The sequence below is a fragment of the Peptoniphilus sp. BV3C26 genome (genome assembly GCF_000478985.1).
GTDB lineage: Bacteria > Bacillota > Clostridia > Tissierellales > Peptoniphilaceae > Peptoniphilus_B > Peptoniphilus_B koenoeneniae.
The window spans coordinates 1-57,671 of the sequence record NZ_AWXB01000018.1 but is presented as its reverse complement, the minus strand read 5'-3'; the positions used below and the strand labels follow the sequence as shown (position 1 = coordinate 57,671).

Here is a 57,671-nt window from a genome sequence, read left to right as displayed (position 1 = left end):
TCTTTTTTCTTTCTTACCAAATAATCTCATTTTTTCCTCCTTAATCCATACCTATTGTTTTCACAAGAGCATATATTTTTTGTTTTCTACTTAATAATTTCATTTTAAGTTCCCCATTAAATTAAAATAGGGCTAAAAATGTTAAATAAGTATCCTACAGCAATTATCCCAAAAGTACAAATTCCTATGAATAGAAATAAAAGCTTAGGTTTAACTGCTTTTTTTAACATAATCAATGATGGTAGGCTTAGTGTTGTTACTGCCATCATAAAAGATAGGATAGTTCCAAGTTGAGCTCCTTTTGACAATAGGGCTTCTGCTATTGGTATAGTTCCAAAAATATCAGCATACATTGGTACTCCGACGATAGTTGCCAAAACAACTCCAAATGGATTCTTGCTGCCTAAGATACTTTCTACCCAAGTTTGAGGAATCCAATTGTGTATCAATGACCCTATGCCCACGCCTACTAAAATATATGGGAAAACTTTTTTGAAAGTATCACTAACTTGGGTTTTAGAAAAATCAATCCTGTCTTTTACTGTTAAGCTTGGAGAACTAATATCAACTTGACTTGCATTTTTTATAAAATCTTCTACATACCTTTCCATATGCATTCTTTCAATGAAGCTACCACCAGTTACAGCAATAATTAGCCCGAAGACTACATATGCTAGAGCTATTTTGGCTCCAAAGATACTCATAAGTAAAATAAGGCTACCCAAATCAACCATTGGAGAAGATATTAAAAATGAAAAACTCACTCCAATAGGCAAGCCGGCACTTGTAAAGCCCATGAATATTGGGATTGAAGAGCATGAACAAAAAGGTGTTACAGTCCCTAGTAAAGCAGATATGATATTTGCCCCTAATCCATCAAAACGTCCCAGAATTTTTTTACTTCTTTCAGGTGGGAAATAGCTTTGTATATAAGAAATTATAAAAATCAACACGCAAAGTAATATTGTAATTTTTATAACATCATAGATGAAAAATTGCAAGCTTCCTCCAAGTTTTGAAGTCATATCAAGGCCAAGATTTGTTAATACTCCCCCTATCAATTCATTAAGCCATTTCATACCTAGAATTTGATCTTGAATAAAACTCCACATCTCTAACCTCCGTAAACTTTAGATTATTTATTTTCTAAAAACCAGCCTTTTGTATTATTAGCAATATTTACTAAGAATAACATAACTGGTACTTCAGTAAGAACACCTACAGTGCAAGCTAATGCAACTGGTGAACCTATCCCAAATATTGCTATTGCAACAGCTACAGCTAATTCAAAGAAGTTTGAAGCTCCAATCATGCCTGCTGGTGCTGCTATTTCAAAAGGTAAACCTGCTTTTTTGCTTAAGCCATAGGCTATGGCAAAAATTAGAAATGTTTGAAGGATAAGAGGAATAGCTATCAATAAAATATGAAATGGGTTTTCTAAAATTACATTTGCTTGTGAAGAAAATATAATTATTAGAGTCAACAGCAGTCCAAGTGTTGTAAGCCCATCAAATTTACTTAAAAATTGTTTTTCAAAATAATCCTTTCCTCTTTTATCAACTACTATTTTCCTTGTGATGGCACCCCCTAATAATGGAATAGCAACAAATAGAAACACACTAACAAATAATGTGCTATATGGTACTACAACATTAGATACACCTAATAAAAACTTCACTATAGGAACAAAAGCAAGTAAAATGATTAAATCATTTGTGGCTACTTGAACCACAGTGTAAGCAGGGTCACCCTTTGTGAGAGTCGACCACACAAAAACCATAGCAGTGCATGGCGCAGCTCCGAGCAAAACAGCCCCTGCTAAATAATCATTGGCCAAATCATTAGGAATGATATTTTTAAATATAATAAAGAAAAACAAATAAGATATTCCAAACATAGTAAATGGTTTTATTAGCCAATTAACAGCCCATGTTACAAATAAGCCCTTTGGATTCTCTCTAACCCTTTTAATACTTTGAAAATCTACTTTCATCATCATTGGATAAATCATAATCCAAATTAATATTGCTATCGGCACAGATATACCTGCAATTTGCACCTTACCTAAAGCAGATGGGATTATAGGTATATATTTTCCTATAAGTACCCCTACAATCATGCAAAATAATACCCATAAAGTTAGATATTTTTGAAATACATTAATCCCTTTATTCTTATTTTTTTCCATAGTTCTTCTACCTCTATTCTTATTTTTTCCATAGTTCTTCTAACTCTTTTAGCATAGATGCATTCAAATGTTTCTATGTATAGCGAAAAAAATTTACTTATTCCAAATGTGACAAATACATTCCTCTCCGCTATCAAATATTTCCTTTAAGTCGGATTGCATCTCCTTCAGAATCTTCTTATTGGCAATGTAATATATGTTTTTTCCTTCTCTTCTGCTGATAACTAGATTTGCATCCTCTAATCTTTTCATATCATTAGACAGTGTTGGTTGTGTTATATCGAATTTCTCTAATATCTCACAAGCACAAAGTTCATTGCAAGATAACATATCTATAATTTCTAATCGTTTTGGATCACTTAAAACTTTTAATTTTTTTGATGTCTCTATATATTTATTCTTCATGTAAACCTCCTTGGTCTTTTCATATAAAATTATACAAATCATATAGAAAGTTGTCAATGTGTTTTTCCTTTATCTCTTAAAATAATTTTTATTGTTTCCTTTTCACCATCTCAACTTATTTATATCTATAAAAATGTATTATCGCTGTGCATTATCCCTAACTTTATTTTGTAAACTATATTCTCTACTCTTTCTAAGATTATCATCATAAAGATTTCTCCTAGCTGATTTTCCTTCTTGAATTTTTTTAATACCTTCTTCCTCTCGATATTTGCTCCACACTTGTCATTTGCAAGCTAATAATTTTCTTTTTCAAGTTCTTTGACAATGCTTATGATGCTTTTACCATCTAAGTACCAATTAAATATTTTTCTAATGCAATAGTAATATGAGTATATATAAGCTTCCAATTGAAATATTAAGATGCAAGTCTATTTAAAGCAGATATTTGTGCAGTTAAACTGTTTAACTGTTTTTTATCTATCAAGATCTGTCGATCTTAATCCTACATAGATTCCTACTCATTAGATTTGAAATTATTCTATAGATTATTTCAGATTTATTTTGTATTCATATAAAATTCCTTATCTCAATTTAATTATAATATGATTTTCATAATATCCTGATAATTAGTCTGATCCATTCTGTTCATTCCACCTAAAATATTCACAGTGTCTACAGACTCTGTTATAATCTACGCTCAAACTGTTCCAACAAGGTATCTTTTAAATGGAAAAATGGTCTTTAAGATTTCTTCTAAAGATACTAAAAGCCTGTTAATTTGATTTTACTTAATTTTATTTTCTTGACAACAATGCTATGCTCTCCACATGCATTGTCTTTTGCTTGGAAACATATTTCTTTATCCTCGTCATTCTTGTAGGAGCACAATTTATTAATGTCATTGTCTTTGGCATTTTTTCTTTTATCTTTGAAATTATTAGAATTTTGACTATCTTTAACTCCTGTTTTGAAGTAGAATGTCAGGTCATATGGATGGACTGTTCCGTCTTTGTCAATTCTACCCACCACGACTTTATCAACTATGCTTTCAAATACTGTTCTATTAAATTCCTCTATAATTTCTCTGTTTTCTATCACCTTTTTAAATCTTTGACTAAAGATTCATCATTTATTTCTTCTTCAACAATTTTTAAAAAGTCATCTATTATTGTTGAATCTGCATGGCATAATTGCCTATAGATTTCAACAAATGCTTTTTCTATTGCCGCTTCTTGTATTCCCTCCTTTCTTTTGTTTTATAATCCAAGTAGAATCACTAGCCACGCTTCTACTATGGATACGATTGGAATTAGTAAAAATGGCATCAAGATAAAATGTTCCTTAATGGCCAAATGTTTCATCCAATTTCCAAATTCGTAGTCCTCATGTCCTTCTGTGCCTGGTATGACTATCTTGTCCTTGTACTTTCCTTGGAACAAAAGTAGGTCCAATAGAAGGAAATCTCCAAAATTTAATATTATCCACTGAATATAGCTCATCCAGAAAAGATCTCTAAGTCCTCTTATTCCCGTATGTAAAAGAGAGGTCACTCCATATATAAATACGATTCCTGAAATTATAATCGTAAGTATTAAATTTATTCTTTTCTCTTCTTTTGTCATCTTTTCTGGAGCCGAATTTTGTATTTCTTTTGGATAGGAATCGAAGAAAAATCTCGGGTTAATCAGTACAAAAGCTGCCACTGCACCGTTAAAGATTGCAGCCATTGCAATTCCATCTAATATTGCTCTTGTTATATCCATAATATTCTCCTTATTTATTTTCCAAAAATAACTTTAATTTCTCAGCATATTCTTTGGGATGTTCGTGGAGAAATTGTCCGTGGCCCATTCCTTCAAATACTTCTGTTTCCATTTGTGGAAGATACTCTCTTAATATTTTTTCACTTTTCGAAGGGATTGGCTCTTCGCTCCCCCTCCAAAATAGTACTGGATTTGAAAACTTAGTTAAATTTTTTGGAGGCTTATAATGATAGATAAACTTGCAGGCATTTTTAATAGTGGTTTTTGAAATTTGCGGATAGGCCATTTCTATTACGCTTAGATTATCCTTGCCCATAATCTTATCTAATAAAAATTTAGGTATTGGCTTTTTGTTTTTGATCCTACTTGTACCAATGATAAAAGCACAGGTAAAAGGTCTTGCCATCAAGCCCAACTCGGCAGTAATCGCCCCATCTAAGAGGACTCTCGATGTAGAAATGTTTCCTCTTCCAATTAATTCAACAGCTATAGTTGCTCCCATAGAAAAACCGCATATGCCATAGACACTCCCGCCCATTTCATTTAATATGTAACTTTCTATGGAATCTATGGTTTCCTCCATTGAAGTTAAATCTTTTGGGTTAGTACCATAATGTCCGTCCAATTGGCAGAAAATTACAAAATAATCTTGCAAATAAGGCAGAAGGGGTTTGAAACATTGGTCTGCAGTAGAGGCAAGTCCATGAATAAATAATATTGACTTCTTATTTCTATTTCCGTAGCTAATAAATTTCATTTAATTCCCCATTATTTAATTTTTTTCGAAAGCAAGTAAAAATATCCTCTCTAATAAAAAATTTATCTATTACTCTTTATCTCCCACAATGAAGTAATCACAGTAATCTCCTCCCTTGGCCTAGGATAAAAGCTGCAAGACTTGCAAATATTAATTTCTTTAGCAAGCTTTCAGGAACCCAGTTTTTGTAGTCAGCTTTTATTTTCTTGTCATCAATAAAATTTTCTTGTTTCATAAATTTTCTCCTGTAAATAATTCATTTTATTAATTCATATTAGTACATTGCATTAATAAGGTTAGGTAGTAAATAAAATATATTAAGTTAAACCAGCCTCCGCGAATGATCATATGTAGTCCCTTTGGCAATCTCTCAGCAAGAGGAGTGAGAATCAAAAGAAATATAGGTGTAAAATGTGATAAGCTCCACCAAGTATGATTCCAAAAGTTTTTATTAAAAATACAAACCATCCAAGATTTAAATACTTTTACTGTATGGCTAAAACAATATGGAAAAATCCAATACAATATATAAAGGCAGATATTGGCCCTAAAAGACCACCAAGGTATAATCTTTTTGTGCTAACATTTTTCATTATTCCAATATTATATTTATAGTGTCCTTGCCATCATAATCCTTTGGATCATAATATAGGGTCATGTCTCCCAAAAACATCAAAAATGAACCAAAAAGACCTATTAAGATACATTTGTATAAAGTCACAATTAAACACCTTCTTTCCATTAGATGATATTAGTTCTCGCTTTAATTATAACATGTAGCACTGATTCCTTTCAATTATATGATTTGCTGCGTTAAACTAAGAAAAAAGTTAAAGGCAGTCCGAAGACTGCCGTATTTTTATCATATTGGAATAATCCATACCACTTGTAGGTTCGTCGAAATAGACAAATGGAGAATCCTTGCATATAACAGATGCTATTGCAAGTCTTTGCTTCTGTCCTCCTAATAAATAAACTCTTCTGCCATTTTTGTCTTTTCTATTAAATTCCTATAAACTTTTGATTTTTGTAAAAGCTCTCCATGTTTGCCTTGGCTTTCTACTTTTCCGTTTTCAAGAACTACTATCTTGTCTGCATTTTCTATGGATTTCATCCTATGTGAAATGATTACAACAGTTTTATCTTTAATTAAATTATTTAAAGACTCTTGAATTTTTTTCTCGTTGTCAACATCAAGGCTTGCTGCTATCTCATCTAAAATCAATATCGGTGCATCTTTTAAGAAGGCTCTGGCTATTGATAACCTTTGTCTTTCCCCGCCTGATAACTCTGCACCATTTTCACCAATAAGTGTATCGAAACCCTTATCCATTCTTTCTATAAAATCTGTGCAGTTTGCAAGTTTTGCTGCTCTTTTAACTTCTTCGTCACTTGCATCTTGCTTTCCGATTCTAATATTTTCCATAACGCTTTGATTAAAGAGAACCACATCTTGGAAAACTATTGAGACCTTGTCAAAAAGTGATTCTGTTGATATTTCTTTTATATCTTTGCCATCGATTAAGATTTGTCCCTCATCATAATCATAAAGTCTTGATATAAGTTTCAAGATAGTTGTTTTGCCGCAGCCACTTGCTCCAACTAAAGCAGTGACCTCTCCCTGCTTAGCTTTAAAGTTTACGCCATTTAAAACTTTTGTGTCTTTATTGTAGGCAAATTCAACGTCTTTTAGATCAATATCAAATTTTTTCAAATTATAGTCCTCGCCTTCTTGTAAATCTTGATTTTGAATTTCTTTTAGTCTTTCAATTTTAGGCGATAAATAAAATATCTCCATCATTCCCTCTTTAGATGCATCAAGAGCGTCTTTTATCTTCATAGCCGCTAGTAAATATCCTACAAGGTAGAGGGCGCTTATCTCTTTATTAATAATTAGATTTACGCCAACAAATATCACAACAGCAAGGGAAATAAAGCTAAAAATTGATGAAAGTGACATAATTAAAATAAGTCCTATCTCTGTCTTTAAGTGCACTTTTTCACTTTTATCCATTTTTTCATACAGCTTTTCTTTCATTTCTTCTGATAAGCCATAGGCTTTGATCTCCATTTGCATCTCGATATTTTCTTGAAAGCTTTCTGAGTTTTCTCTTAAGACGTCATAATATCTTTTTTGTCCCTTAACCTGATGTTTTTTAGATAGTGGTATAAATATAAAGCTTAATATAGTTGGAATAATTACAGCTAAACCCATCTTCACATTGCTCACTATCATCATGATAGATATTAGTGGGAAGAAGAGTGCCATACCGCCCACTTTTGGTATTGCGTGGCTCATTGCATGCTCTATTCCTTCAATGTCAGCCATGATTGTTTGGGCTAGGTCTGAAATATCATGTTTAGAAAAGTATGATAGAGGTAGTTTTGATAAATTCTCCGCTGTTCTTATTCTTAAGTCTGCACTTTCTTGATAGGTTGTGCTATATAATTTATCGTATTCGACTGAAAGCAAAATATACATTGCTATCAAGGTCAAGGCTGAGAATACTATATAAAATCCCTTGCTTCTACCAATATTTTCCAAAACTTCCTGAGCAAAAATCATTAGTAATATGGCAGGAAGCATGTTTATACAATAAACGAAAAATGAAGCCAGTGTTGCTTTACTTAGATTTCCTGCTCCTTTATCTGTAAGAGCAAATCTTTTTTTATAAAACTCCTTCATTTGAAACCCTCCATTCATTCGCACTGTTAAAGAGTTCTTGCAATCTCTTATACTTTGTATCACTTGACATTAATTCTTTGTCAGAGCCTCTTTCTATAATTTTTCCACTATCCATTACAATAACTTCATCAAGGTCTTTAATTGTAGATAGCCTGTGTGCAATCATGATAACTGTTTTATCCTTCATCAGATTTTTAAAAGCTTTTTGTAGTTCATACTCGTTATCTGGGTCAATAGATGCTGAAGCTTCATCCATAATAATAATTTTAGAATCCTTTAAAATTGCTCTAGCAATTGCAATCCTTTGTTTTTCTCCACCGGATAAATAAACTCCTTTTGAACCTATGATAGTATTTTCTCTTTCTGGGAATTTGTCTAATATCAAATCGCATCCTGCTAATTTTAAAGCTCTCATAACATCATCTTTTGTCGCTTCTTTATTAGCTAAAGCAACATTATCATAAATGCTCTTCTTAAATAATTTTGAATCTTGAAAAACAAAAGAGATAGCTTTAATTAAGGCTTGGTCAGAATATTCACTTATTGGTATTCCGCCTATCTTTATGCTTCCTTCGTTAACATTGTAAAAACCTGATATAAGTTTTGCTACTGTTGATTTACCTGATCCAGATGAACCGACAAGTGCATAGGACTTTCCCTCTTCTAATTTAAAAGATAAATTTTCAATGACAGCTTTATCGTTATAAGCAAAGCTAACATTCTCAAATTCTATATTATAGTTTTTAAAATTATTGACATTGCCATGCACTAATTTGTCTTTTTGCATATCTTCGTATAGTGCCTCTAAAGTATCTACTGCATAATTGCCTTGAGAAATATACATGGAGTACCACATCATTCTCATAAATGAAACAAAGAGAACGCCTGATAAAAATAAAGTCATGATAAGCTCTAGTAAAATTATCTTGGCACTGCCTAAGATAGCCATAAAATAAACTATAGGAATAATTAAAATTGCAATCATTCCAAAAAATAACCATTGATACAAAACATAAGGTTTTTTACAAGATAGGGAATAATCATAAGCATACTTTGAATAATCTTTTATCGCCTTGTAAAAGCTTTTAAATGACTCGACATTTGCTCTAAATATTTTTACAACTTGCATTCCTCTTACGTATTCAACAGTTTCAGCACTTAGGTTAGATAGGGCTTCTTGGTATATCTTCATAAATTCTTGCTCGCCCATCATTGCACCTAAAATTAAGCCACCGATTATGGTAAGAGCAAGCAAAGTTATGCCAACTCTTATACTTACTATAAAGCCAAGCACAAGTACAAGTACGGGTGTAACTATTGCCTGAGAACTATCGGGAATCATGTGTGCTACAACCTGATGAGTTTGCGCGGCGTTGTCATCTATGATCTTTCTTATTTGACCAGATGGATTCAAGTCAAAAAACCTAAAACTTGCTTTCTCTAAGCCGTCTATCCCCCTTTTTCTTAAATTTGTTTCAAGCCTAAAACCTAGTATGTGAGAACATGTTCCTGAAACAGAATAAAATATTGCTCCACTTGTTAGTGTGATGACAGATTTTAATGCTAAGCTCTCTGCACCAGATAAATCTGAATTAATTATTAAATTATCCAGAAATTTGTAGATTAAATAAAATCCATATACCGTAAGTACAGCAGATATAGCAGAAAAAACTATAGCTAAAAAGCCGAGATATTTTTTATCTTCCACATAAGCAAACAGTTTTTTATAAATCTTCATAATAATAATATCTCCTTTCTTTGTTATTCCTATTAGATTAATTTTCATTTAATGATATTTGTTATCATTGCTTTTACAGTATACATCTGCTATAATCAGTAATGCAATAATTTGTTAAATATAAGGCTAATTGGAATATTGTCTAAAAGGGATAGGTACATTATGACTTACTACGATTTTGTAAAAGATTATATGAAGGTGGATGAATGTAAAAACAATAAGAAGTACTCAAGTGCAGGGCACACTTTTTGTTGGAATAAAGAAGACTCAACTTATGCAGAAGGTCTATATTGGTTTTATGAAGGAGACGGATTTATTATTGATGTCCATGATTTTTATATCAGTGAAGAAGTAGTTCAAAATAATACTTATAGCATGGCAGATTATGTTTCAATTTATTCAAGCTACATTGTCAGCGCAAACGGGGAGAGATTTAGTCCTTATCAAACTTTGACCGCAAACTCTTTATGCACTCTTGATTTTGATAATATAAGAGATGATTTTGTTTTTTTATTACACGAGAATTGTTGTTATCTTGCTGTTTCCATTGGTTTTAAAAAAGAACTAATAGAAAAACATTTAGCATCTATTAACATTAATCCAGAATCATTTTATTCAGCTTTACTTCAACCGAATCAAATAATTCTTACAAAATCCTTAGAAAAAGTGGCAATGGAAATATTAAATTGTAAGATGGACCCTCCTGCCGCTGACTTTTTCTTTAAAGCCAAAGCAAATGAATGGATAAGTATAGTAATAGATACCTACTTAAATAGGAAAAAATATAAAATTGAGTCTGATGATAATAAAGCACCTGAAGATGTAGCAAGATTCTTAGATGATCATTTCGCCATGAATATAAATCAGGAGACTCTTGAAAAAATCTCAAGAATGAGCGGAACAAAATTAAAAAATTTGTTCAAAGAAAAATATGGTCAAAGCATTACAGAATACACCCAAAGAAAAAGAATGAATGTAGCTGAAACTCTTCTTTTAAGTACCGAACTTCCTATAAAGGAAATAGCAGAGTCTGTTGGATACACATCCCATAGCAAATTTTCCATTTATTACAAAAGATATAAGGGACAACTTCCTAGTGAGGTCCGTGCTTTAGCTTGCGACCATTACAATTTAAATTGTGATTGTTGTGATTAAAATAAATTTTTACAAGCCTTGTTTTTGTATGAGTTTAAGTGGATATGCATATATAGTCTGAATAAATTTGATTTGAAAAATGAGCAAAAAAATAAAGGCAGTCCGAAGAATGCCGATATCTATCTCTCTGCACCTTTGCTATGGTCTTTCTTATTTGACTTAGCTTTATAGTCTGTCTTAAAGCTTTTTATTTGCCCTAATATGGACTTTTTATCCTTTTATTTGCCCTAATATGGACTTTTTATCCTTGTCTTGACTCTTTACTTGTTCTTTTACTTTTAAGAGCTTAGAGGACAAAATACGAACATTTTTATGCTCTTTCCCGTTGTTATCAATCCTTGTTTTTACTTGTCCAAATATTTTAACAAAATCTCCTTGTTTTAGGTTCTCCAAATCTTTTGTCTTGTCAACAAGGTGGACAATTAGCATAAAATTTATCTTATAAAGTAGAAAAAGGGCACCTAAGTGCCCTTTTTAAATAGAAATGGATTATTTTGCAATATTTCTTTTAATTATTACTTCTTTTGTAGTTCCGTCCCAGACGATGTCTTTGCCATCTACTAGTCCTAATGCTCTTGCAACGTTTGCGATTGGAAGCATTGTTCTATTGCTCTTAAGAATTGGTTTTACATCACTTTCAAATACTTTACCATTTACGATTATTTGATTTGTATCCACTGGTATTTTAACTACTGTGTCTTTATCTGTTAAGATTACTGTTCTAGTTGGATCATCCCATTCTACCTTAAATCCTAATGCTTCTGCTACAAATCTAATAGGTAGCATGGTTCTATTGTTTGAAATAAATGGTTCTACATCCATTGCCACTTCTTTTTGAACACCATTTACTGTAACTACAAGAGTCTTTGAACCGATAACAAGTTTAGAATCCATCTTTATTTCTACCGAAACTTTTGTTTCGGTAGCTGGCTTGCTTTCAGTTATTACTGGTGAATAAAATTGTAGTGACCAGAATGGGTTGTAATTATATGTTGGCCCCCATGGATATTGGTCTCTTCCAGTTTCTTCTGGGGCTTTATTGTTATTTTCTTTTTCTGCTTCTGTAATTATATCAATTACATTTGCTTTTGAAGTAGCTCCATCTATTTTCTTAAGAATATCAGCTTTTTCTTCTTCAGTTAAGTTATCAAGTGCAGCAAGTTTAGATTTTGCTTCTTTTTTAGCATCTGCTAATTTTTTAACTTCTATTGCTTTTCTTTCATCATCAGCTGCCGCTTCTTCTTTTCTAGTCTTATCAAGGTCAGCAGCTTCTTTATTTATTTTTTCAATTTGAGCTGGATCTTGGGCTTTTTTAATCTTTTCTATAAAGTCTTTCTTTTCTTCTGGCAGCAATTTTTGCAGTTGATTTATTTTATTTTCGCCATCTTTTATTGCCTTTTCAAGTTTTTCCTTGTCAGCTTGTATTAACTTTACAGGATTAATTGTCACAATCCAGGCATATTTTCCTGCTATATTGCTATAAAAATCATCCTTTACTCCTATTGTGTTTTTAGTTTGAGCCTTGTACTTGTACGTGTTTTCTCCTACTTTTTCTATGAAATCTGCTTCCAAGTTATAGCTCTTGCCGCTGCAGTCTTTTAAAACTAGAGTAAAGGGATTTTTTTCTGGGGTGAGCTCTATTCTTTGATCGTTTGTGGCCCTGGCATAGGTATAGCCTCTGATTCTATTTTTCAAGGGTGAGAAGTCACAAATTCTATTATTTGCAAAGGAAAAGTTTGCAAAGACTTTGTTTCCTTCAAGGGCCGAAACATCTTTTATGTTGTTGTTTTCCAATCTCAGATATGTGATACCCGGCAAATTTTTCAAAGTGCTTATGTCTTCTATTTCATTGTCGTATAGGCTCAAATTCTCTAACTTGCCTAAATTTTTCAAGGGACTCAAATCTTGAATCTTGTTTTTGCCAAGATTAATAAGCTTCAAATTTTTCAGGTTTTGCAAGGAAGTCATGTCTTTAATCTCGTTGCTTATAAAACTTATGGATTGCAGACTGGATAGATTTTCTAAAGCACTTATATCTTCTATATAATTTGAGTCCATGTTTATAGTCTTCAAGTTTTTTAGAGTCTTGATAGGACTTAGATCTCTTATTGAGTTTTCAAAAAGAGTCAAGCTCTCTAAGTTCGTTGCCTTTTCAAGTCCTTTTAAGCTCACCAAGTACATGTTTTTTGTGATGCTTAGATTAGTAAATAGAGCCATTTCGTCTTCGAAAATTTCATTTTCTGCTTGGGGCTTTTGGTAAGTTTTAGAAAGCGTAGCAGAAATTTCTCCTCCGTATCCGTCCTTAGACTCAAAGTCTTTTTCTCCAGATTTTAAAATTTTCAAAAGGGCTTCTTTGAGGACAGATATATTTTTTAGCGTGTCGTCTATTTCAAAATCTACCCTTGTTCTTTGGCTTGGTGGAGTCGGCTTTTCTTCTTCATTGTCTCCGCCTTCATTTGGGTTTGGCTTTTCGTCTTCATGCTTTGGAAGAGCAGATGCATCTATGTTTATTATCCATATTGGAGTTCCTGTATCATTAGCTTTTCCTATGTTTAGTACAGTATCTTCTGGCTTTTGTATGAATTTGTAGATGCCATTGTCGCCTTTTTCTATTATATTTTGATAATCTCCGTTTAAGCTAGAGCCGAGTCTTGCCTCTTCCAGATTATAGCTTCTGCCTTCTTTGTCAATTAAGTTTAGGCTAAAGGCATTTCCTTTTAGTTTGATGTCGATATTTTGCTTGCCAAAGGAGAATTTATATTGTGAAAATGTCAAGTCTTTTATAGGTGAAAAGTCTTTTATTTTATTTCCATCGATATATAAAGTTTTTAATCCTACTAAGTTTTTTAGTGGGGTTATATCTTCTATTTCATTAGAATTAACTTTTAAAATTTTCAAATTTTTAAAGTCTTTTAAGAAATCCAAACTTTCTATTTTGTTTTCTTGCAAGGCTAGCTCTGTGAGATTAGTCATTTTTTCTAAACCTTTAGTGTCTTTTAGACCTTTTCTCCTATAAGTGAATTTCTTGAACATTTTCATTTCAAAGTCATATAGGTCTTCGATATCTTTATCCTTTTCATAGTTGGGGTTATCTAAAACTATATCAGGTTTTAACGGACCTCTACCCCTTCTTGTGGAATGATTCTTGTTTTTTAAAAGGTCTAAAATAAATTCTTTTAAATCCTCATCTCCAAATTCAACAATCTCTTTATTTACTTCTATATCTTTTTCTACTTGGAATTTAAAGCTGTCAGATTTTACCGGCTTTAAATTATCTGCCGAAATACTCAGATAAGCTTCATAAACTTCGCCCACTTGGCTTTTTGCTTTTAGTCCTTCTTTTGGTTTTATCTTGAGTTCTAAGCTTGAACCCTTTATGAGATTGGCATCTGCACACTCGCCTTCAACTATGTCAAAAGATGCCTTATCTTCACCTTCCAGGCTGATGTTTAGCTTGCTTATGTCTGTGCTTCCTATGTTTTTTATTTCCACCTTAATTGGCTTTATTTCTTCAAGCTTATAATTTTCTTTTGCTTTTTCAAACTTGTCTAAGACAGATACTTGCACCGCTGGCATGTCTATTTCTTTTGTCAAAGCGCCTAGAGTGAAGTTTTTGTCTATGTTGTAATATGATTCGCTTTCTGGTCCATTATAAAGGAAGGACACATCTTGCTCGTTTTGGTAGTCGTAACAAGAAATAGTCTCTGCGTTGCTTCTGAATTTTAGGGCAAACTTGTCCTTAGATAGGCTTATGTCGTCATTTACTTTTATGGTATAAAATCCAGCGTGGCTCAAGTTTCCACTTGCTATTTTTTTCCAATTTGAATTGTCTTTAATGATGAGCTTTTTAACTTCTCCTCCCTGATAGTTGAAAGTTCTCTCTTGAGTTTTAAAATTGTCACTATCTTCTGTCATATATATCTCATACCATACTGGAGTATTAGAGCTATTATAAAACCTCACATCGGTTAGCTTTTCAGGCTCTTTGGTCTGTCTTTTGTAGATGTTTATCGCTCCGTTGGCATTGGTTCCATTTCCAATTTCAGTTCTGTTGCCCTTGTAGTCAGAGTAGGTATAGATGTGGGTAGACTTATCTTTAGCATCTTCTATTCTTGGAAAGATGAATAGGGGATCTCTTTTCCCTTTAGTAAAGGAGTCATAGGATATCCACATAAATCCATCTTCTTTTTCTCCGATTTTTTTCTTACCCCAAGAATTTTTTACTAAAAAAGCTCCCGTAGCTTCTTCATTTTTCTTGTTGATGATTTTCATTTCATCATCCCAACCCACTATTGTGACTTGGTGGTTGACTATAGCCCTCTTGCCTAAATTGCCAAAATCTTGTATTTTGACTCTGTGATACTTGTCGTTAGGGTTAGTCTTTTCATATCCATAAGCATCAATAAAACCGTCATCATTATAATAGCCACTCGCAACAGAGCCGTATTCCATGACACATTTTTTTATATTATCCACGTTGCAATCTAGCTCTATCATGTCTGGCACATAAAATTCGTGCAATTGTTTGTCGGCATCATCCATGAGATTTACTGCCCTATTGTCAAAAGTTCCGCTACCTGCTCTTGGATTGTTCTCTACGATTTCGTATTCTTTAGCATTTTTTTCTTGGACAGGCCCTGCTAGTCTTGAAAAATATCTCATTGCAACCAGATTGTTGCCTCCCCTTTCCAAGTCCACATCCTTAGATGCATTGTATGCCATGTGGCCTTCAGAAAAATCAATTTCTCCCTTGCCTTCTTTTAGCAAAAGAGTTTCAATAGTAGAAAGAGATGAGAAGGCCCAACAAACTCCAGCCATGTACTGATTTTTTACAGGGCTTATAATATTTCTTTCTCTTGAATCATATTTTTTGGGAAACCCTGCTTCCCCTAATTGATCTAAAGACCTTCTCTTTCTAATTCTAAGACTGCTTTTCTCCCTTACATTTATGTATTTTTCTGGGATATATCCGTAAATAAATTCGTCCTTGTGATTGATGTAGTATGTGTATTCGGGGTTTAAGACTGGTTCAGTTATATTTTTGTTTAGATTATAGATTTCGTCTTGGTTTTCATCTCGAAAATACATACTCTCTGCATAAGTACCACTTCCCAGAGAAGATATACTTATAATTAACGCTATCAAGAGCGCAAACATTCTTTTAAAATTTCCTTTCATTTATTCCTCCTTTTTTTAATCCTTGGTTAATTATAATTATATTGTTAATTGATAGGGATTGTCAATTGTATTAATCTTGTCGGAAATTTTTAATTCCCAAGTCCTTTTCACCTTACTTATCAATAATCTAATTCATAAAACCTGAACAGAGTTAAAGCTAATGCTTTATTATATATAATAAAAGGTTATCAATTTTTTTTCCATAAAAATATCTATTAGAGAGTTACTCCCCCAACAGATATTATAGAGTCTTTATTTGCCCTAATATGTTTTTTCCATCCTTATCTTGACTCTTTACTTGTTCTTTTGATTTTAAGAGTTTAGAAGACCAGATACTAATATTTTTGTCATTTTCTTAGCTATCAATATTTGTTTTTAATCGTCCAAATGTTTTAACAAAATCTCTCTGTCTTATTTCTATAAAGCTTTTGTCTTATGTACTAGGCTAAGCAATTTACATGCAATTTATTTAGTTTTAAATATTCTAAATGTAAGCAAAAAAAGAGTAGAATAATTCTACTTCTCTTTTACTTAATTTTTCTTGTCTACAATTTGCCAGACAGCGTCTGTTAAATTGCATCTCCTGTCGTCAGGTCAAGTTTCATAGGATTTTTGGTCATTCTAACATTTGCCATTAGTAAAATTCTAAAGTTCTCGTACTCGTCTTCTTCTCTTATGTAAGAGATGTCTTTTATTTCAAATACTATTCAATCGTAAACACTAATATTTATAATTTCTCCTACAATTTTTTATTATATTAGCCAATATCCCATCATTAATTTTCCGATAGAAGAATAGCAAAAATTTTAGGTTTTCATCACCCCACAATATCTAGAGAATTAAAAAGATGTGATAACGAGTATGAAGCTATCTATGCCCAAAAAGATAAGATTAAAAAATCATCATCTAAAGGCAGAAAACCAAAAACTGATGACAATATCACTAAATCCATTTCTGAAAAACTTCATAAGAAGTGGTCTCCTGAGCAAATAGCAAATACTGCATGTAAAGATATAGTATGCTTCAAAACAATATATAATTGGATATATTCAGGAATTATAGACTTTTATATTTCCAAGCTAAGAAGAAAAGGAAAATCAAGAAAACCCAAAGAAACAAGAGGCAGATTTAACATTGGTAAATCAATAAATAAAAGACCTAAAGAAGTTAAAAAAAAGGAATACTTTTGGTAACTGGGAACTAGATACAGTTGTCTCATCCAGAGGTAAAAGTAAAGGCTGCCTAGCAACATTTGTAGAAAGAAAAACTAGATTTTACATAGCCTTACCTATGATAGATCGAAGTAAAAACTCTATGCTAAAAGCAATTGACAAGCTAATTAAATCCTTACCATTAGAAGCTTTAAAGACTTTCACATCTGATAGAGGTAAGGAATTTGCTTGTTATGAAGATGTTGAAAAACGAGGGATAAATTTTTATTTTGCTGATGCATATTCAGCATGGCAAAGGGGCAGTAACGAAAATTCTAATGGTTTGTTAAGAGAGTATTATCCTAAGAAGACAGATTTATCTAAAATATCTATTAATGAGCTGATTAAAAACTTAATGGAGCTTAATACCAGACATAGAAAGTGTCTAGAATATCAAACTCCATTTGATTTATTTATGCACGAACTTAGTTTGATTTAAGTGTTGCAATATTATTTGCAATTCATCAAAATAGATGTATTTACTTAAAACTCCATTTATTTGCTCGCTCTCTTATTGAAATGAATGATTTATATATCCCATCTTGAGTTATAAGCTCATTATGCGTTCCTTCTTGTGCTATTTTCCCTTTATCTAAAACAATGATGTTGTCTGCTTTCATAACAGTTTCTAACCTGTGTGCAATCATAATAACTGTTTTATTCTGTACTAAATTATCGATGGCTTGCAAAATATGGCGTTCATTTTCTACATCTAAAGCACTGGTAAATTCATCTAAAATCACAATGGGAGCATCTTTGAGTATTGCTCTAGCTATCGCTATTCTTTGTTTTTCTCCGCCGGATAAAGTGCTACCCGCTTCGCCAATTTTAGTTTCGTATCCTTTTTGCAAGCTTTTTATAAAGTCATGACAGCGTGCTTTTTTTGCAGCGGATATAATATCCTCATCACTGGCATTTGGCTTTGCCAAACGAATATTATTCATAATTGTATCTTCAAACAAATACACATTTTGAAATACCATACTTATATTTTTCATCAATTCTTCGGTGGAGATATTTGTTATTTTTGCTCCACCAATCAGAATTTCTCCTTCGCTTACATCATAAAATCTCGGTATAAGCTTGCAAAACGTTGTTTTTCCTGAACCTGAAGGTCCGATAATCGCTGTAAGTGTGTTCGGTTTAAGAGCTACTGATATTCCCTTTAAAACTTCTCCTTTTCCGTAAGAAAAACTCACATTTTTAAATTCTATTTCATTGGATTTTATATTTTGAATAGGTGATAATACCTTTATTTCTTTAGCATTTTCCATGCTGCTTATATCCTTTAGTGAACTATCTAAAAGCCCAATCATAGAAAGAATAGAACCTGCTTGACTTACAGACTGGAATATTACAAAGCTCATAATCAATAAATTAATGGCTTTTTGAGGAGAAATTTCTCCACTATTCCACATAAAAAACGCATAGCTAATAATCATAATTTCAAACAGCTGTATCGTAAGACCGGCACCTATGCTTGAGGGAATAGATTTTTCGGATAAATTTATATTATTAACACAACTACCATCTATATCTTTTTTTTACTCTTTCATCTTTTTCTCCCATACCAAAAGCCTTAATTACGCTTATTCCCTGTATAAATTCAATAGCACTTTCCGTTAATTTTGTTTGTGCTAATTGTCTTTTGGGAGCTTCGCTTCTTGAAATTTTCATTTGATGATTAACTACAAACAAATATGTTAATATGCCTGCAAATATTACAACGGAAACTTGCCATTCATAGTAAGCAAATCCTAAAACTATTGATATAGCAGATAAAATTCCACCTATCACATGAATTAAAATGATTGGTGCAACTTGTTCTACGGTTGAAATAGATGTAGTCAGTGTTGAGTTTATATTTCCTACTGAATTTTTGCTAAAGAACCCTAAATAGAGTTTTTTAAATAATGAGCCAAAATATAACCTTTTATCTTTCGCCATCTCAAATCCAACGGATACAGAACCCAGTTGTGTGAAATAACCAAAACCAAATACGCCGATGATACATACAATTCCGAGTATCATTACCTTATAAATATAATTGTCCATCAAATTGCTATTAAACATGGCGTTTACCGCTAAAATTATTGCTATCATTTTCAGCATAACGAATATGCCTTCTATAAATGATAGAATTAAAATTTTGACTAAACTGCCTTGCCCTTTCTCACTAAAGTTCCATACACTTTTTAGAGCTTCAAACATATTCTCACCTCCAATCAATTTGCTATTTCATATAAATGCTTATACGCAGAACACGACTTAATAAGTTCTTCATGTTTTCCATCGCAAATGATTTTCCCATTTTCCATATATATGATCTTATCTGCATTTATGACAGTTTTAATTTTATGTGTAATAACAATTAGTGTTTTTCCTTTGGTAAATTCCAGTAACGCTCCTTGAATTTTTTCTTCATTTTCAATATCTGTACTTGCAGTTGCTTCATCTAATATGATAATTGGAGCATTTTTTAGAATTGCTCTGGCAATAGCTATTCTTTGCTTTTCTCCGCCGGATAACCTATCCCCTGCGATGGTGTCATATCCATCAGGCAAAGTTACAATAAAATCATGGCAACCGGCTCTTTTAGCAGCTTCTATCACCTCATCATTCGTTGCATCTTTTTTACCTATTCTAATATTTTCCAAAATAGTATCATCAAATAAAAATGTATTTTGATCCACATAGGAGATAAGAGTATTCAGGTCATTCATTGAAAGGTCTTTTACCTCTATACCACCTATTTTTATTTTTCCTTTCTCAAAATCCCAAAATCCGGCTAAAAGTTTCATTAGAGTTGATTTTCCTGAACCTGAAGTACCAATAATTGCAGTCATAGTTTTTTCTTTAATGGTTAAATTCACATCATCAACATCATTTTTTGTCCCATCATAAGAAAATTGTAAATTTTCAAACACTATGTCGTATGTCATTTTTTCTTTTAAATTAGAATTCTCACTTTTCTTAAGTTCCGGATAATCTAAGATTCCTTTTATTTCCTTAGTAACAGTTCCCATCTGTGCCAATTGGTCAACATAACCGGATGCTTTAACAATCGGTTTAAATATTCCAAGAGAAATCATCATAAACAAAAATAAACTTTGCTCAGTAAGAAACCCATTATTAAAAAATATCAATCCCACAACAATTGTTGGAAATATAGATACAGGAGCTATGCTATAGGAAAGAGACGCATAAATCTGTGAGCTTTTCATCCAGTTTATAGCATACTCCGCATGGCGTATGACTGCATTTTTATATTTAGCATAGGAACTATCTTCCATATTGAAAGTTTTAATTACCTCAATCCCCTTGACATACTCTATAACCGCTTGATTCATATTCTTTTGTGCCTGTACTTGTCCCTCATATTTTTTCTTATATCCAATCATCATAAGCATTCCGATTGATAGTCCAAATATAACCCAAAGAAATATAATCCCGGTAAGCTTAATATTAACTGCAAGTATCCAAACAATCATGGCAATAGGTATCAATAGATTTGCAGTCATCTCAGGAAGTAGATGTGCTAATGTTTTTTCTATATCTTCCACCCTGTCTACCAATATAGTTTTTAATGTTCCACTAGGATTCATATCAAAATATCCCATCGGCAATCTAACAAATTTATCACAAATTGCATATCTTAAGTCCTTTAGCGTTAAGTATGCTGCTTTATGAGATATAAGTGTTGAAATATTTGAAAGCAGCACCCCTGATATTTTGCAGATTATAGTGAAAATCAAGACATATATCATGTTGTTTCCATGAAATCCTTTGAAGATATATCCCGCTAAAATTCCAACAAAAGCATAGGATAACAGTTCGCATAGAACAGAAAGCATACTTAGCATAACAGATAAAATATATCTTTTTTTGTATGGCTTAATAAACGAATCCATTTCTTTAAAAAAGTTTGGTTCTTTCTCTTTTTTCATGACTTCACCCTATGCATTAGCTTCTTTTTCTAAAATATGTTTCCTTACGACCTTGCTACTTATATAAGCTCCTGCAATTGCTGAAACTATAACTAAGGCAAGTAAAATCAGCGTTCCCCAAGAAGAAATCATTTTGCCTGCCGCTATAATATTTGAAGCTAACTCCTTTTCTTTCATGGCTCCTATAGTTTTATTCAAGGCTATTGTATATGGATAAATTACACTTCCAATTGAAGCCAAAGTTTGCTGAATAACATAGCTGATTCCAATAACTTTTAAATTACCATAACCTTTTTTATATAATAAAAACTCTGCTATCAATCCTGAAATTACAAACATCAAAATATATGGTGGATAGAATGCTATCACTCCTTGAATAAGGGAATATATAAAAAACGCTCCTCTTTTTTTCACTTTCACTCCGATAACATAGAAAACAATACCCTGTAATAATGAGTAAAACACCGGTGTTAAGAGTATGGTAATTGGTGTTGCATACATGAATGTTCCTATCGAAAATATCAAAATGTTACACAATGATAATAAAGTAACTGTAATGATATCTTTCGCTTTCAATTTGTTTTTCTGCATGATTAAGTCCTCCTATTTTTATAAAATATTTATCATCAAAATTACTATCATTCCAATCATCAATATGTAATCGCATAAATTGAACTGTAAAGTAACATAAGAAGATTTTTTATGATTTAAAGCAATTCCTCTTGTTTCTGCTGAAGCTGATAAAGTTTCGCCTATTCTTACCACTCGAAAAATGAGTGATACAATCAGAGCCTCAAGATACTCTATTTTTTCTTTTATTATATTTTTATGCTTGCAACTTCCTCTATTTCTAAGCACCTGTCTAAGTAATTTAAAATCATTCCTTAGCACCGGGAAAAACCTGAAAGAAACTGCAAGAATCAATAATAACTTCTCAGGCATTCTTATTTTTCTAAGTCCCGCAAGCATATTTGTTGTCCCTCTACCTCCAAGAATAATAGGAAATAGTAGAAATATTAAAATAAATCTAGGAAACAAATTTGCCGTAAATATTGTAATTTCATTCGGATATATGATTTCAAGACCGTAAATAAGCCCTATAATGACAGAAGTAATTCCTAAAGTCTTATATCTTCTATTTGCAAGAGAAAAAACGAGAGCTAATAAATTGCATTCAAAAATCAAACTTTTATTGTCGATTCCTACTGCAACCATACAAAGAAGCCAAAACAAAATATTTGTTCTCGAATCTAAAAGATTTTTTTCTCTTTTTGTCGGAGGTTGATGTTCTAAATCTTTTTCAAATATACTTTTAATGCTTTCAATATCTCTATTCTCTTTTACTTCACAAATCCTTTGTATCGTTCCATCATCAAGTTCCAAACATTTATCCGCAACTGATGAAATAAATTCTAAGTCATGGCTAATTGTTATCACGATTTTTTTCTTTTTCATATCGTTTATCAATCCCACTACAGTATCTAAACTTTTTTTGTCCATTCCTGAGGTTGGTTCATCTAAAATAACCACACTTTTATCCGAAAGATACGCCATCATTAATGTTAATTTTTGCATTTGCCCACCTGAAAGAGAAAATGGATGTCTATCACGATATTTCCACATATCAAACTTTTTAAGTAGAACTTCTATCTCATCATATTTGTTTCGATTTACACCGTACTTCAGTTCAGATAATACAGAATTTGTAAAAAATTGAAATTCAGCTTCTTGCATAATAAAGAGGCTATCCTGCGATAGCTGCCTATGGCTCAATTCTTTTCCCTTTAGAAAAACTCTTCCCTTTTGTGGTTTCAATAGTCCACATATACATTTTCCTAAGGTGGTTTTACCTGAACCATTTTTGCCAATCAAGCAAGTCACTTCTCCCAAATAAGCTGTAAACGACAAATCATTTAAAATATGTTGTTTTTTATATCCAAAGGATATATTTTTTACCTCTAATTTATCATTGACAACATTAGAACACTTCTTCTGAACCTCAATCTGCTTCAAATCCGTAACTCGTAAACACAAATTATTTAATTCATCCTTAGAAAATATCTTAAAATCGTCCTTATCATACTTTTCATAAAAGCTTCCATTTTTTATTAGCCAATATTCATCAGCCAACTCTTTCAAATAGTAAAGCCTATGTTCACTGATTATTAGAGTTTTTCCATCTTCTTTTAGAAGCAATAAGATATTTTTCAGTTTTTCTATGGCTAAATAATCTAAGTTTGCAGTTGGCTCGTCAAGTAAAACAATATCCGTATCCATTGCCCAAGCAGACATAATCGCTATTAGTTGACGCTCTCCGCTTGAAAGTTTGAATACTTCCCTGTTTTTCAAATACTCCAAGCCAAATTTTGAAAAAGCTTCTTCTGTTCTTCTTTTTATTATTTCATGGCTTAACCCTTTATTTTCAAGTCCAAAAGATACTTCCGTATCGCTTACCATTGTAAAAAATTGACTTCTTGGATCTTGAAAAACGGACGAAATCAATTCTCCAACTTCTCCAATGTTCTTGTTTTCTATATTGTTGCTATTTACCAAGATATAGCCATTAAATATTCCATTATAGAACTCCGGTATTAAATGGTTTAAGCACCTAAGTAATGTTGATTTTCCACATCCACTTTCGCCACAAAGAACTATGCAATCTCCTTTTGATATGTTGCCAATTACATCATCTAACGACTTTTCCTTTTTGCCTTCATAGGAAAAATCTATTTTAAAATCTAAAATATTTTCATCCTTCTCGCCTTTATCGTACATAAATTCAATACCTATTTATAATTTCATCAAATATCTTTTCCCAACCCGCCCCAATAAATTCGCCGAGCATTTTTATGTACTCGATTGTCTCCTCTTTGCTATATCCTTTTTCAACCACTAATTTAAAAGCACTAAATTGTTGATTCATTAAAAGCTCTACCAAATCTAATTTCATCTCACTTATATTCGGGTCTATATTTTCCCTTATAAATTGTTTTGTTATGGAAATTTTATTATTCATCATTTCACGAAACATTGCTTCTACAGAACTGCCTTTACTTGAGCAAAGTAATAGTTTGCACTCCTCGTAATATTTAAATAACACATCTACATATCCTTTGGTTTCTTTCTGAATGCTACGCAAGAAATGATCAAAGTTTTTATCTACGCAATATTCCCTATACGAGTATTCGTTCTCTTTTCTTTTCACACTTATAGCTTCTAAAAATTCTTTTATCAAACTATAAAAAAGTTCATCTTTCCCTTTATACCTTGTATAGATTGCTCCCGTTGTAACTCCCGCTCTTTTAGCAATATTGCCTATTGAAGCAGCCTGAAATCCATTTTGCAAAAACTCTATTTTAGCAGCTTCAATGATTGGTTTATCAAGTTCATGGTTTCTATTTGCCATGTCCATTCCTCCATTCTTACAAAACTTTAATTTTAATAATATAATCAATAATCGAATTATCAATAATGATATTATTGATTATACATCAGTTAGTTTTATCTAACAATAGTTGTAAGATGTTTTTTTAGAAATTTTACTGATTTACATATTTATTTGTATGAAGTCGGTGCCACCCGTAAAACGGGTGGTTCGAACTGGTGCTATAAGCCCCATAAGAAAAAGACGATAGTTTTTCTATCGCCTTTGGTTACCATTTTGATGAAATTTTTTAAATCATAAGAATAGAATCTGTTAAGCCACTTTTTGAGCAATCATCACACCAATCGGTGCAAGACCCCCATGTGCCAATTTCATTTCAACTACTGAAAATCCATATTCTTTAATAAAATCTTCAAATTCCTTTTTATCCCATTCTTGATACATCTTAAATCCTAAAATAGACATCAAACTTTTTATCATTTTTCTTTGTTTTCCCTCTTTCCATAGAAAAGTGGGGGCGAACAAAGTCCCATTAGGTTTTAACACCCTATATATTTCTTTCATCGCCTCATCCGGTTTAGGCATAATATGAAGTGCATTAGCAATTAACACACAATCAAATTTTTCATGCGAATAGGATAATGCTGTTGCATCGGCTGTTTCAAATGTAAGATTTTCGTATTCCCCCTTTTTAGCCTCGAAAATCATTTGTTCGGAAAAATCTGTACCGATCCAACTTTTCGTATGCTTTGAAAGACTAAACGATAATTGTCCTGATCCACAAGCGAGTTCAAGCACCTCCATGTCTTTATTCAAATGAGGACGAATGTATTCGCATACTTTATCATATACTCCTTTGTCTTTTTTCATGAAAGGAGCATATAGCTTAGCAAATTTATCCCAAAATTTTTTATTGCTTTTGTCAATCATTTCAACGCTCCTTTAAATATAAAAAGGATCCTATAAATCTTTATATTGAGCCTATTTTCTGATTGATACCTCGTAAGAGAGGAATAATAGCTGTTCCTATACCAAGTAGGAATGTCATAAATGCAGAAAGTCATATGCTGTCATTCTTTTCTATTCAATCATTTTGAAGTGTCTCAAAGCATCCATGATGGCTTCTTCTTTTTCAGGTGTACACTGTGGAATAATTTGTTTCTCCTTTTTAGACTTGTTGTAATGTTCTCGTAATTCTATTCCACATTTCCTTTTTATCTGTGCAATATATAATGTTGGAACTTTTAATTGAAATTTATTCCAAACATATTCTTTGATTTGAGCATATGTTGCCTTACTTTCAGCACTTGTCAAATCAAGCTCATCCAGCTCAATTTCAATATTTATATGCTTATCGACATCGAGTTTGGACAAAAGTGCTACCGTCTCCACATGGCTTGAGTGGGCAAACATGTCTATGGGCATTACTTTTTCTACTTTATATTTTTCTTTTAATATTTTTAAATCTCTTGCTTGGGTTGATGGGTTACATGATATATAGCCTATTTTTTCTGGTTCAAGTTTTAAGAGCCTTTCTAAGACTGTTTTTTCTACTCCGCTTCTTGGCGGGTCAAGTATGACTTTGTTATAGACTTTTTCTTCTGTTAGTTTGTCTATTATGTTTTCTACTTTTCCTGATATGAATCTTGCGTTTTTTATTTGATTTTCTTCGGCGTTTTTTCTTGCTTTTTCTATTATACAATCTTCTTTATAGTGCGTAAATCAGAAAAAACAGCTCGCTTGAAGCTGCGTTTTAGTAAGTACTTGTTTTAAAGTTATACTTAATCATTAAATGATACTTCCCCATCCCTCAATAAATCCAAAATGTTTTAAATCTACTGAAGGTATTTTCCAAATAAAAAAATGGCTTCCAAGATCATAAGACCTAAAAGCCGGCTATTTTTATTTACTTTATTAATCATTTTAACCACTTAATTTAACGGATTTTAAACTAAGTTCTGATTTTAGATTTTTGAAAAACTCACCAATATTATAACTTTTATGAAAAGATAAGCTCACTTCAATCATTGATTTATCATCCATGTCCTCGTCAATTATTTCTATTTTCCTCACTTCTATATCTTCACTTGAAGTAAATTCTATAAACTTATCCTGATCGAAGTTAACAGTATCAAATATCATAGTATAAGACTTAGTCACTCTGTTATTAAATAAGTCACCAACCCACTTAAGAGATATCAAAGTTAATAGACAGATTGCAGTTGCAATGATTGCTCCTTCATAGTAACCGATTCCCACTGCAAGTCCAATCGCTGCAGATAACCATAGAGTTGCAGCTGTGGTAAGACCTGAAACCTTATCCTTTTTTTGAAGTATAGTTCCGGCACCTAAAAAACCGATTCCGCTTATAACTTGGCCTGCAATTCTTGCCGTGTCTCTCGCCCTGTCAGAAGAGATCGCGCCAATGCCGTCTATGCCTATCAGCATAATCAAGCACGCTCCAACACTTACAATAATGTGAGTTCTAAAGCCGGCTGCTCTGTTTTTAATTTCTCTTTCTATTCCAATAATCGCCCCTAAAAAGGCAGCCAAAAATATTCTAACAGTCACCAACAGTATATGCATAATCTATTTCCTTTCTAATATATCTTCTATCTTATCTTGTTATATTTAGTATCGACTTTTCTTTAATAATCATAATTCTGCCTGTGCGTCAAAGGATTGTTTTACAATTTCCATGATTTGGTCTAATTCATCCTGATGCTTCATAGATACTTCCACATCGCCATTTCCCCAACGCGCTATGCCGGTAATATCTTTGCAAATACCGTTAGGATCGATAATATCTGAAAACTTCATATTAATCGAAAGACGCAATCTATATTTCTTGGGAACAATATCTACAAAATTAGTATCAAGTTTATATGCAATGTACAGCTTTTTATATTCCTTTTTTACCGCCGGAGATAAATTCATAATTCGCTTATCCAAAGATTCATATAATGTTCTTGTAAAATCATTCATATAATATGTTTCCAAAGAATACTTCGTGGTTGTTTTTTCTTCTACTTGAAACTTTGCAAGTTCTTCAGCCGTTAAAGTTGGATATGGCCAAATAGATTCCGCTTTCTTCGCCAATTCCTTTGCTCTCTCTATTATACGTTCTTCATTCCATTCATTTTGTAAAACCACATATTTATTAAGTCTAAGTGCACTTTCTTTGAATCCTCCGGGCATATCCATCTTTTCCAAAAAATGCCTGTCACTCATCTCAGAATTATATGCAGTCAACGTAAGATTACCGATTGTATGTAAATACTTTTTCTGAACCTCATGCCAATCAGCACCAAGATCAGCTTGCCACTCTAAAGATAGATTTTTATTCTGCGGCATAATATGCTCAATTGTGTAATTCTCTATTATAATCGGAGCTTTATTTTCAAAGTTTTCTAAACTACTAAGAATATAATTTCTAGTACGCATGTTATAGATATCACGACTGACAAATGCGACTTCAAATTTATCGTTATCCGGGAATTCTTTGTATGTTTCTTGCATCAAGAAGAATGCCTTAACTGAATTCAAATAATCATTTGGTTTGATATAATTCTTTATCGTTGCAAATGTTTTGTTCAGTGAGTTAGTAGGAATCTCACAAATTGAACGTCTTAATACATAGCTAATGCAAAGCTTTAGAATTTCCTTGAGCTCCTCTAATGTAATTAACCCCTCATCGCAGTCACGATGAATTTTAAGTAAGAATGGATAAGATACTTCCATTTTTAAATCAATAATATCCTCATATAATTTCTTTAAACCCGTGTCGGAATTACGCTCGAATACAATATTTGTATAATATTTTGCATACTCCAACAAATCTTGACACAGTTCTCTTATAGTTCCGAACTCACAATTCAAATGATACAACTTGAACTCTTCATATACGCGTCCCTGCTTTGGAATACGAGATAATTTCATAGTTAGGTAGTGGCGGAAGAAAGCATCCATTACTGTTCCCTGAGTTTCATAGACAAACAATTGTTCCATAGGTCGCCACAAATGTTCATACACATAGGTTTGCTCTGAAGGTTCCAATCCCATCAATATGTAATTACGAATCAAATCAGATTCAGAAAGTTCCTTGCCGGTAGAATTCAAGCTTTCAAAAATTGCCTGTGCATCATCAACAGCTCGATCTAATGTGATATTAACAATTTGTAATTTTCCAATTGACTCATATACCTCAGAAGGCTGAATTTCTTTACCGCCAATCTTATTGCAAAAAAAATTATAATTTTCAATCAGTCTTGATCTGGTGCCTTCCCTAATCGGCTTTTTTTCAATAAGGCTTATGAGAATATCTCTATCTGTTTCAGTTAGTAGCAGCTTATATCTTTCATCACCATATTCATACTCATTTTTTAAAAGCATATTATCTATGCGACGAGCATTTATTGTTTTATCATCAGGATTCTTTATTGCATAATCGCGAAGAGCCAAAAGAAGTAATGTTAAAGTAGTCATTCTCTGTTGACCGTCAATGATCATAAACTTTTGAACACCTGTCGGCATTGCCTGCTCCGCAATGTTTACAATAGAACCGACAAAATGACCGACCTTGCCTTGTTTCTGCATTTCTACAATATCATTCCAAAGCCTTCTACACTGATCAATATCCCAGCTATAAAATCTCTGATAAACCGGAATCAAGAACTGCTTATTTCCATTTAATATCTCATAGATATTTCCTTTATGTGCGTCCATACCGTTCCTCCATTATTTCCTTTCTTCTATTGTCATATGTTTCCCATCTATCAAATTATTATTTCTCCGTAAAGAACATAAACTATTTTCCTAATCTCTTATATTTTAACACTTTTAGGAACTATATCCCACCTATCCTAATAATATAAAGTGGATATATATTAGATATGTTTCGCAATGTATTTCCCAAATAAAAAAAGGCTTAAAAGATTATAAGACCTTGAAAGCCTTTTTTTATTTTCTTGACAACAATGCTATGCTCTCAACATGCGTTGTCTTTTCCTTGGGAACATAATTTTTTATCCTCGTCATTCTTGTAGGAGCACAATTTATTAATGTCATTGTCTTTGGCATTTTTTCTTTTATCTTTAAAGTTATTAGAATTTTGACTATCTTTAACTCCTGTTTTGAAATAGAATGTCAGGTCATATGGATGAACTGTTCCTTCTTTGTCAATTCTACCCACCACGACTTTATCGACTATGCTTTCAAATACTGTCCTGTTAAATTCCTCTATAATTTCTTTGTTTTCTAAGACCTTTTTAAATTGCTTTAGTCTTTCTTTAATAGAGTTTTCATCTTTTATTGTTAGTTCCAGTGTTTTCTTTTCATCAAGTAATTCTTCTTTTTGTTTTGTAAGTTTTTTATACTTTTTAGCATAAACTTCTTCGTCTATACTATCTTCTAAATGAAGAGCAACTAACTTTCTTTCTTGACTAATGATTCTGTTTAATTGGTTTTCTAACTTTTTCAAATCTTTGACTAAAGTATTATCATTTATTTCTTCTTCTACAATTTTTAAAAAGTCATCTATTACTGTTGAATCTGCATGGCATAATTGCCTATAGCTTTCAACAAAAGCTTTTTCTATTGCTGCTTCTTGTATTCCTTTTGAATGAGGGCAATATTTTTTACCTTTTTTTGTTGACCTTACACATTGCCAGTTAATTTTTTTGTAAATTGAACTTGTGTGCCAAGTTCTTCTTGAAAGTATCTATATTTTCTTCTTCAAATACCACACCAACATTGTTTTCTTTCTCTACAATATGCTGCAACACGTTTTAAATCTAAATGTAGTGAATTTCTATTTCTTGCTCCTGTATTTGAAGCTTTTATTAATTTTACTTTAGTATTCATTTTACCTCCTTCCCATTTTGTATCTTTCTACAGTGTTATTATATCACAAGGTTAACTACTTTCTATCCATCTTCTTATAATCATTTTCTATTCTATTTTTTATTTTTGTATATTCCTTATCATTAATTAATTTAAGATCATAAAGTCTACATAACATAGCAAGTCTTATACTATAAATCTTTATTGCTTGCATTTTAACCTTCTATGTAAATTGATTTTTTACCTCTGTAAGTGAAGTAAATTTAAAAAATTCTAATCTCACCTAAGCAATTTCAAAAATATTCACACTTCAAAGTATTTGGATTTGTATAGAAAGATGACAAAATACCCCTCACTTTATAAAGTGAAATTTGCCCTCTTTGGTAACCAAAACTTTTATTTTTTTTATAGTATTTTTAAGTTTCAATGATTAATTTGAATATAAAAAATGAGGACTTATGCTATTAGGCATAAATCCTCTAATCTAAATTTTCCTGTTCAAAGACTTTAATATTTCTTCCTATCAATTATTTAATTTCCATGATTCCGCCTTAGCTTTTGCATTTATAAGGTCAGAATAAAGTCCATTATTTTTAATCAGTTCTTCATGATTTCCACATTCTACTATTTCTCCATCTTTTAAGACTAAAATCTGGTCAGCATTTCTTATTGTCTTTAGTCTATGGGCAATCATTATTACTGTCTTATTTTTTGTTAATGATTCTATTGCTTCTTTAAGCTTATCTTCATTTTCTGGGTCTATATTTGCAGTGGCTTCATCAAAGATTATGATGTCTGCATCTTTTAGCATAGCTCTTGCAATTGAGATTCTTTGTTTTTCTCCACCTGATAGACTTGCTCCACCTTCTCCGATAATAGTATTATATCCTTCTGGTAAAGCTTCTATAAATTCATGACATCTTGCTTTTTTTGCAGCTTGAACTACTTCTTCATGGCTTGCATTTTGTTTCCCAAATTTTATATTGTTTTCAATTGTATCTTCAAATAAATAAACGTCTTGGAAGACCATGGAAATTGAATTCATAAGATTTTCTATCTTATAGTCTTTTATATTTTTCCCACCTATTAAAATTTCACCAGAATTTACATCCCAAAATCTTGCTATGAGATTACAAAATGTTGTTTTACCAGATCCAGATGGACCAACAATAGCAGTCATGGTGTTTTCTTTTATCTCTGCTGATACATTTTTTAAAATTGGTCTATCATCATAAGAGAAAGAAACATTTTTAAAGACTATATCATGATTTTTTATAGGCTCTGTAATACTTCCTTCTTTCATATCAGGCATTGAGTCTATAAAACCAACTGAATCTATAGCATTTTCGCAAGCTCTTAGGATAGCCATGTTTGATCCTGCCCCGATTAAGCCTTCAAAGATAATAAATGATGCCATAATCATAAGAATTGTTTCAGCAAGTGGAAGTTCACCAGATAAATTTAATTTTAATGATACATAGACCATAGCTACTGTTGTTATTCCCATTACAATTCTTTGGATAACTGTGTAAGGTGCTACAGATATTTCTAAATCTAAAAGTATATTTGATGTATCTTTTATAGACTTTCTTAAAGCCCTGTTATTTTCTCCACCAAGATTATAGGATTTTATAACCTGCATTCCTTGTAAAGTTGCTAATACTTCTTTTGTAAGTCTTGTTTGTGTTTCTGTCATTTTGTCTGCATTAGCTGATGATTTTTTCTCCATCATTGATGTAACGATGAAAAATACTACCACACCTGCTACAGCAACCAGTCCTACCTTTACGTTAAAAATTAAAGTTCCAAGGACAAAGACAAAAGTATTTAAAACTCCACCCAGTACAAGAACCAAAAGCATAGGCACCCACATTTCTGCTTGGGAAAGTGAAGATGTAGCAATAGTAGTTAATCTTCCTAGTGAAAAGCTTGAAAAGAAACCCATAGGAACTCTTTTTATTTTTTCTCCTATTTCTATTCTCTTGTGAGCTGCCATAAAATATCCAGCGTGAGTTTGTGCCATTTGAGATGATTTTTGTGTCATTATCTTTCCAACAAGGGATATAACTAATATTCCAAGACAAACAAAGATTGCCTTATAGTCTAAAGTTTTAGAAAATATATTTACTAGCATATAGTAAATTGCACCAAACTCAAGGGCATTAAATACTGCGTGCAAAAATCCAGCGAGAATAGATTTCTTAATATATACCTGTTCCTCTTTTGAAAAATTCCATATCTTTTTAAACACATTAAGCATTTTCATCACCCCTTAAATTTGCAGCATACATTTCCTTATAAAGTTCTGATGACTTTAATAGTTCTTCATGAGTACCATAAGAATTTAATTTGCCATCTTTAATAACAAATATCCTATCTGCATCAACAATTGTCTTTAACCTATGAGCGATTATGATTAAAGTTTTACCCTTAACTAGATTTGCCAAGGCGTTTTGTATGAGAGCTTCATTTTCAGGATCTATATAAGAAGTTGCTTCATCTAAAATTACGATTGGTGCATTCTTTAGCATGGCACGAGCAATAGATATTCTTTGTCTTTCTCCTCCAGATAGATGACCTCCACCTTCGCCAACTCTTGTATCATAACCATTAGATAGATTCATAATAAAATCATGGCAGGCAGATTTTTTACATACATCTATAATTTCTTCGTCAGAGGCATTCTTATTTCCAAGCCTAATATTTTCCTTTATAGTCATATCAAAGAGGAAATTGTCTTGGGATACAAAAGAAATAAGTGAAGATAATTTTTCAAGGGATAAGTCTTTCGTTTCAACATTTCCTATCTTTATAGTTCCATTATCTATATTCCAAAAACCAGCAATAAGTTTTGCTATTGTGGACTTACCTGACCCAGAAGGACCAACGAGGGCTGAAACAGAAGATTCTTTTATTTCCATAGAAAGATTATCTATAACCTTATTTTTTCCATCGTAAGAAAAGTCTACGTCTTGAAGTTCTATATTATAGGATTCTATTTTTTCTCCCTTGTCAATATTTTCTAACTCTCTTGAATCTAAAATTTTTCCTATTTCAGAAGTTATAGTTGATATTCTTGACACATCGTCCATATAGTTCATGATTTTTAAAATACTAGAAACTGTAGCAAAGGATAAGACGATTAAGGTAATTAAATTTCCTAAATCAATACTTCCCTTTATATAAAATAAAATCCCAAAGGGTATGATGGTAATAATTCCCATAGGAGAAAGTAATCTACCTATGGCAACCCTATTCATAGATTCACCCATCCAGTTATAATAAAAGCTTGCATTGTCATAAACTGCATCAGCGTATTTTTTATAAGATGATTCGCTTTGATTAAAGGTCTTTATTACTTCTATCCCATTTATATACTCAACAATAGAATTATTCATGTGTTGACCAATGGCAACTGACTTTCCAAACATTTCCTTATAATGAGCATTCATTACAGACATCATGGTAGCCATTCCTATCACAAATGGAATTAGTGATAGCAAGGTCAATCGCCAATCTAAGGTAAACATATAAATAAATAATAGAACAGGTCCTACTAAATTTGCCGTAAATTCTGGCAATAGGTGGGCAAGAGAAGTTTCCATAGAATCAACTTGCTCAACTATAATATTTTTTAATTCTCCAGATGATCTTGATAATACATCTCCCAATGGCATCTTAAATAATTTTTTTGAAATATCATTTCTAATTTCTCCTAATGAATTAAAGGTTGCCGTATGGGAAATACTTGTTGATATTCCTGCTGCCACTTCTTTAATAACAAATGTTATTAAAATATTTATGCATAGTGGAGTATATAAACTCATATCATTTGCACCATTAATTAAGTTTACAACGATTTTTGCCATGTATATATAAGAAAAAAGCCCAGCCACTACTCCAATTATTGCCAGTAAGATTGACATAAAATATGAGCCTTTTCTCTTTTTTACATATTGTTTTATTAGATCCATCAAATCCCCTCCTAAATATTAAATTTTTTCCCATTAATATAGCTAATATTTTTTCTTTATCCTCTTTTGTAGAAAATTCCTCAAAAGAGTATCCGTCTAAATAAAGAATTTTATTGCAGGAATTACACAAAAATTCATAATCATGGGAAATTATAAGTATAATTTTTTCTTTTTCTTGTAATTTCTTCATTCTTTCTGAAATAATTTGCATATTATGTCCATCTAAACCACTTGTTGGCTCATCAAATAAATAAACATCTCTTTCTAAAAGTTCTGCTGAAGCGATAGTTAATCTTTGTTTTTGTCCGCCTGACATGATTTGTGGATGGATGTCTTTTATATTTTCTAAGTTAAAATCAGCTAATATTTTATCTGTATCTGCATCTTTATTATTTAGTTTTAACTCGTCTTCTGCTGAAACTTCAAAAAGATTACTATCAGGATTATTTGACAGGTAGTATATTCTTTTTTGCCTATTTCTTTTGTTTAATTTTTCTCCATTTATAGATATAAAACCACTATCTTTTTTCATAAGTCCACTTAAAATTTTAAACAGAGTAGATTTGCCTATGCCATTATCCCCAATAATTCCATAAATATTTCCACTTTTAAATTCGTAGGTCAAATCTTTTATAAGGACATTCTTATTATAGGAAAAAGAAATTTTTTCTAAGTTCATAGAATTTATCTCTTTTAACTTATTTATTTTAGGAGATATTTTATTTAAAGAAAAGAATCTTAATCCTAACTTATTGAAAAAATCTTCACTTTTTGATAATAGTTCTTCCTCTGTAAAAACATTGCTAATTTCTCCATTTTCAAGATAATAATATTTATCCACTATTCCTCTAAGGTAGTATAGCCTATGCTCTGAAATGATTATTGTCTTTTTATTTTTCTTTAATAAAAGCATAAGTTTTCTTAAAGCTTCTACACTTTTCATATCTAGGTTAGCAGACGGTTCATCAAAAACATAAATAGGTGGATTAAGTGCATTTATTGAAGCAATTGCTATTTTTTGTCTTTCTCCACTTGAAAGATGAAATAAGTTTTTATCTTTTAAATTTTCTCCATTAATAGATTTTAAGGAATTGTTGATTATTTTATCTATTTTTTCTCTTTCTATCCCATAATTTTCAAGCCCAAAGGCAATTTCATCTTCTACATTTTCTGCAAAAAATTGACTCTTGGGATTTTGAAAAATAGATCCTACTTTCCTTCCTATTTCATATAATTCTTTTTCCAGGGGATTTATTCCATCTATGGAAATTTCTCCCTTTAATTTCCCTCCATAGAATTTATAAGCAAGACCATTTATAAGTCTTGTAAGGGTAGTTTTACCACAACCACTCGCCCCTATAAAGGCAACACATTTCCCATCATTAATTTCCAAATTAATATTTTTTAAGATGTTTGCTGAATCTTTACTGTAGGCAAAGCTTACATTTTTTAACTTGATCATCTTAATAACTCCTCTCCAGGAAAATCATGCTCATTGTGATAAAGATGGTGATTAAACAAACAATAACATCAAGATTTCTAAATTTTATTTTTCTTCTTGAGCTATGTTTTCCAGATGCAGAAATTCCTCTTACTTCCGATGCGGCGGCAAGTTCTTCAGCTATTTTTGAAGATGAAAACATCATAGGAACAAATAAATATTCCATCGTTAAAAATGGTTTTTTAATAGAAATTAATCCCCTTAATCTCAACGAGTCGATAATTTCTTTAAACTCACTTTTAACTACTGGGAAAAATCTCATCATGAAAATAAGTGGCAAAGCAACATTTCTATGAATTTTCATTTTTTTCATTATTGCCATTATCTCTCCTGGAGGTGTTTTTAAAATTGGTATTACTGATAGAACTATAACTAATGTTCTTATAACCATAAACAGAAACATATCGGGAATCAAAATGCCAAAACCTTCTCCATTTGAGACAAATCTCAAAAAACTTAAAACACCCATTGCAATAATTAGTTTTATAGTAGATTTGCTATATCCTTGCAGTGATACATAAATAACTAGAATGGTGGCTAATAAAAAAAGTACAGTATCTTTGGACAATACTGAAACCAAAAATACTGTACTTAAAAATACTACTAATTTGGAACGTAAGTCCAAATGCATCATTTTATTATTCCTGTCTTTTTAAAATGCTTTTCTGTCATCTTATTTCCTAAATAGCAACCAATAATTGCCGCCACAATAGTACATGCTAAAGAAATAAGAATCCATTTAGGATTTGTATAATACTGAGTTTGTATTTGAACTTGTTCTGGAGATACGCCAGACTTAATGAAGGCATCTTTAAAAAACCATATTTCGCTCATACCATGAGCCGCTCTAGTTAATGATGTAATTATCCAAGCAATAGTAATTCTTTTTATATTCCTATAGCTATCTGTACCAAGCATAGATAACTCTGCAATTATCCCGCCACCTACAAACCATGGAATCATAAAAGGACCCATAAAGACAGTTGCTAATATAGCTTGTATAATATTATAAATTAGTGCAACGCCAGGTTTGCCTACTTTCATAGCCATATAAACAAAAAATGGTCCTAAAATTAGTGCAGTAAACACAGCATTAAAAATCATATTGAAAAATAATGATGCCCCTGTAATCATTGAAAAAGCAATGAATACAACAATCATGATTGCAGAAAAGATTCCTATGGTTGCTAAATCTTTTATAGTTAATTTTTTACTTTCCATAATTCAACCTCCTTAGTTGATAGCTGTTATCATTCTATAATAGACTAAGCTTATTTTCTTGACTATTTAGACTAAATGTGCTGTTTTAGATATTTTTCTATATTCTGAAGGAGTGAGATTAAACTTATTTTTAAAAGTATTTGAAAATTTAGCATGATCTGTGAAACCTACCCTAATAGCAATTTCCGTAATTGAAATTGATGTATTATTCAAAAAATCAGCTGCTACCTCCAATCTTTTACTTGTTATCGCTTCCTTAATTGTTTGCCCAAAAACACTCTTATAGCAAGATTTCATTGTGGTAGAATTTATCTTAAAGATTTCTGATAGTTTATCATAAGTTATATTTTTTTCGTAATTATTCTTTATAAATTCATCTATTTTCTTTACAATATCAACATTTGTCTTAATAAAATATTTCCTATCGCTTATCTTGTTACTGGTATCAAAGCTTGAAATATATAGGAAAAGTTCTTGAAATTTTACCCTTAGATATTCAATTAGAATTTCATCTGGAACTTTATAAACTTCATAAAAAATATGTTCAATATGCCGAGTAGCTCTTTGTACAAAAACTTTGTCCTTATTGCATAATTTTCTTAAAACAACTTCAAATTTAATCCCTAACATTTCCTCTAAAAAATATATTTCGCTATCAAATTCATTTGGATTAATATAAAAAGTCACACCATGATAATGAGATATAGGAAAAAAAGATTCCTCAGAGCTGTTACTACTTGCATTGATTGCAAAATCTCCCGATTCCATATAAGTAATAGTTCCATCGCTTAATACGCATTCAAATCTTCCTTCTCTACAATGATTAATCTCGTAGCTTTGATTTAAATTTTTTGATAATTTTTTCTTTATGACGGAAGTGTGTATATCATTATAAAAAACTGTTACCCCTTTGAAAATTTCGTACTTTGAAACTATATATTTTCCATTTTCCAAATTATGAAATTCGCAAATTCTCCCTTTAGAATTTTCTATTATTTTTTCTAAATTTCTTCCATAAAGATGACACATTAACTCCTTACCCATAAAAATCTCCTAATTAATGAGTTTTTCTCTCAAATAACCTTCCAACATCTTTTTGATTGTTTCTTTATTTTCAATAAAAATTTCTTTTTGATTTAAACTTTCATATCCTAAAATCAAAGTATTTACAAAGGTCACTAAAAACTCATCTTCAAAAATAGATGAGAGCTTATCGTTTGGAGGAAATGCAGACGATAAAATTTCTGTGTTTGTTTCTTTTAAATTTTTAAACATTTCACACAATCTTTTATCTTCATTTTGTAGTTTCAAAAAAATTGCATATATGCTTTTAAATTCATTTTCATCATAAATTCTTTCCATCATCATCTCAGCAATTGCGTCTAAAGTCGTTAACTTACATGTGTCGATAGTTTTGCTTTTTTCTCCTCTATATTTGATACCTAATTTCATAAAATCATAAATCATTTCGTAGGTTGAACCATAATGATAGTAAACACCACCTTTACTTAAACTTACTTTTTCTATAACATCTTCCATAGTTGTATTTTGGAAACCCTTTTCTAAGAAACATTTTTTTGCCGCTTCCAGAATTTCTAACTTCCTTTTTTCTCCAACTTTCAATTTTTTATCATTCAAAACTTTATCTCCTGTCAATAAATAATTCCGACGATACCGTCAGTTTTATTGTAACTCATTTGATAATTAACTTCAATACATGAATTATTTTAAATTTTAGTAATCTTATTTAAGATATTTGCTTGAACGCCATTTATACTTCTTAATTAATTTCTTTAAATGCGGTATAATTAATAAAACCTAATAAACGATTGACGCTTATAACTTTAATAGCTTTAATAGCAAGCACAGTAAGTGTACGGACACTTACGAAAAAATTAATGGAGCAGACCTTTATGGCATGCTCCATTTTTTTAATTTTTACCTTGTTAGGGAGAACCCTAAGACCCCAATAATTTATGATAAGGAGATATACTATGGATAATAGAAAAAGAAATAATCAATTAAAAATATATTTAACAGATGAAGAAAAAGAAGTTTTTGTAAAGAAAATGAAACTTGCAAACTGCATCATCTAACAATTCTTCTCTAATTTGCTTACTGAATGTACACTTATGACCTCTTATCATCTGCCTATGTTTACAACCATAGTAATAAAAATCTTTATACTTTGTGCCATCTTTCTTTTTCTTGGTACACTTGTTTCCAAACATTCCCACTCCACATATTGGGCATTTTACAATTCCAGAAAGCAAGTGCGTGCGTGTATCTTTACCTTTATTCACATGCTCATATTTCTTTGCTTGAGATTTTAACTTAACTTGAGCAGCTTGCCAAACTTCGTCGGAAACTATAGATTCATGTATCCCTTCTGATATTAGATATTCATCTTGTTCAACCTGCTTATATTGATTTCTTGTACCATGAACTTTTTCTAATGTTCTTCTTCCAAAGGCTATTTTTCCATTATATACAGGATTCTTTAATATCTTTCTTATAAGACCTGCATCAAACAAAGGATTCTTTCCATTCTGTCTTGGGATTTTTCTAATTCCATGATTCTCTAAGTATTTAGATAGCCCATTGGCTCCTATTTATCGCTCGCTTTCTTGTTTCCTTGATTTCTCAGTATTCATAAAACCAAAATTTCTTTCAGCAGAAAGGTCATGGCGTAAGTCATAATTCTCCACAAGCAGATAAAGTCCTACCTTGGTCTATTCAGTTTTCAAGGAACAATAGCCTAACGGCTTTAAGAGAGATTCTCTTCAACTTTATGGTTTTCATCACTTCCTTAAATAAAATATAAGGACAGATCTCCCTTCAATTTATAAAGGAAAATTTGCCCTCTTTGGTAACCAGAAACTATATTTCTTCTATAAATTTCTTTAGTTTTTCTAAAATCTTATCTCGCCTTTTTATTAAAGCAGGATGTGATATATTTTGAGTCTTTGCTACTGCACGAAGTGTTTCATCATTGAAATATAATCTTTCGATTATTTCCCGTTCCTCCTCATTTAACTTTGACATAGCATTTCTTAGTGCTTCAATCATTATTTGTGTAGCTACAACTTTTTCAACATCAACATTTTTATCTTCATAGATTATTTTCAAAATTCCCATCGTGATTTAGAGACGAAAAAAAGAGCAAGTGGTTTTTCTTGTCCACCTGCTCCAAATACTTTTCGTGTTCTTTTTCTCGCCAGTAGACTTTATAAATATCTTCACTGACTTTCACCTTTTGTCCTCCGACATAAAGGTAATACTCTTTTGCCATAAAGTTTCCTCCATTTCTTTTTTATCTGTTTGTTTTTCAGACAAAAAAGGAGGACTCCTGCATCTTGGCATAAGAAGTCCTCTAAAATGAACGAAACCCATTCTTTCCTTAATTGTATTTAATTGTTTAGACGAGTGAGTATATGAAAAGACTGACAGATATAAAGTCTATAGAAAAAAGGGCTATTTTTATTGCGACTTATTATTTGAAATAAACATATAGACCTTCCCATTTTATTCCTCCATTTATTTGCCGTTTATTATCAATCTTTTACAATCCAAATATCATCTTGATTAACAACACAATTCGAGCATCCCAAACATTGACTTTGGCATTTACTTATTGCAGACCTTTTCGTTTTTACCAAATATCCATTATTTTCGAGATATTCAATTTTCATTTTTACACTATCTAAATCCTCACCTGTCAGTTCAGCAAGTTCTTGCAAAGTGCAAGTCTTTTTCTTTTTCAATACTTCTAATAGTTGTATAAGCATACTTATCACACCTTAAAAAATCAGTAGTCCAATATGATACGCCACACAAGATATAATTAGAGCCGATAATATATAATACAGTGCTATTTTTATCGTCCATTTTTTTGAATGTGTTTCTTGTGCGGTAGCTGCAAGAGCCATTAAACAAGGCATATTGAAGAAAAAGGCAAAAGTAAATGCTAAGGCTTCCGGCTTTGAAATCATTGTCAACATATTATTGCTTAGAATAGCGGTATCTACTGTCCCTTTAACCTCAACTGCATGCCATATTCCTGAAGAAGTAAATAATGATGCCATTACTCCTAATGCCGATTCTTTTCCCATTGCAGAAGCAACAAAAGCCATAAATAATTGCCATGGTAACCCAAACAATTTTGTTACAGGCTCTATAAATGTTCCTACTTTATAAATAAGGCTGTTAGCTATATTTCCATCAGGCGTATAGGCAAGAATCCAAAATATAACAGAAATAAGGATAATGATACTCAATGCCCTTTTCAGTACATTTCCCATCCTATTCATTACAGAAGAAAGTAAATTTTTCCAATGTGGCTTGTGATATGGTGGAAGTTCCATAATCATTCCAAAATGTTCACTTCCCTCATAAAGCGATTTTCTAAAAATCCTATATGTGATTAGTAAATGTAGAAAAGCAACTACAAATAGGCTTAATATCACAAATACTGCCTGTTTTCCGAAGAATGTTCCTGTAACAAGCCCGACTACTCCCCATGTTGACCCGCAAGGGACTACCCAAGATAATGCAATCGTCATAACCCTCTGTCCCCATGAATCAATTACTCTCGTTCCTGTGATTCCACCTATATTACAGCCGAAACTTAACAAGAACGGCATAATTGCTTTTCCTTGCAATCCTAATTTTGACATAGTGTTGTCAAAGACATAGGAAACTCTTGCCATATATCCTACATCTTCCAAGAATCCAAATACTAAGCTAATTCCCAATACATAACTTGCCATTTGCAATGCAAAAGTAATTGCAGTCATTACGGCTCCACACAAAAGTGAAATCAGCCAATTTGATACTCCAATGGCGACAAGCCCCTTTGCCAACAATGTTGATATTTTAGGTATAACAAACCCAAATAACCCCATTAGCGGAAATCCGATGAGCATAGAAGCAACTAATCCTAAAATGATAACTCCGATAGCCATAGGTTTTCCGAAAGCTTTACTTGTGGCTATACGATCAAATTTGCTTCTCTTAAATACTCTCTTTTTCTGAATAACATTTGCATTGATAAGTTTATCTATCCAATCGAATTTGCAATTACCGGTTATCAGATTCCCATTTTTGATGCCTCTTAATATATCCTCTATTTCTTTAAATTTGTATTCATCAACATTATCTTTTACCAATTCGATTACTTTCACATCTTGATCGAATAATTTCCCGACAATCCATGATTTTGAAAATACGCCTATCCCTTCATCAGGAATGTAATTTTTCAGCAATTTATATTTATCTCCGGCGACACTTTCATATGCTCTTTCAAAATTATTGTCTGCTAAAATCCTTCCGCTGTCTGAACGCTCCAGAAAAGCATAAAACTCTTTGTATTCCTTTTTATCTGCCGCAACGATAGGAATGACAGGTATATTCAAGGATTTTTGTAACCCCTTTATATTTATATTTTTCCCTTGACTTGTAGCAACATCCATCATGTTCATGATTAAGACAACCGGAATATTTATTCCAATGTAGTCAGAGAGCATAAATAGACTTCGATTTAATTGTGAAGCATCTGCCATAATAGCAATTAGGTCTGCGTTCCCGGTTTCTATATATTCTCTTGTTATAACTTCTTCCTCTGAATTTGCTGATAATCCGTAAGTTCCTGGTAAATCCACAATCGTATAATTGGTATCTTTATACGAAAATTCGCCTTCTTTTTTCTCAACGGTTTTACCCGGCCAATTTCCAACATGTTGATTTGAGCCTGTCAACCCATTAAACAAAGTCGATTTTCCAGAATTAGGCTGCCCCAGCAAAGCAATCGTTATTTTCTTCATATCTCAAAGCACCTCCATCATTATTTTCTCTGCCTCTATCTTATTGACAGCTATCATCGTATCTCTACAATAAATGAGAATAGGTTGCTTTTTATAATTCTGGATAACTTCAACATCGCTTCCGACAGTTATTCCGATAGATATTATTCTGCTTTGAAAATGTGTATCACCAATAATTTCAACAACTTTACCTTTTGTCTTTTCTTTCAAAGTACTAAGCCTCTCCATAACTATTCTCCTTTATCATCCACTTTTTCGCTCTTTCCTGTGTATTTACCATTTCATAGTAATGTCCTTTTTTTCCATAAAGTTCATTATGATTTCCTTGTTCTTCAATTCTTCCGTTATTTATCAAAATAATTTGATTAGCGTTTTTAATGGTATTCAATCTGTGAGCAATAACAAAAACTGTCTTTCCTTGCATTAAATGCTCCAAAGCATTATTGATTTTAGCTTCATTATCAGGATCAAGAGAAGCTGTAGATTCATCCAACAAAAGAATTGGTGCATCCTTCAGAATCGCTCTTGCAATAGCAATCCTTTGTCGTTCACCGCCGGATAATGTACTTCCTCCATCTTTTATTTCCGTTTCATATCCATCCTTCATTTTCAAAATAAATTCATGGCAACAAGCTAATTTTGCAGCTTGATAAACTTCTTCCTTTGTTGCATTAGGTTTTCCAACCCTGATATTGTTATAAACAGTATCGGTTAACAGTACATTATCTTGAAAAACCTGACTAACATATTTAAGCAACACATCAGGTTTTATGGATTTTATATTTTTTCCACCAATTATAATTTCTCCACTATTTACATCCCAAAATCTTGCAATCAAATTAGCGATTGTAGTTTTTCCTCCACCGGAAGGACCAATTAAAGCTGTAGAAGTTCCTTCTTTTGCTTCAAACGAAATATTGTTCAGAATCGTTTTATTTCTATCATAAGAAAAATTTACATTCTTAAATTGAATATCAAAATTTTCTAATTCAACTTCATTTTCAGAATAAGGCAATGGCTTCGTTTCATAAGCTTTCTCAAGATTACTTGCAGCTAATTTCAAATCTTTCAATAGTCCATAGGAATGTTGAAAGGCAATAAGAAGTGCAGATAATGCTAAACTCATAAGCATAAAAGCTACAAACTGTTCAGTTTTAACACTACCATCTATAAGCAAATATCCTCCTATAAGAAGAACTATCGGAAGCAAAAAGTTAACTGTGATAAAGTACATACTTGTAGGTAACGCCATTTTCTTTTCTGCGTTTACGCTTGTCTTTCTAACATTTTCAAGTGTATTTATCATTCTTTCAAAATGTTCACTTGTCATATTAGCTGACTTAAACGCTTTCATACCTTGAATGTACTCTAAAATAATAGAAATCATCTTAGAATTTAAATTTCTTTTTCTTGCCCCGTATTTTTCTATCAATTTGTTGCCCCATATCAACATAGGATATGCGATAAGCAATACTAAACACTCTAATAATGCGAGCTTCCAATCGATAAAAAATGTGCCTAATAAAATCAATATTGCTGTAACTGCCGTTTTAATAACCGATGGCAAGGTGTGCGTTATGATCAGTTCAAAACTACTCAAATCTTTTGTAAGAGTTGATAATAGATAACCACTACTATTTTTTTGGAAATGACCAAGGCTCAAACTCCTATAATGATTTGCTAAATCCAAACGCATATCTCCACACATTTCAGCTCCTCTTGAAAAGCTCAAATAGTATGCATGCCTATAAATCAGTATCCTTGCAATCATACTGATGAAACATATTACCGTATATTCTATGATTAAGGTTTTAGTTAATGTATTTTGCAATATACTAACTACGGTAAAATAGAGCATTAAATACAAAACAATGCTTCCTATCGAATCAATAACCATTAGAAAAATCGGTAAATACAATTTTTCTTTTTTATCTTTCAGAAGTGTTCTAATAATCTTAAGCATTTGCACTTACCCCCTCTCCAAAGTAATCTTTTGTGTATGTGTTCCACATACTTTCATAGACCCCTTTTCTTTCTAAAAGAGTTTTATGTGTTCCAACCTCTACGACTTCCCCTTCATCAAATACAACAATTTGATCTGCATTCTTAATAGTATGCAAACGATGAGCAATCATAATAATTGTTTTATTTTTCAACAAGTTTTGAAGTGCTAACTGTATCTGGTACTCATTTTCTATATCTGAATAGGAAGTTGCTTCATCAAAAATAATAATTGGAGAATCTTTGAGTATTGCCCTAGCGATTGAGATTCTTTGTTGCTGTCCACCTGACAATTTCACCCCTTGATCCCCGATTCTTGTCTGATATCCATTCGGTAAACTCATAATAAAGTCATGAATTTGTGCTGCTTTTGCAGCCTCAATAATCTTATTTTCATCTGCATCTGTTCCCATACGAATATTCTCATAGAGAGTGTCCTCCAAAAGAAATACATCTTGAAAAACAAATGATGTAATGTCCATCAAATTATCTATTTTTAATTCATTGATCGGTATGTCGTTAATTTTAATTGCTCCACTTGTTACATCCCAGTACCTCCCAATCAATTGTGCAGCAGTTGTCTTGCCTGCACCGGAAGGTCCCACAAAAGCATTTATTGTATTCGGTTTTAAGAATAAATTTATATGTTGTAATGCTTTATTTTTTGTTTCTTCATCGTCATAACTGAAAGTAACGTCTTTAAAATCTATTTTCATACACTCATTCTTGTTTATGATTTTTGTTCCGTCTTTCAATTCATCCATATCCATTATTTTTTTTATGTTATCCAATCCGCTTCCAAGCTCCATAGATTGCATAAAGATTGTTACCATATTTAAGAACGAAACAAAAAAGCACATTGTAAGCATAATAAATAGCAAATAGGATGTTGCTGATAAAGAATTTCTCAAAAAGAAATATCCTCCGAACGGCAATGTAAATAAGATTGCTGAATCCAAAACCACTAAAGTTATTGATAAAGGATAGCAAGAACTCACACACATCTTTTTCCAACAAGTAATATACGCATTCAATGAGCTTCTATATTGTTCAAATTTTTCTGCTGTTAAATGATACATTTTTATTACAGGCATAGCCTTTATAAATTCGTTTGCCGAAGCATTTAAATCAGCAATATCTTCGGATAGCTCCGTTGACATATCCGGATAATTCTTTATTAGCATCATAGGAATTCCTAATCCCAAAATCATAGGAATAAGCATAACAAATGCCATCATCCAATTTAATTTCAACATGAAAATGAACATAATAACCGGAACAACTGCCACCTGAGCTAATTCCAAAGTGCTATGAGCCAAAAAATTTTCAACTCTATCTACATCATCAAACAACAATGTTTTAATTTCTCCGGGGGCATGCTCTTGAAAGAATCCCAAATTAAATTTTGAAATATGATTTACAACTTTCAGCTTAATTCTGTGTATTGTGTTAAAAGCTGCTGTATGAGATAAAATGCCCGCAAAGGACATTAGTATTGCTTGCAAAACAGCACTTATAATTCCTATACCTGCCCACATTAAAATTTCTGTATACGAAATGTTTTTCTGGAATATCATTAGTAATATCTTATAAACTACAAAATAAGGAACTAATGATAAAGCCGCAGAAATGACAGATAAAAACATTCCTAAATGTAGCTTTTTTCTCTCATTTTTTGCTAATTGGAATACATAAGATATCCCTGTCTTCTTTTTTTCCATTAGTTATTCCATCTCCTTTCATAATTGTTAGCCGTATCTAACTAACTACATTCATTATAAAGCTAATTTTTTATAACTCAAAATCTAACTATGAATTTTGATATTCCTTGTAATCCCTTTATTTATAAGCTTTTTATCAGTATTTCTATTTACATTTTTATAAATTTGTGATATAATAAAATAAATTTGTGATATTAAAAGAGGTGAGTAGAATTGATGGATAGAACAGTTATTGATTATTTAACAAACTTAGTACATGGCGCTCCTTTTATTCCTGTTCCAACTTTATCAACTGAAAACAAACAAATCTTTAAAATAGATCCCCATTTTGGCAAAGGTACTTTTCGCATACTAAAATTTGACAGCCGTTTAATTCTAATTTTAATTGCTAACTTTACTCCAAATGAAACAATGGAGAAAATAACCGAAGTATCTGAAAAGTATTTAGAGATTAGCCAATTTGAAACAGAAAGCAGTTCATTTAAAGTCGGTGGCAGAAAGTTAAATAATGTAGAAAAAGGTATATATTGTTACTTAAATACAGAAAAGAAAACTTATACCTATTGTGAGGCAAATAAGCCTGTAAAGTTTACGAAAATAATCCTAACCAAAGAATACTTTGATACTTTCTTAAAATTAAAATATGATGATTTTGAATATGAAAAAGCAAAGATTCTTAATTCTTATTTGTTAAAAACTCAAAATTCTCCGCAGTTGAATTTTATATTTCAACAGATAAGAGAATCCCAAGCTGAAGGAAAGATTTTGCCTTTATATTTGGAAAGCAAAGTTATGGAACTATTATCTATCATAATTACAGAGTTAGAAGAAAAGGAAAAAATATATCCGTTGTCTTAACTAAAAAAGATAAGCAAAATCTGAAAAGGGCTGTATCAGCTATGAAAAAAGATTTATCGGTTCATATTGACGGACTTGAACTCTCTAAAATTGCTTTAATGAGTCCTGCACGATTTCAATTAGCTTTTCGCAAATACTACGGTGTTCCTCCCTACGAGTACTTAAAAGAACTAAGGCTTAATAAGGCATTATTATTGCTGAAAAATCCCGAGTATAAAATATCTACGATAGCAGAAAAAGTTGGCTATACACACACAGGACATTTTGCTAAAATATTCAAATCAACTTATGGAATCACACCAAGTAAATATAGAAGTACAATTACTTAAACTAATATTAGAATTCAATATGTGCTTAAAGCTGTTCTTATACTATTAGTATATGAGCAAGCACAGTAAGTGAGTACCCACTTACGAAAAATTGATGAAGCAGAACCTTTATGGACTGCTTCTTTTTTTTATCAATTTTACCTTGTTAGGGAGAACCCTAAGACCCCAATATTTTATGATAAGGAGATATGCTATGGATAATAGAAAAAGAAATAATCAATTAAAAATATATTTAACAGATGAAGAAAAAGAAGTTTTTGAAAAGAAAATGAAACTTGCAAATTGCAAAACTATGTCCCACTTTCTTAGAAAATGTGTATTAGAAAAAGAGATTTATGTAGTAGACTTAGAGCCATTTAGAAACCTACAATGGCTACTTTCAAATGCAACAAATAATATAAATCAGATTGCAAAAGCTACTAATACAACTGGTGTTATTTACAAAAATGAAATTGAATCAATGAATAAACAGATAGAAAAATTATCAAAAGAAATATGGCAGATCCACTCCCTACTTCTTAATAAATCAAAAGAAAGCAATGGTGACTAATATGGCAATTACAAAAATACATCCTATAAAATCAACTCTAAGTTTGGCAATAGATTATATAACTAAGAGTGAAAAAACTGATGAGAAAATCTTGGTATCTTCATTTAAATGCCATCCATCTACAGCCCATACTCAATTTATAAAAATACGAAAGATCATATTCTATAGCATATTTTGAAACAAAAAAGAAGTAGAATAATTCCACTTCTCCAATACTTAATATTTTCTTGTCTATAATTTGCTATACAGTGTCTGTTAAATTACATCTCATTAATTCTATTTGATAAAATTGTAACTACACCAACCACCTTATCAAATGTCAGATCTCCAATATACTTATTTTCATTAAGGTACAGGTCATAGAAGTATCTCATTCATATTGTTTTACTTAAACAAATCTGCGTGTGAGCCAGTTCTTACTAGAGATAATACTAAAAACTCTTCTATTTTTTCATATATCAACAAAAAATCTGGCTCTATATGACATTCTCGAGTCCCTTTGTAATTTCCAGCTAATGAATGATCTCTATATTTCTCGTCAAGAGCTTCATCTTTTGCTATTTTTTCAATAACATCAAAGAGTTTCTCAATATCTTTTCCTTGCTTTTTAGCCTGCTTTATGTCTTTTTTGAACCTACTTGTAAACTTTATTTTATACTTCAAGGGCCTTCCTCAAATCATCCATATTATCGTAAGCTCTGACCTTATTATCTTTTGCTATCATTCTTCCTTCTTCTATAGCTTTTATAGTTTCATCATTTGGAATATCAAGTTTTAGATCAAAAGGAATGCCACTTTCTCTAATACTCGCCCTTAAAAACATGTTAATTGCAGTAGTCATATTTAAACCTAAACTAGAATAGATTTTTTCTGCTGCTTCTTTTATTTCTTTATCAGTCCTTATATTCAAATTTGTTGTAGCCATTTCATCATCTCCTTTAGGATAATTATATAGGTTTATTCGTGCAGCGTCAATACATCGTCATTATTAAGTGCTTTTATCTATTTTATATTTATTAAAATTTTTTTATTCAATATTTGCAGAACTTCTTGTGACTTTAGATTTTTCTTCTCTGCCAAGCTTCTTATCTTGCCCTTTATACTCTCGATATTAATCACCTATATAAAAAAAGAGCAGCCTTTTAAGCCACTCTTGTAGAAAGTACAAAATGAGTTAATTATATTTTTTGTGTTTCCTCATACTAGTCTCAAAACTACTCTTACATCCATGTAGTTTTTTTGAGTCTTTTTGACGTATCCTTCTTCATCTTTATCAAATACAAAATGCTTATAAAACTGCTTAAAATGCAGGATTTCTAAATTTATATCTTTTGTATCAAGGCTAGACTCTTCAAGTGAAACGGGTGAACACTAAGTATGTCATGAATTCTTGTATGTATGTGGAAACATATCCACATGCTTTTTAACGATAACATAAGCCTATCCTTAAAAGGCATTCGCTCTACAAACCGGGAGTTGTCATCAAACCGGAGCTCCTGTTGTTCGTCTTTTCAACAAAATAAAGCTTATGGCACAAATACTAATATACACTATAGCAAACAATACAACATGAGCTATGCTGATAGGGTATGGGGCAATCCACCCTTGTTTGAAAAATGCGATAGAAATTACACCCGTAACCATAGAAAGTGGCATGAACAAGAACCCGCTGAGATTAAGCCAGTTGACAACGAAAGGTGCCCTTGCTGCAGAGAGTAACCGCCCTATAAAGTATCCAGCAATTCCAACGGCCTTAATAATCATTGAACCCCATAGGGTATCCATGGTTTGCCTTTCATACCAGCCTGCAAAAGCACTAAATAATCCAATCCAAACAAATGCTGTTGATGCGATATATAGTATCTTGCTTTTTAGCTCAGAGCTTTTCTGTTCTTTATCTGCAACTGGTTCAATTCCTTTTAGAATGTAATCGGTTGTAACTCCGAAGTAATCGCTCATGGTAATTATTTTTTCCAAATCCGGCAAGCTTTGTCCACTTTCCCATTTTGAAACCGCCTGCCGAGATACTCCAATCTTGCCTGCAAGTTCTTCCTGTGAAATTCCTTTTGTTTTTCTCAAATACTGTATTCTGTCTGCCATGTTCATAACGCACACTCCTTTCTTATATGGTTTAGTTATATCAAACAAATCGGTTTCATACTACCAAGCTGCCTTGGAAATATGTCAACCAACAGTTGCAATGCTGTTTTTTTATTAAGCCAATATAAACAAGCTATCCTAAAAATTCTAATTTATCTTTGTTTAAAAATAAATCCCATTATATAATTCGATAAACTCTTTAGTAAACTTTGTGACAAATTCATAATCAAGTTCAGTGGCTAAGGTTTCTTCATTTTACTTAGTTCTTGACAACAACGTTATTGCCTCCACATGTATCAAGACTACCCTGATGATAACCCTACATCAAGAAATAGGTCTGCGTGCTCGTTGCAGGACGAAAAATGGCAAAGGGAATGCCGTATAATGGTCTGATCCGCAGATTCATCACCAAGGGAAAACAAATTGACAGCTGCTCCGACGAACAGATTGCTCAGATTGAGATCTGGTGCAATGACCTTCCACGGAAGTCGTTCGGCTACCGCCCCCCCCCAGATACACTCTTTGAGGACGAACTTGACAAAATTTACTCCTGTGTTGCCTGATGAACGATTCAACTGCCAATGTTCAACTTGTTATTGCAATTTACGTAATTTAAAAATCACGATATAAAAGCGACTAAGTTATTTTATTCTTAATCGCTTCAAAAATTGTCTATATGTGCTTTACAAAGCTTTTTAATTCTTAAATGTCGGTTGCTTTTAATCGTTTACTTTTTTTACAATCTCCAGCTTGCAGCTCGCTCTCTTGCCTTGATAAATGCTGAATAAATTCCTTCTCTATTTATCAAATCGTTATGTTTGCCTTCTTGAACCAATTTACCGTCATCAATCACTAGTATCTGATCGGCTTTTTTCACAGTTGAAAGTCTGTGAGCTATCGAAACTACAGTGTGTCCTTTGGACAATTCCTCAACCGCGGCCAAAATCTCATATTCATTTTCAGGATCAACGGAGCTGGTCGCTTCATCTAAAAGAATAATAGGTGCATTTTTAAGTAATGCTCTAGCAATAGAAATTCGTTGTTTTTCACCACCGGAAAGAGAACTGCCACCCTCACCTACCATGGTGTTATAGCCATCAGGAAGTTCCATAATAAAATTATGGCAACGAGCCTTTTTAGCAGCTTCCACTACTTCTTCATGACTTGCCTTAGGATTTGCAAAGCGAATATTATTCTCTATAGTATCTTGAAAAAGATAAACATTTTGGAAAACAAGTGAAAGATTTTTCAGTAAACTTTCTACTTTATAATCTCGTATATCCCTATTTCCTAATCTTATTTCACCACTGTCAACATCATAAAAACGAGAGATCAAATTGATTATTGTCGTTTTTCCGGATCCTGACGGTCCTACGATAGCTGTCTTTGACCCTTGTGGAATAGTAAATGAAAGGTCTTTTAAAACAGGCTTCCCTTTGTCGTAACTAAAGCTCACCTTATCAAAGACGATATCCTGATTTTCCATAACTTCCAAAGTCCCGTCACTTATTTCAGGAATATCTAAAACCTCATCCAAATATTGCATATTGGCAGGATTTTTAACCATGAGGATGGCTGCATTTTCAAGTTGTTTTAAACCGCCGAAAATCATAAAGCCGGCAGCTGAAACAGTAAGCGCTTGTGGTAATAAAACTTCCCCTTTCGTATAAAGATAACAAGAAAATAATGTAACAAGTAGACTCGAAAGATTAATAACAGTAGAAAAAATTCTTGCATAAATAACAAAGACGATTTCAAAATGTACTTGAGAGAGTCTAAGTTCTTCAGAAGCATTTTCCAATTTAGAATGTATTTCTTCAACAACACCTTCATCTGCAAACGGAAAACTGCGAAGCACAGGAATCCCGCTAATGCTATCAACTAACGCATCACCCACCTTTGTAATAGCTGCATGCTCACGTGCAACCTCTTTTTTTGCTTGATTAACCATAAGAGACATGCATAGCCAAATAAGAATTAAACAAATTAAAGTTAAAAATCCAATTTTAGTATTTACACCGAACATCCCAACCAACAGAAAAAAGGATATTGAAATGCCTGAAACAGCAAAGTCGATACTCATTGCAGAGTAATTTTCAAGACTCTTCATAACATTGGTAAATGCCGCCATAATTCTTGATAGGCTTTGTTCTGCAAAATATCCCATAGGCGCCTTTTTAAGTTTTTCGCCAACTGCAAGTCTGTAGTCCTTGAAAATGCCAAAGAAAACACCGTCACTAAGACCGCTTTTCGCCCAGCCTGTCAAAAAATTAAAAAGAAAGGAAGCAAAAAGCACTCCGAAAATTGTCCAAATATGCTCCCATGTAGTTTCATTCATCCAACCGAATGCAAGAAAGAGAGCGAAAAATCCAAACAGCATTGAAGCATTTTGCAGAAAAATAAGAAACATTCCTGCCTTAAGACGATTTTTATACTGTCCTGCCAGTTTGAATGATAATCTTATAAACTCCATGTCTTATTCCTCCCCTAAATATTGTTTCCACAGGCTTGCATAAAGTGGCTCTTCCATCAGTTCTTCATGTTTACCCTTGGCTATAATTTGACCTTTATCGATTAGAATTATTTGGTGTGCCTGCTTGATTGTATTTAACCTATGAGCAACCATCACAAGATTTTTCCCCTTTACGAGATTCGATATTGCTTCTTGGATGAGAGCTTCATTTTCAGGATCGGCATAAGCTGTTGCCTCATCCAAAATAATGGTTGATGCAGGTTTCAAAATTGCTCTGGCAAGAGTTATTCTCTGTCTTTCACCGCCTGACATTGCTCCTCCTGCTTCTCCTGCTTTTGTATCATACCCTTTAGGAAGTGCCATAATAAAGTCATGGCAATGAGCAGCTTTTGCTGCCGCAATAATTTCATCTTCGGATGCATTAGGCTTTCCAAGACGAATATTATCTCTAATACTTACATCGAAAAGAAAATTATCTTGTGAAACAAAAGAAATCTCTTCAGCAAGCTGTTTAAATGAAATATTCTTTGTATCAACATTACCAATGGAAATTTTACCCGATGACTGATCCCAAAATCCTGCTAAAAGCTTTGCAATTGTAGATTTTCCACCACCTGAAGGCCCGACAAGCGCAGTCACTTCTCCGGGGCTTGTTTCAAAAGAAATATTATGCAATACCTCGGTTCCGTCATGATAAGAAAAACTTACCTTATCAAATTTTATTCCCTTGCCCCTATCTATAGTAACTTTATTTTCTGCATCAGGACGTTTTTGATCAGGCATATCAAGCAATTCTTGTATGGATACCCAAGTATTGGAAGCCATCTGAAAAAGTTCAAAGCTCATCATGATTGCAAAAGCTTGTGGAAGGATAGCAATTGGCAGAATAAGTGATAAAAGCAATGTTTCAATGCCTATTTGCCCGTTCCCATATAAATAGAAAGCTAAAGGTAAGCTCACTATCTGTGGTGTCATCATTGCAGCCGTCATAAGTGCTTTGCCAAACCAACTTTGCTTCCACCATTTCATCGTTGAAAAATGATAGAATTTTACTGCATCTGCAAACTTTCCATACGAAACTTTGTCTTGTGCAAATGCTTTGATTACAGGAATTCCACGAACATACTCCGCACTTCTGTCGGCAACATTAGCATAACTTGATAGCCACACCGCCATTCTACTACGGTATTTATACATCATTGTAATCATCGCTAAAAAAACAATTGGTAGCGGCACAAATATTGATAATCCTATGCGCCAATCTAAATAAAACAAAATAACTGTGCAAAGTATCGGATGCAAAAGCCTGCTAGGTAGTTCAGGCATCAAATGGGCTACCCAGTCTTCCATATCTGCTACTCGATCCATGATAATTACCTTAATTTTACCTACAGGATTATCCACCAAGTACCCCATTGGAATTACCTTTAATTTTTCAAACAAAGTCTGTCTAAGTTTTGCAAGTATGGAAAAAGAGGTTTTATGTGAAATGGTTGTGCTGAATCCTGAAAATATAAAGTAAAGGAGCAGTGATCCTATTGCAAAAAAAGCATATTTCATTAACGCATGAAAGCTGACCGGATTACCCCCGGCATTTTTTATAAGCCATCCTGCTGCATAAGCACTAAAAAAATAAGTAGAAAAACTAAAAAGCTCTCCAATGCAGGCAAAAATAACAGAAATTCGCATCCTACCCTTATACTCAGGTGCTACACTCATAAGTGCTTTATTTAAACCACCCATACTGATTTTAGGTTTTTTTTCGCTTTGCTCTACATCACTTTCGATTCGCTGCATAATCTCATCAGGAACATCCAAGTTTAAACTCTCTACCTCTTTTATTAAATTTTTATTTTGCTTGAGTTTCTTGCTGTCCGAAGCAGAGCAAATCAACTCATCATTTTTTTTCTTCATTAACTCATCTCCTTTTCAGTTAGCTTATACTAACTATTAGTTTAAAAAAATTACCTTATTTTACCTTTTTCATAACTGTCAATAAACAGTTTTATTATTTCTATAAAAAACTCTCTATTATTTATAAAGCTATCCCTTGCCCCATCTAAGATTTCACAACCTAGTATAACTGTATTCATAAAAAATATTAAAAAGTCATTTGTGAGATATTCACACCCATCTTTCTTTGCAACTTTAACTCCTATATATGTAGCCTTTAAGGATTCTTCGACCAAAATTGGGAACAAATTCTTTAGGTCCTCATTGTTTTTCGTAGCCTGAAGATATATGGCATATACGCTCATGAGTTCACTTTCATCAAGTACTTTATCGACAATCATATGTGCTACAGCATTAGCATCTAACTCTCCCGGATACTCTGCCAGAACTTCATTAATCTTATCGACTCGATAAGCCATACCTTCTCGCATTAAATCATGTAATATTTCAACTTTATTTTTGTAATGGTAATACACACCTCCTCGAGAAAGCGAGGTTTCAACAATAATATCTTCCATTACCGTGTCAGCAAAACCCTTCCTTAAAAAAACCTTTTTAGCTGCATCTAATATTTCTTTTTTTCTGATTTGACTGACTTTCTGTTTTTTCCCTTCCAAAATCTATACCTCTCTTTGTAAATAAAACTGACAAAACTGTCAGTTTTATTGTAGCATCATTTTAAGTTAGCGTCAACTAACTTTTTCGGAATACACTTTATGGTGACTTGTAATATGAAATGCAACAAATAAATAAAATAATCCATGGCTAATCTGATAAAGTGTTACTACCCACAAAAACACAAAGGAGAAGCCATGGATTAAGTATATTGTACCACTACTCGAGAAAAAGGAAGCCATTTAACTTATCAAGATCGTCAAACCTTAGAAAGGATGGTCATGGAGAATCACAGGAAACCTGCTAAGGAGAGAATATCAAAGAGTAAGATGGCAGAAATGCTTGGCGTTCATCGCTCAACAATCAGCCGAGAGCTCAAAAGGGGCGAAATCACGCAGCGTGATATCCTGTGGAAAGAATACACTTCCTATTGCGCCGATGTAGCACAAGATCTCATTGATTCCAATACCACGGCAAAAGGTCCCTCTTTAAAGTTAGGTAAAGATCAGCTCTTCCATGATTTTGTTGAATACTGGATAATAGAGAAAAAGTATTCACCGGATGCGGTAATCATGAAGATCGAAAACGAAGGACTCTCTTTTGAAACCGAGATTTGTACAAAAACCCTCTACAACTACATCAGCAAAGGTTACTTCCTCAATCTGACAAATAGAAACTTACCCCGTAGAGGTAAAAAAGTCAAAAGAAGATATCAAGGAGCAGGAAATGTATTCAAAAGAACAACGAGAAACCGCATTGCAACTGCATGATGAGTTTCAATCAGTTACTAAAGTCATACAAAAGCTTGGCTATCCCAGTCGGCAAGGTATGTATAAATGGATCCGGGGACGCTCAAATCCTCCTGAGGATAAAGCAGAGCGCAAAAGGATAAACAACTCTAAAGAGCATCCTTTGCATCCTTCTGTAGAGACCAAGTTCGCAATTTTAGAGCGTTGTTTTATGAAGGGCGAAAACGTACAATTGGTTTCTGAGGAAACCGGTTATAGTCGGACATCAATCTACAGATGGAGAAAACTATATGTATCACAGGGAGTAGCCGCACTAATGAATGAAAAAGATAGACCAAGAGGAGAACCGGAAGAGGGGCCCAGGCCTCAAAGGATGAAATAGTAGAGCTAAAACAGCAAATACTCGAAATGCAAATGGAGATAGATATCTTGAGGGAGGCGATCAAAGTCATAAAAAAAGACCCGGGCATCAACCGGAAAAACCTGAACAACAGGGAAAAGACAACGATCGTTGACGCCTTAAAGAACCGCTACTCGTTGTCGCAATTGCTGTCAATCCTGCATCTTTCTCGGAGCAGCTATTATTATCAAGAGGCAACACGCAAGAAGCCGAATAAGTATACTCGCTTAAGAGTTCGTATTGCAGAGCTCTTTGCCGAAAATCGAAAGTGTTACGGTTATCGTCGCATTCATGCTTTGCTTCAGCGTGAGGGCATTACCGTTTCAGATAAGGTTGTCCGCCGTATCATGAGCGAAGAAAATCTTGTAGTTACCGTAAAAAGGCGGAGGAAGTACAACTCCTATCAGGATGAGGTTTCCCCAGCTGTTCCTAATTTAATCCGGAGCGACTTCCATGCAGAGCAACCGAATAGCAAATGGCTTACTGATATAACAGAATTTGCCATACCGGCCGGCAAAGTCTACCTGTCTCCAATCGTAGATTGCTTTGACGGTATGGTTTGCGCATGGTCAATCAGCGTCTCTCCGGACGCTAAACTAGTTCACGAGATGCTGGAGAAAGCAATAGACACTCTTCAGAGCGATGAGAATCCCACGGTCCATTCAGATCGTGGATGTCACTACCGTTGGCCGGGTTGGATTCAGCGTATGGATGAGGCGGGCCTTACTCGCTCCATGTCTAAAAAAGGCTGTACTGGCGACAATGCTGCTTGTGAAGGCTTTTTTAGAAGACTAAAACCGAGATGTTTTACAATAAGGATTGGTCAGGGGTCAACATATTTGAATTCATGCAGGAGCTTAATGATTATATTTCTTGGTATAATGAAGAGCGTATTAAAACGTCATTGGGAAATCTTAGTCCTGTAGAGTATAGGAGAAAACTTGGATTTGCTGCATAAAAACTGTCCAACTTTTTGTCCGCACCCCCGTACCTTTTTTAAATTTTATTCGTTTATTTCACCAGCAATATCTATATATTCTTTTAATTTTCGTTGTAATAAATTCTTGTCTATCAATTTTAGACAATTCATCTTCACCTATTTATATATCCAAATGGTGCTCTGTATTAAGTTTGGACAAAAGTGCAA

Annotated in this window: 51 protein-coding genes and 11 pseudogenes (1 of these 62 running past the window's edge); 13 read left to right on the top strand and 49 right to left on the bottom strand. The window is 32.5% G+C overall.

Features of this window, described 5'->3' with window-relative positions; all coding sequences use genetic code 11:
* From HMPREF1253_RS02295 to HMPREF1253_RS02250, 13 genes and pseudogenes are all read right to left on the bottom strand, one after another.
* Positions 1–30: the start of a thioredoxin family protein gene (locus HMPREF1253_RS02295; protein ID WP_023055096.1), read on the bottom strand. The gene continues 372 nt to the left of window position 1, outside the view; only the first 30 of its 402 coding nucleotides appear in the window; it begins with the start codon at positions 28–30; its stop codon lies beyond the left edge, outside the window.
* Between the two features lie 86 nt (positions 31–116).
* The gene (locus HMPREF1253_RS02290; protein ID WP_023055146.1) at positions 117–1,112 is read right to left on the bottom strand and encodes a permease; all 996 of its coding nucleotides are present in this window, start codon (positions 1,110–1,112) and stop codon (positions 117–119) included.
* A gap of 23 nt (positions 1,113–1,135) precedes the next feature.
* Positions 1,136–2,188: an ACR3 family arsenite efflux transporter gene (arsB, locus tag HMPREF1253_RS02285; protein ID WP_023055107.1), complete on the bottom strand. Its 1,053-nt coding sequence runs from the start codon at positions 2,186–2,188 to the stop codon at positions 1,136–1,138.
* 93 nt (positions 2,189–2,281) lie between these two features.
* Complete coding sequence (locus HMPREF1253_RS02280) at positions 2,282–2,593, bottom strand: metalloregulator ArsR/SmtB family transcription factor (protein WP_023055127.1); 312 nt, start codon at positions 2,591–2,593, stop codon at positions 2,282–2,284.
* A gap of 296 nt (positions 2,594–2,889) precedes the next feature.
* Positions 2,890–3,003 (bottom strand): recombinase family protein, encoded by a 114-nt coding sequence (locus HMPREF1253_RS10700; RefSeq protein WP_162146340.1) that lies wholly within the window; start codon positions 3,001–3,003, stop codon positions 2,890–2,892.
* Between the two features lie 355 nt (positions 3,004–3,358).
* Positions 3,359–3,840 (bottom strand): annotated as a pseudogene (locus tag HMPREF1253_RS02275) (recombinase family protein); the annotation flags it as partial.
* Positions 3,841–3,852: 12 nt separating this feature from the next.
* Positions 3,853–4,359: a hypothetical protein gene (locus tag HMPREF1253_RS02270; RefSeq protein WP_023055129.1), complete on the bottom strand. Its 507-nt coding sequence runs from the start codon at positions 4,357–4,359 to the stop codon at positions 3,853–3,855.
* Between the two features lie 10 nt (positions 4,360–4,369).
* On the bottom strand, positions 4,370–5,116 hold the full coding sequence (locus HMPREF1253_RS02265) for a carboxylesterase (RefSeq protein ID WP_023055134.1): 747 nt from the start codon (positions 5,114–5,116) through the stop codon (positions 4,370–4,372).
* Positions 5,117–5,237: 121 nt separating this feature from the next.
* Positions 5,238–5,351: pseudogene (locus HMPREF1253_RS10060) on the bottom strand (SAM-dependent methyltransferase); the annotation flags it as partial.
* Positions 5,352–5,708: 357 nt separating this feature from the next.
* Positions 5,709–5,837 carry a hypothetical protein gene (locus HMPREF1253_RS10695; protein WP_023055092.1) on the bottom strand — a complete coding sequence of 43 codons (129 nt, stop codon included), beginning with the start codon at positions 5,835–5,837 and terminating at the stop codon, positions 5,709–5,711.
* Between the two features lie 127 nt (positions 5,838–5,964).
* A pseudogene (locus HMPREF1253_RS10690) lies at positions 5,965–6,087 on the bottom strand (ATP-binding cassette domain-containing protein); the annotation flags it as partial.
* The gene (locus HMPREF1253_RS02255; protein ID WP_023055148.1) at positions 6,081–7,802 is read right to left on the bottom strand and encodes an ABC transporter ATP-binding protein; all 1,722 of its coding nucleotides are present in this window, start codon (positions 7,800–7,802) and stop codon (positions 6,081–6,083) included. The pseudogene HMPREF1253_RS10690 and the gene HMPREF1253_RS02255, both read right to left, overlap by 7 nt.
* A complete protein-coding gene (locus tag HMPREF1253_RS02250; protein ID WP_023055097.1) occupies positions 7,786–9,540 on the bottom strand; it encodes an ABC transporter ATP-binding protein in 1,755 nt (584 codons plus the stop codon). The genes HMPREF1253_RS02255 and HMPREF1253_RS02250 overlap by 17 nt, the downstream gene beginning before the upstream one ends.
* Positions 9,541–9,702: 162 nt before the next feature.
* Between HMPREF1253_RS02250 and HMPREF1253_RS02245 the strand changes: the two genes are divergently transcribed.
* Positions 9,703–10,695: an AraC family transcriptional regulator gene (locus tag HMPREF1253_RS02245; protein ID WP_023055101.1), complete on the top strand. Its 993-nt coding sequence runs from the start codon at positions 9,703–9,705 to the stop codon at positions 10,693–10,695.
* Between the two features lie 210 nt (positions 10,696–10,905).
* Here the strand turns inward: HMPREF1253_RS02245 and HMPREF1253_RS10190 are convergent, their stop codons facing one another.
* The 3 genes and pseudogenes from HMPREF1253_RS10190 to HMPREF1253_RS10410 form a co-directional block, all read right to left on the bottom strand.
* Complete coding sequence (locus HMPREF1253_RS10190; RefSeq protein ID WP_023055128.1) at positions 10,906–11,124, bottom strand: nucleic acid-binding domain protein; 219 nt, start codon at positions 11,122–11,124, stop codon at positions 10,906–10,908.
* 60 nt (positions 11,125–11,184) lie between these two features.
* Positions 11,185–15,873, bottom strand: a complete 4,689-nt coding sequence (locus HMPREF1253_RS02235; RefSeq protein WP_023055118.1) for a stalk domain-containing protein — start codon at positions 15,871–15,873, stop codon at positions 11,185–11,187.
* Positions 15,874–16,445: 572 nt separating this feature from the next.
* A pseudogene (locus HMPREF1253_RS10410) lies at positions 16,446–16,622 on the bottom strand (nucleotidyl transferase AbiEii/AbiGii toxin family protein); the annotation flags it as partial.
* A gap of 45 nt (positions 16,623–16,667) precedes the next feature.
* Between HMPREF1253_RS10410 and HMPREF1253_RS10405 the strand changes: the two are divergent.
* Both HMPREF1253_RS10405 and HMPREF1253_RS10400 read left to right on the top strand, forming a co-directional pair.
* Positions 16,668–17,066, top strand: coding sequence for an IS30 family transposase (locus tag HMPREF1253_RS10405; RefSeq protein ID WP_369758367.1), 399 nt, complete (start codon positions 16,668–16,670; stop codon positions 17,064–17,066).
* Entirely contained in the window at positions 17,023–17,523 is a 501-nt protein-coding gene (locus tag HMPREF1253_RS10400; protein WP_238318868.1) for an IS30 family transposase, read from the top strand. Before HMPREF1253_RS10405 ends, HMPREF1253_RS10400 begins: the two co-directional genes overlap by 44 nt.
* A 40-nt stretch (positions 17,524–17,563) precedes the next feature.
* On the opposite strand, the gene HMPREF1253_RS10395 is transcribed toward HMPREF1253_RS10400, so the two are convergent.
* The 20 genes and pseudogenes from HMPREF1253_RS10395 to HMPREF1253_RS02145 form a co-directional block, all read right to left on the bottom strand.
* Positions 17,564–18,526, bottom strand: a complete 963-nt coding sequence (locus HMPREF1253_RS10395; protein ID WP_023055121.1) for an ABC transporter ATP-binding protein — start codon at positions 18,524–18,526, stop codon at positions 17,564–17,566.
* 82 nt (positions 18,527–18,608) lie between these two features.
* Positions 18,609–19,295 (bottom strand): ABC transporter transmembrane domain-containing protein, encoded by a 687-nt coding sequence (locus tag HMPREF1253_RS10390; protein ID WP_023055103.1) that lies wholly within the window; start codon positions 19,293–19,295, stop codon positions 18,609–18,611.
* Positions 19,296–19,309: 14 nt separating this feature from the next.
* Positions 19,310–21,031 (bottom strand): ABC transporter ATP-binding protein, encoded by a 1,722-nt coding sequence (locus HMPREF1253_RS02220; RefSeq protein WP_023055102.1) that lies wholly within the window; start codon positions 21,029–21,031, stop codon positions 19,310–19,312.
* Between the two features lie 9 nt (positions 21,032–21,040).
* Complete coding sequence (locus HMPREF1253_RS02215) at positions 21,041–21,622, bottom strand: MptD family putative ECF transporter S component (protein ID WP_023055125.1); 582 nt, start codon at positions 21,620–21,622, stop codon at positions 21,041–21,043.
* 18 nt (positions 21,623–21,640) lie between these two features.
* On the bottom strand, positions 21,641–23,806 hold the full coding sequence (locus HMPREF1253_RS02210; protein WP_023055099.1) for an ATP-binding cassette domain-containing protein: 2,166 nt from the start codon (positions 23,804–23,806) through the stop codon (positions 21,641–21,643).
* 4 nt (positions 23,807–23,810) lie between these two features.
* The gene (locus HMPREF1253_RS02205; protein WP_023055143.1) at positions 23,811–24,437 is read right to left on the bottom strand and encodes a TetR/AcrR family transcriptional regulator; all 627 of its coding nucleotides are present in this window, start codon (positions 24,435–24,437) and stop codon (positions 23,811–23,813) included.
* Between the two features lie 291 nt (positions 24,438–24,728).
* Positions 24,729–25,346 (bottom strand): class I SAM-dependent methyltransferase, encoded by a 618-nt coding sequence (locus HMPREF1253_RS02200; protein ID WP_023055113.1) that lies wholly within the window; start codon positions 25,344–25,346, stop codon positions 24,729–24,731.
* A gap of 150 nt (positions 25,347–25,496) precedes the next feature.
* A complete protein-coding gene (locus HMPREF1253_RS10585) occupies positions 25,497–26,111 on the bottom strand; it encodes a hypothetical protein (protein WP_255349228.1) in 615 nt (204 codons plus the stop codon).
* Positions 26,112–26,339: 228 nt separating this feature from the next.
* Entirely contained in the window at positions 26,340–27,002 is a 663-nt protein-coding gene (locus HMPREF1253_RS02190; protein ID WP_023055108.1) for an MgtC/SapB family protein, read from the bottom strand.
* Between the two features lie 69 nt (positions 27,003–27,071).
* On the bottom strand, positions 27,072–29,141 hold the full coding sequence (locus HMPREF1253_RS02185; RefSeq protein ID WP_023055123.1) for a DUF262 and DUF1524 domain-containing protein: 2,070 nt from the start codon (positions 29,139–29,141) through the stop codon (positions 27,072–27,074).
* Positions 29,142–29,403: 262 nt separating this feature from the next.
* A pseudogene (locus HMPREF1253_RS02180) lies at positions 29,404–30,135 on the bottom strand (recombinase family protein); the annotation flags it as partial.
* A 14-nt stretch (positions 30,136–30,149) separates the two neighbouring features.
* Positions 30,150–30,278, bottom strand: a complete 129-nt coding sequence (locus tag HMPREF1253_RS10580; protein WP_023055104.1) for a hypothetical protein — start codon at positions 30,276–30,278, stop codon at positions 30,150–30,152.
* 55 nt (positions 30,279–30,333) lie between these two features.
* Positions 30,334–30,471, bottom strand: coding sequence for a hypothetical protein (locus tag HMPREF1253_RS10255; protein WP_023055114.1), 138 nt, complete (start codon positions 30,469–30,471; stop codon positions 30,334–30,336).
* A gap of 309 nt (positions 30,472–30,780) precedes the next feature.
* On the bottom strand, positions 30,781–32,517 hold the full coding sequence (locus HMPREF1253_RS02175) for an ABC transporter ATP-binding protein (protein ID WP_023055135.1): 1,737 nt from the start codon (positions 32,515–32,517) through the stop codon (positions 30,781–30,783).
* Positions 32,510–34,183 (bottom strand): ABC transporter ATP-binding protein, encoded by a 1,674-nt coding sequence (locus tag HMPREF1253_RS02170; RefSeq protein ID WP_238318867.1) that lies wholly within the window; start codon positions 34,181–34,183, stop codon positions 32,510–32,512. The genes HMPREF1253_RS02175 and HMPREF1253_RS02170 overlap by 8 nt, the downstream gene beginning before the upstream one ends.
* Positions 34,098–35,693, bottom strand: a complete 1,596-nt coding sequence (locus HMPREF1253_RS02165) for an ABC transporter ATP-binding protein (RefSeq protein ID WP_023055142.1) — start codon at positions 35,691–35,693, stop codon at positions 34,098–34,100. The genes HMPREF1253_RS02170 and HMPREF1253_RS02165 overlap by 86 nt, the downstream gene beginning before the upstream one ends.
* Position 35,694: 1 nt before the next feature.
* Entirely contained in the window at positions 35,695–36,366 is a 672-nt protein-coding gene (locus tag HMPREF1253_RS02160; protein WP_023055105.1) for an energy-coupling factor transporter transmembrane component T, read from the bottom strand.
* Positions 36,363–36,953, bottom strand: a complete 591-nt coding sequence (locus HMPREF1253_RS02155) for an MptD family putative ECF transporter S component (RefSeq protein ID WP_002834820.1) — start codon at positions 36,951–36,953, stop codon at positions 36,363–36,365. The genes HMPREF1253_RS02160 and HMPREF1253_RS02155 overlap by 4 nt, the downstream gene beginning before the upstream one ends.
* 66 nt (positions 36,954–37,019) lie before the next feature.
* The gene (locus tag HMPREF1253_RS02150; protein WP_023055141.1) at positions 37,020–37,997 is read right to left on the bottom strand and encodes an AraC family transcriptional regulator; all 978 of its coding nucleotides are present in this window, start codon (positions 37,995–37,997) and stop codon (positions 37,020–37,022) included.
* A gap of 9 nt (positions 37,998–38,006) precedes the next feature.
* Positions 38,007–38,591 (bottom strand): TetR/AcrR family transcriptional regulator, encoded by a 585-nt coding sequence (locus tag HMPREF1253_RS02145; RefSeq protein ID WP_023055140.1) that lies wholly within the window; start codon positions 38,589–38,591, stop codon positions 38,007–38,009.
* Between the two features lie 356 nt (positions 38,592–38,947).
* On the opposite strand from HMPREF1253_RS02145, the pseudogene HMPREF1253_RS10250 reads away from it, so the two are divergent.
* Positions 38,948–39,040: pseudogene (locus HMPREF1253_RS10250) on the top strand (plasmid mobilization relaxosome protein MobC); the annotation flags it as partial.
* Here the strand turns inward: HMPREF1253_RS10250 and HMPREF1253_RS09580 are convergent.
* From HMPREF1253_RS09580 to HMPREF1253_RS02110, 7 genes and pseudogenes are all read right to left on the bottom strand, one after another.
* Positions 39,029–39,565: pseudogene (locus HMPREF1253_RS09580) on the bottom strand (recombinase family protein); the annotation flags it as partial. The pseudogenes HMPREF1253_RS10250 and HMPREF1253_RS09580 overlap by 12 nt on opposite strands.
* A gap of 268 nt (positions 39,566–39,833) precedes the next feature.
* Positions 39,834–40,245, bottom strand: a pseudogene (locus HMPREF1253_RS02135) (sigma factor-like helix-turn-helix DNA-binding protein).
* A gap of 262 nt (positions 40,246–40,507) precedes the next feature.
* Positions 40,508–40,741, bottom strand: coding sequence for a FeoC-like transcriptional regulator (locus HMPREF1253_RS02130; protein ID WP_023055120.1), 234 nt, complete (start codon positions 40,739–40,741; stop codon positions 40,508–40,510).
* Positions 40,742–40,753: 12 nt separating this feature from the next.
* Positions 40,754–42,775, bottom strand: coding sequence for a ferrous iron transport protein B (gene feoB / locus HMPREF1253_RS02125; RefSeq protein WP_023055138.1), 2,022 nt, complete (start codon positions 42,773–42,775; stop codon positions 40,754–40,756).
* Positions 42,776–42,778: 3 nt separating this feature from the next.
* On the bottom strand, positions 42,779–43,003 hold the full coding sequence (locus tag HMPREF1253_RS02120; RefSeq protein WP_002416391.1) for a FeoA family protein: 225 nt from the start codon (positions 43,001–43,003) through the stop codon (positions 42,779–42,781).
* The gene (locus tag HMPREF1253_RS02115) at positions 42,990–44,738 is read right to left on the bottom strand and encodes an ABC transporter ATP-binding protein (protein WP_036739187.1); all 1,749 of its coding nucleotides are present in this window, start codon (positions 44,736–44,738) and stop codon (positions 42,990–42,992) included. Before HMPREF1253_RS02115 ends, HMPREF1253_RS02120 begins: the two co-directional genes overlap by 14 nt.
* Entirely contained in the window at positions 44,731–46,497 is a 1,767-nt protein-coding gene (locus tag HMPREF1253_RS02110) for an ABC transporter ATP-binding protein (RefSeq protein ID WP_023055132.1), read from the bottom strand. The genes HMPREF1253_RS02115 and HMPREF1253_RS02110 overlap by 8 nt, the downstream gene beginning before the upstream one ends.
* A gap of 216 nt (positions 46,498–46,713) precedes the next feature.
* Between HMPREF1253_RS02110 and HMPREF1253_RS02105 the strand changes: the two genes are divergently transcribed.
* From HMPREF1253_RS02105 to HMPREF1253_RS09825, 4 genes and pseudogenes are all read left to right on the top strand, one after another.
* Positions 46,714–47,355 (top strand): hypothetical protein, encoded by a 642-nt coding sequence (locus tag HMPREF1253_RS02105; protein ID WP_023055093.1) that lies wholly within the window; start codon positions 46,714–46,716, stop codon positions 47,353–47,355.
* Between the two features lie 41 nt (positions 47,356–47,396).
* The gene (locus tag HMPREF1253_RS10375) at positions 47,397–47,684 is read left to right on the top strand and encodes a helix-turn-helix transcriptional regulator (RefSeq protein ID WP_023055145.1); all 288 of its coding nucleotides are present in this window, start codon (positions 47,397–47,399) and stop codon (positions 47,682–47,684) included.
* Positions 47,685–47,877: 193 nt separating this feature from the next.
* On the top strand, positions 47,878–48,234 hold the full coding sequence (gene mobC / locus HMPREF1253_RS02100) for a plasmid mobilization relaxosome protein MobC (RefSeq protein ID WP_023055095.1): 357 nt from the start codon (positions 47,878–47,880) through the stop codon (positions 48,232–48,234).
* A 1-nt stretch (position 48,235) separates the two neighbouring features.
* Positions 48,236–48,388: pseudogene (locus HMPREF1253_RS09825) on the top strand (relaxase); the annotation flags it as partial.
* A gap of 230 nt (positions 48,389–48,618) precedes the next feature.
* Here HMPREF1253_RS09825 and HMPREF1253_RS02095 read toward each other — a convergent pair.
* From HMPREF1253_RS02095 to HMPREF1253_RS02085, 3 genes are all read right to left on the bottom strand, one after another.
* On the bottom strand, positions 48,619–48,897 hold the full coding sequence (locus tag HMPREF1253_RS02095; RefSeq protein ID WP_023055115.1) for a type II toxin-antitoxin system YafQ family toxin: 279 nt from the start codon (positions 48,895–48,897) through the stop codon (positions 48,619–48,621).
* On the bottom strand, positions 48,887–49,159 hold the full coding sequence (locus HMPREF1253_RS02090; RefSeq protein ID WP_023055106.1) for a type II toxin-antitoxin system RelB/DinJ family antitoxin: 273 nt from the start codon (positions 49,157–49,159) through the stop codon (positions 48,887–48,889). Before HMPREF1253_RS02090 ends, HMPREF1253_RS02095 begins: the two co-directional genes overlap by 11 nt.
* 557 nt (positions 49,160–49,716) lie before the next feature.
* Entirely contained in the window at positions 49,717–50,334 is a 618-nt protein-coding gene (locus HMPREF1253_RS02085) for a helix-turn-helix domain-containing protein (protein ID WP_238318866.1), read from the bottom strand.
* Positions 50,335–50,696: 362 nt separating this feature from the next.
* On the opposite strand from HMPREF1253_RS02085, the gene HMPREF1253_RS10040 reads away from it, so the two are divergent.
* A complete protein-coding gene (locus HMPREF1253_RS10040) occupies positions 50,697–50,897 on the top strand; it encodes a hypothetical protein (protein ID WP_155803720.1) in 201 nt (66 codons plus the stop codon).
* A gap of 173 nt (positions 50,898–51,070) precedes the next feature.
* On the opposite strand, the gene HMPREF1253_RS02080 is transcribed toward HMPREF1253_RS10040, so the two are convergent.
* Genes HMPREF1253_RS02080 through HMPREF1253_RS02070 form a run of 3 tightly spaced genes read right to left on the bottom strand, consistent with a single transcriptional unit; the run spans position 51,071 to position 55,377 of the window.
* A complete protein-coding gene (locus HMPREF1253_RS02080; protein ID WP_023055149.1) occupies positions 51,071–52,807 on the bottom strand; it encodes an ABC transporter ATP-binding protein in 1,737 nt (578 codons plus the stop codon).
* 3 nt (positions 52,808–52,810) lie between these two features.
* On the bottom strand, positions 52,811–54,721 hold the full coding sequence (locus HMPREF1253_RS02075; protein ID WP_023055110.1) for an ABC transporter ATP-binding protein: 1,911 nt from the start codon (positions 54,719–54,721) through the stop codon (positions 52,811–52,813).
* A gap of 50 nt (positions 54,722–54,771) precedes the next feature.
* On the bottom strand, positions 54,772–55,377 hold the full coding sequence (locus HMPREF1253_RS02070; protein ID WP_023055133.1) for a TetR/AcrR family transcriptional regulator: 606 nt from the start codon (positions 55,375–55,377) through the stop codon (positions 54,772–54,774).
* Positions 55,378–55,617: 240 nt separating this feature from the next.
* Here HMPREF1253_RS02070 and HMPREF1253_RS02065 point away from each other — a divergent pair.
* The 4 genes and pseudogenes from HMPREF1253_RS02065 to HMPREF1253_RS10685 form a co-directional block, all read left to right on the top strand.
* A pseudogene (locus HMPREF1253_RS02065) lies at positions 55,618–56,145 on the top strand (transposase); the annotation flags it as partial.
* Positions 56,102–56,506: a helix-turn-helix domain-containing protein gene (locus tag HMPREF1253_RS02060; RefSeq protein WP_036739184.1), complete on the top strand. Its 405-nt coding sequence runs from the start codon at positions 56,102–56,104 to the stop codon at positions 56,504–56,506. The pseudogene HMPREF1253_RS02065 and the gene HMPREF1253_RS02060, both read left to right, overlap by 44 nt.
* A 26-nt stretch (positions 56,507–56,532) precedes the next feature.
* Positions 56,533–57,279, top strand: a pseudogene (locus HMPREF1253_RS02055) (IS3 family transposase); the annotation flags it as partial.
* Between the two features lie 47 nt (positions 57,280–57,326).
* Positions 57,327–57,482: an IS3 family transposase gene (locus HMPREF1253_RS10685; protein WP_369758366.1), complete on the top strand. Its 156-nt coding sequence runs from the start codon at positions 57,327–57,329 to the stop codon at positions 57,480–57,482.
* Positions 57,483–57,671: the final 189 nt, after the last annotated feature.

Excerpts from the sequence above, each read along its gene's own strand:
- HMPREF1253_RS02290 (WP_023055146.1), bottom strand. The coding sequence starts at position 1,112 with ATGTGGAGTTTTATTCAAGATCAAATTCTAGGTATGAAATGGCTTAAT.
- arsB (WP_023055107.1), bottom strand. The coding sequence starts at position 2,188 with ATGGAAAAAAATAAGAATAAAGGGATTAATGTATTTCAAAAATATCTA.
- HMPREF1253_RS02280 (WP_023055127.1), bottom strand. The coding sequence starts at position 2,593 with ATGAAGAATAAATATATAGAGACATCAAAAAAATTAAAAGTTTTAAGT.
- HMPREF1253_RS02270 (WP_023055129.1), bottom strand. The coding sequence starts at position 4,359 with ATGGATATAACAAGAGCAATATTAGATGGAATTGCAATGGCTGCAATC.
- HMPREF1253_RS02265 (WP_023055134.1), bottom strand. The coding sequence starts at position 5,116 with ATGAAATTTATTAGCTACGGAAATAGAAATAAGAAGTCAATATTATTT.
- HMPREF1253_RS02255 (WP_023055148.1), bottom strand. The coding sequence starts at position 7,802 with ATGAAGGAGTTTTATAAAAAAAGATTTGCTCTTACAGATAAAGGAGCA.
- HMPREF1253_RS02250 (WP_023055097.1), bottom strand. The coding sequence starts at position 9,540 with ATGAAGATTTATAAAAAACTGTTTGCTTATGTGGAAGATAAAAAATAT.
- HMPREF1253_RS02245 (WP_023055101.1), top strand. The coding sequence starts at position 9,703 with ATGACTTACTACGATTTTGTAAAAGATTATATGAAGGTGGATGAATGT.
- HMPREF1253_RS10190 (WP_023055128.1), bottom strand. The coding sequence starts at position 11,124 with ATGCTAATTGTCCACCTTGTTGACAAGACAAAAGATTTGGAGAACCTA.
- HMPREF1253_RS02235 (WP_023055118.1), bottom strand. The coding sequence starts at position 15,873 with ATGAAAGGAAATTTTAAAAGAATGTTTGCGCTCTTGATAGCGTTAATT.
- HMPREF1253_RS10395 (WP_023055121.1), bottom strand. The coding sequence starts at position 18,526 with ATGATTATTAGCTATGCGTTTTTTATGTGGAATAGTGGAGAAATTTCT.
- HMPREF1253_RS10390 (WP_023055103.1), bottom strand. The coding sequence starts at position 19,295 with ATGTTTGAAGCTCTAAAAAGTGTATGGAACTTTAGTGAGAAAGGGCAA.
- HMPREF1253_RS02220 (WP_023055102.1), bottom strand. The coding sequence starts at position 21,031 with ATGAAAAAAGAGAAAGAACCAAACTTTTTTAAAGAAATGGATTCGTTT.
- HMPREF1253_RS02215 (WP_023055125.1), bottom strand. The coding sequence starts at position 21,622 with ATGCAGAAAAACAAATTGAAAGCGAAAGATATCATTACAGTTACTTTA.
- HMPREF1253_RS02210 (WP_023055099.1), bottom strand. The coding sequence starts at position 23,806 with ATGTACGATAAAGGCGAGAAGGATGAAAATATTTTAGATTTTAAAATA.
- HMPREF1253_RS02205 (WP_023055143.1), bottom strand. The coding sequence starts at position 24,437 with ATGGCAAATAGAAACCATGAACTTGATAAACCAATCATTGAAGCTGCT.
- HMPREF1253_RS02200 (WP_023055113.1), bottom strand. The coding sequence starts at position 25,346 with ATGATTGACAAAAGCAATAAAAAATTTTGGGATAAATTTGCTAAGCTA.
- HMPREF1253_RS02190 (WP_023055108.1), bottom strand. The coding sequence starts at position 27,002 with ATGCATATACTGTTGGTGACTGTTAGAATATTTTTGGCTGCCTTTTTA.
- HMPREF1253_RS02185 (WP_023055123.1), bottom strand. The coding sequence starts at position 29,141 with ATGGACGCACATAAAGGAAATATCTATGAGATATTAAATGGAAATAAG.
- HMPREF1253_RS10580 (WP_023055104.1), bottom strand. The coding sequence starts at position 30,278 with ATGAATACTAAAGTAAAATTAATAAAAGCTTCAAATACAGGAGCAAGA.
- HMPREF1253_RS10255 (WP_023055114.1), bottom strand. The coding sequence starts at position 30,471 with ATGCAAGCAATAAAGATTTATAGTATAAGACTTGCTATGTTATGTAGA.
- HMPREF1253_RS02175 (WP_023055135.1), bottom strand. The coding sequence starts at position 32,517 with ATGCTTAATGTGTTTAAAAAGATATGGAATTTTTCAAAAGAGGAACAG.
- HMPREF1253_RS02170 (WP_238318867.1), bottom strand. The coding sequence starts at position 34,183 with ATGTCAATCTTACTGGCAATAATTGGAGTAGTGGCTGGGCTTTTTTCT.
- HMPREF1253_RS02165 (WP_023055142.1), bottom strand. The coding sequence starts at position 35,693 with ATGATCAAGTTAAAAAATGTAAGCTTTGCCTACAGTAAAGATTCAGCA.
- HMPREF1253_RS02160 (WP_023055105.1), bottom strand. The coding sequence starts at position 36,366 with ATGATGCATTTGGACTTACGTTCCAAATTAGTAGTATTTTTAAGTACA.
- HMPREF1253_RS02155 (WP_002834820.1), bottom strand. The coding sequence starts at position 36,953 with ATGGAAAGTAAAAAATTAACTATAAAAGATTTAGCAACCATAGGAATC.
- HMPREF1253_RS02150 (WP_023055141.1), bottom strand. The coding sequence starts at position 37,997 with ATGGGTAAGGAGTTAATGTGTCATCTTTATGGAAGAAATTTAGAAAAA.
- HMPREF1253_RS02130 (WP_023055120.1), bottom strand. The coding sequence starts at position 40,741 with ATGCTTATACAACTATTAGAAGTATTGAAAAAGAAAAAGACTTGCACT.
- feoB (WP_023055138.1), bottom strand. The coding sequence starts at position 42,775 with ATGAAGAAAATAACGATTGCTTTGCTGGGGCAGCCTAATTCTGGAAAA.
- HMPREF1253_RS02120 (WP_002416391.1), bottom strand. The coding sequence starts at position 43,003 with ATGGAGAGGCTTAGTACTTTGAAAGAAAAGACAAAAGGTAAAGTTGTT.
- HMPREF1253_RS02115 (WP_036739187.1), bottom strand. The coding sequence starts at position 44,738 with ATGCTTAAGATTATTAGAACACTTCTGAAAGATAAAAAAGAAAAATTG.
- HMPREF1253_RS02110 (WP_023055132.1), bottom strand. The coding sequence starts at position 46,497 with ATGGAAAAAAAGAAGACAGGGATATCTTATGTATTCCAATTAGCAAAA.
- HMPREF1253_RS02105 (WP_023055093.1), top strand. The coding sequence starts at position 46,714 with ATGGATAGAACAGTTATTGATTATTTAACAAACTTAGTACATGGCGCT.
- HMPREF1253_RS10375 (WP_023055145.1), top strand. The coding sequence starts at position 47,397 with ATGAAAAAAGATTTATCGGTTCATATTGACGGACTTGAACTCTCTAAA.
- mobC (WP_023055095.1), top strand. The coding sequence starts at position 47,878 with ATGGATAATAGAAAAAGAAATAATCAATTAAAAATATATTTAACAGAT.
- HMPREF1253_RS02090 (WP_023055106.1), bottom strand. The coding sequence starts at position 49,159 with ATGGCTACAACAAATTTGAATATAAGGACTGATAAAGAAATAAAAGAA.
- HMPREF1253_RS02085 (WP_238318866.1), bottom strand. The coding sequence starts at position 50,334 with ATGGCAGACAGAATACAGTATTTGAGAAAAACAAAAGGAATTTCACAG.
- HMPREF1253_RS10040 (WP_155803720.1), top strand. The coding sequence starts at position 50,697 with ATGGCAAAGGGAATGCCGTATAATGGTCTGATCCGCAGATTCATCACC.
- HMPREF1253_RS02080 (WP_023055149.1), bottom strand. The coding sequence starts at position 52,807 with ATGGAGTTTATAAGATTATCATTCAAACTGGCAGGACAGTATAAAAAT.
- HMPREF1253_RS02075 (WP_023055110.1), bottom strand. The coding sequence starts at position 54,721 with ATGAAGAAAAAAAATGATGAGTTGATTTGCTCTGCTTCGGACAGCAAG.
- HMPREF1253_RS02060 (WP_036739184.1), top strand. The coding sequence starts at position 56,102 with ATGTATTCAAAAGAACAACGAGAAACCGCATTGCAACTGCATGATGAG.
- HMPREF1253_RS10685 (WP_369758366.1), top strand. The coding sequence starts at position 57,327 with ATGTTTTACAATAAGGATTGGTCAGGGGTCAACATATTTGAATTCATG.